Consider the following 57,671-nt stretch of genomic DNA (forward strand, 5'->3'; position numbering starts at 1 on the left):
ATTGGGTATCACGGGGCAGCGCATCGCCGGTGGGTTCTGCAAACAAGGCACTTTGTGGCTGATTCGCGGCAGGCATGGGGCTGACTTCACCCCAACCATAGGCAAAAAAGCGCAAAGGCCGTTTGGCAGTAATTTTCGGGTCCAACTGACGCAAGCTGCCTGCGGCCGCATTGCGCGGATTCACAAAGACTTTCTCGCCACGCTTGGTCTGGTTTTCGTTCAGGCGCTCAAAGTCCGCGCGGTTCATCAGGACCTCGCCCCGCACTTCCAGCACGGCGGGCAATTGCGCCGCATCACCGCGCAAGCGCAGAGGAATGGATTTGATGGTACGGATATTGCTGGTGACGTCCTCGCCCGTGGTGCCATCACCGCGCGTCGATGCCTGTACCAACAGGCCTTGCTCATAGCGCAGGCTGATCGCCAGGCCGTCAAATTTGTATTCAGCCAGATAATCGACCCGGCGATCCAAGCCCACTACCCCGGCTTCGACCAGAGTATCGGCCACACGCTTGTCAAAAGCCTGCACTTCCTCGTCATCAAAGGCATTGCCCAGGGACAGCATGGGAACCGCGTGCTGAACCGTGTCAAAGCCGTCCAGAGGCGCTGCACCCACGCGTTGCGTGGGTGAATCTGGGGTAATCCATTCCGGGTGCTCGGCTTCCAGCGCCAGCAGCTCGTTCATCAATGCGTCGTATTGCGCGTCCGAAATGCTGGGCGCATCCTGAACGTAATAGGCCCAGTTATGCTGGGCCAGTTCTTCATGTAACTGCTGTACTCGCTTCAAACTCACGAAAAAATCCTGCCTGTACGTTCCTGGCCTGCTGTAAAGCCAGCCTGCTCCAGGCGTTCGTACAGATTACTTAGTTGTTCATCAATGTTTTGATCGGTGCTCTCGGGCAAGGGGCGACCTTGATCATCCAGCACCACGCCATCCAGACGGCTGGCCAGATCACGGGCCACGGTTGCCATGCGGCTGAAGGCATGATCGTCCGCCGGGCTGTTGGGCAAATCCAGCAGCAGATCGATACGCTCAATGCTGGCCGACTGAATATCTTTAGGTTGTGCGCCATCGAACATGGCGGTGAAACGGGGCTGACCCGAATCTGCCAACCAGGCCAGTTGCTGGCCAAAGGGCAAAAAGCCGGCATCCTTGACCGTCTGAATCACGGAAGACGCAGGCATGGGGCCGGGCAAACGCACCGACACGCCCACCAGAGCATCCAGATCGGCGCAGGTGTTATCCAGGGCGGCCGCACGACGCAGCACGTCATCCTGTTCAGGACCTTCTACCGAACCATCAAACTGTTGTGCCAGCGCTTGCGCAGCCATCCAGACCTGCGACCACTCAATTGCCGACAAGGGGCCGCTGCGATTGGCCAGCAAAACGGCAATCTGCATGCTGGCGTAAGACTCGCCCGAACGCAGACGGGCGCGATGACCGCCCCCTTCACATTCAGCGAAATAACGCACAGGCTTGCCACCCGTACGGGAGACAGACTGCAAGGCCTGGGCCAGATCCTGAGCATCCACAGGCTGGCTGAAACTGATATCGATGACGGCCTCGGTGGTGCAATCGGCCTCGGCCGCATCGTGCTCACCATCAGCAGGCGCAGAATCACCGCCACGCGTCATGCTGGGCTCGCGGCGTTCCAGCTCGGTCAACTGGCTCATCAAGGGATCGGTGTCCCCATCCGGGAATTGGCTTTGCATCTGCTGGCGCACTCGGCGGTCTTGCCACCAGTTAAAGACCACCACGAGCAAGATGAGCAAAATGCCCAATAAAATCAGTGCGATTTGCAAATCACTCATTGTCAGTTCCGTCGAATCAACACTAGCGGATTAAAAAAAACAGGCTTACACACTGCTCATTTGCATGGCAGCGTCTACGTCCACTGCCACAATTCGGGACACACCTTGCTCTTGCATCGTGACCCCGATCAGTTGTTTGGCCATCTGCATGGCAATTTTATTGTGAGAAATAAATAAAAACTGGGTTTGGTCGCTCATGCTGGCCACCAGATTGGCATAGCGTTCGGTATTCGCATCATCCAGCGGCGCATCCACCTCGTCCAGCAAACAAAACGGGGCGGGATTCAGCTTGAAGAAGGCAAAAACCAGCGCTGTCGCGGTCAATGCCTTTTCACCACCAGAGAGCAAATGAATCGTGCTATTGCGCTTGCCCGGTGGTTGGGCCATGACCTGCACCCCGGCTTCCAGCACTTCATCGCCCACCATCGTCAGTTTAGCCTCTCCACCACCAAATAGCCTTGGGAAAAGCTCGCCAAAGTGCTGATTAACGATGTTGAATGTTTCCATGAGCAACTGGCGTGTCTCGCGGTCAATCTTGCGAATCGCATCTTCCAGGGTCTCGATGGCATCACTCAAATCTTTATGCTGGGCATCCAGATAGGTCTTGCGTTCCTGGGCGGTAGTCAGCTCTTCAAGGGCCGCCAGGTTCACCGGGCCCAGGCCTTCAATCTGGCGCGAGATACGCTGTACTTCAGACTGCAACCAGCCCACACGCTGCCATTCCGGTGTCTTTTCCTGTAACAAGCTCCACAGTTCGGAACGGTTTACCTTTCTACTATCCAGCTGTTCAGCAAACTGTTCGACCGCCAGACGCGACGCTTGTTCCTGCAACTGCAATTCGGTGACTTGCTCACGCAAAGGCCCCAGATTCTTTTCGTTCTCGGCACGGGCCTGCTCATGCTCACGCAATTGAGCAGCCAAGGTATCAAGCTGAATTTTTGCCAGACGAACGGCTTCTTCACGTTCGGCGCGCAATTCCAGCGCGTCCTGCAAACCGGCTTGCGCGGCAGAGGCATCCAGATCCAGCAGTTCACCTTGCAAACCCTCCAGCTGACCGGCCGTGCGTTGTGCCTGCTCCTGCGCCAGGGCCAGATTGCGCTCCAGCTCAGCCATGCGCTGCACCAAAGCACGCTCGGCAAACTGGGCATCATGCACGGCGCGTTCACGTTCGTGTACGGTACGGCGAGCCTGTTCCGCCAGTTCCGCGCCCTTCTCACCTTCCATCTGTGCTTCGGCAAACACGCCTTGATGCTCGGCCAGTTCTTCGTCCAGCGTTTCAAAACGGGCCTCGAACTCCTCGCGGTTCGCTTGCAGCTCTTCGCGCTGCACGGCCAGTTCTTCCAGCTCTTCATTGATGCGGCCACCGCGCTCTTGCGATTGTTGCGCCTGCTGGGCCAGCTTGGAGTGTTCCAGTTGCACATCGTGCATACGAGCCGTCAGCTCGCCCACACGGGTTCGGGCCGGGACCAGACCGTTACGCACTTGCTGCAAGGCCATTTCGGCCTGGGTGCTGGTATGACCCAGCTCATCCACAATCAGTTGAGCGCCACGCAGCTCTCGCTCCAGATGCGCAATTTCCTGCTGACGAGCCAGCATCCCGGCCTGTTCGGAGTCCGGTGCATAAAAGCGAATGCTGTGCTTATCCACCAAATGACCGTCACGCACCACGATGGCCATTTGATCTGTCAGTTGCTCGCGCAGGCTCAGGGCCTGCTTTAGATCCTGACAGACATAGACCTGATGCAACCAGTTATCCAGCAAACTGCGTAATCCACCTTCCTGCTGTCGCAATACCGAAGTCAGCAAGGGCAGGTCCAGGGCAGGCTTGGCCGGTGCCCCGGCTTCAGGCAGCTGATAAAAACTTAAACGGGCTGGTGGCGCATCACTGGCGAAAGCAGCGGCCATATCCAGGCGGCGCAGCTCCAAAGCCGTCATGCGCTCGCGCAGCACGGCTTCCAGTGCGGTTTCCCAGCCCTTCTCCACGTCCAGGCTTTGCCAAAGACGCTTCATGCTCTCCAGCCCGTGCTTGGCCAGCCAGGGTTCCAGGGTTCCCTTGCGGGCCACGTCTTCCTGCAGACGGCTCAAGGCCAGATGGCGCGCTTCCAGACGAGCCATATCCTGCCCGCCTTGCAAGGCTTGTTCCTGCGCCTTCTTGCGTTCTTCTTCCAGTCGGGGGAGCTGGGCTTCCAGATGCTGCATATGCTCCTGAGCTTGCTGCAACTGATTTTGCAGCATGTTCAGATCACCTTGCAGACGTTCCAGATTGTCCGGATCCGGGGCATTGAGTTCGCGCAGTTCCTGCTTCAAGCGCTCCTGACGCTGCTCCACGCCTTGAATCTGGCGATCCGCATCACGCTGCGATTGCGCAGCCAACGCCAGATTCTGCTCCAGACGAGCCAACGCCATGCGCATTTCGTCCCGACGCTGGGCCTGTTCGCGTACACGCAGTTCCAGATCGGGCAAGGCTCCTTGAGCCTCTTCCAGCAGAATCTGTAATTCTTCCAGCTTTACAGCAGCTTCTTCGCGTTGCTGCTCGCTGTTTTCCAGCTCCAGCTGACAATGTTCCTGTTGTTCTACCCAGTCGTGCTGCTGTTGTTCCAGTTGCTCTCGGCGCTGCGCCATACGGCTGCGTGAATCCAGCACGTGGCGGATTTCTGCTTCCAGGCTGGACACTTGAGAGCCTGCTTCATACAGCTGGCTTTGCGCCAGATGCAAGGCATCGCCAGCCTGCAAATGAGCTTGTCGCTGGGATTCCAGCGTGGATTCGGTATGCCGCAAACCGGCAATGGATTCTTCCAGCTTGGTCTGAGCCTGCTCAATCGCCAGAAAACGGGCTTTTTGATCGCCCTGCGCATTGGACTCTTTCAGCAGCCACAGCAGGTTTTGCTTGAGCTCACCATCTTGCTGCAAGTCACGATACTGGCGCGCCACTTCGGCTTGCGCCTGCAATTTCTCCAGCTGCGCATCCAGTTCTCTCTGGATATCTTCCACACGCAGCAGGTTTTCACGGGTATCACGCAAGCGGCTTTCTGTTTCGCGACGGCGCTCCTTGTAGCGCGACACGCCCGCGGCTTCTTCCAGAAACACGCGTAATTCTTCCGGCTTGGCTTCAATCAGACGGTTGATCATGCCCTGCCCGATAATGGCGTAACCACGCGCCCCCAGGCCCGTACCCAGGAAAATGTCGTGAATGTCACGCCGGCGAACAGCCTGATTGTTCAGAAAATAGCTGCTGGTTCCGTCCCGGCTCAGCACACGTCGTACCGAGATCTCGGCATAGGTACTCCACTGACCGGAGGCCCGCCCCTCAGAATTATCGAAAACCAGCTCAACCGATGCGCGACCCGCCGGTTTGCGTTGCGAGGAGCCGTTGAAAATCACGTCCTGCATGGACTCGCCACGCAGCTCGGAGGCTTTGCTCTCGCCCAGCACCCAGCGCACCGCATCGATGATGTTGGATTTTCCACAGCCGTTGGGCCCGACAACGCCAACCAACTGACTGGGAGTTGGAATGGAGGTCGGGTCCACAAAGGATTTGAAACCAGCTAGTTTGATCTGGGTTAGACGCACAGGGTAGAAGTCAGCTCAGAAAAGACCAATTTGAACAGGCGCACAGGCGCATCTTGATCTGCCTGGCACCGCGAGTCGTATGATACCGCAGCACCTGCCACCCACAGCAAAACACGCCAAAAAACAAATGAAAACCACGGCTCGGCTGCTGGGATGATAAGGCAGTAAACTCCCCCCTGCCGTCAAGCCCTGTTTACCCTGCTAGGCAAGCAGGACAATAGTGTCAGACGGGGCATTTACAATAGCGCTTTGCCAGCGCCCGCCCGGCCAGAAAATCCAAGCAGACAGACAGCCGCAATGAATTTCTGATACCACTGCCCCCGCAGTCCCTGTTATTCTTGCTCCCCATCTCTCTTCGTAAATTTCGCACCGGCTCAGGCTTGGTCAGAAAAACCGTGATGAGCCGCCTTGAAAAAGCGCCACGGGCCTGACACCTGGCTTTGATTCGTGCTCCGCAGTCCTGCGACTGCGCCTGTGGGCACACGCATTCGGGATGTATTTTGAATAAAGGATTTTATCTGGTCATGGCCGCGCAGGCATTGTCGTCAGTTGCCGACAATGCCTTGCTGATTGCCGCCATCGCCCTGATCGCTGACCTGCACGGACCTATCTGGATGGTCCCCATGATGAAATGGTGGTTTGCGCTGTCCTACGTGCTATTGGCCGCCTTTGTAGGCGCCTTTGCCGACTCGTATCCCAAGGGCCGGGTGATGTTCGCCACCAATGCCATCAAGCTGATGGGCTGTATGTTGATGTTCTGCCACCAGTACTTTGGCATGAACGACTCCCAGCAACTGGTTCTGGTCTTTGTCTCCTACACCCTGGTTGGTATCGGCGCTGCCGCCTACTCCCCCGCCAAATACGGCATCGTCACCGAAATGCTCAAGCCCGAACAGCTGGTCAAGGGCAATAGCTGGATTGAAGGGCTGACCGTCCTGTCCATCATCGGTGGCACGGTGCTGGGCGGTATCCTGATCAACCCGTCGATCGCCAGCTCGTTGGCCGACCACCCCCTGATTGCACCCTTGGCCCAGACGCGTGCCGAAGTCGCTATCTTGCTGATTTCCTTTATCTATCTGTCGGCAGCGCTGTGCAATCTGCTGATCCCCCGCACCAATATCGACTACCCGCCCCAGCAAAAGAACCCCGTCTTGCTGCTCAAGGAATTCCGTACCTACGTACACATTCTGTGGCGTGACAAGCTGGGCCAGATCTCGCTGGCCGTGACCACCCTGTTCTGGGGTGCCGGTGCGACGCTGCAATTCATTGTGATCGAATGGGGTGCTCAGCATCTGGGCTACCGTCTGGACCAGGCCTCGGTGCTGATGGGTGTGGCCGCATTGGGCACGGTCTTTGGTGCCGTCTTTGCCGCCCGCGTTCCCTTGAAGAAATCTCTGGCCGTTCTGCCTGTCGGCGTGGCAATGGGCTTTGTGGTCCTGCTCATGCCATTGGTACACGAAAAATGGGCGGTCTACACCCTGCTGATGGGTATTGGTGGCTTGTCCGGCTTTTTCGTCGTCCCCATGAATGCCCTGCTGCAACATCGTGGCCATGTCATGCTGTCGGCTGGTCACTCCATTGCCGTCCAGAACTTCAATGAACAACTGAACATCCTGTTCATGCTGGCGCTGTACAGCCTGCTGCTATGGCTGCGTTTGCCCATCAACTACATCATTGTGTTCTTTGGCCTGATGGTGGCGTCCTTGATGACGGTATTCATCATCTGGAAAAACGCCAATCTGCGCGCGCATCCCGAGCTGGAAGCCTGCATTGGCCAGGAAGGTCATGGACAGGCCTTGACGGCCAAATAAAAAAAGCCCCTTCGGGGGCTTTTTTTTTATCTTGAGACAAGCCGTCGGCCAGGAAACCATCACGGCATCAAGGCTCAGGACTGGCTCTGCAACTCGCGCAACAAGGACAAGTCTCGCCAGGCATTGGCTTTGTGCTGCGGACGCAGCAACAGCGAGGCGGGATGATAAGTCACCACCAAAGGCAGGCTGCGGCCCTGGGCATCGGTATAGGTCAGAGCCTGCCCCCGCAAAGCCTCCAGATCCTCATCACGACCACTTAGTGCCACCGCCGCCAAATGGCCGACGGCCAGCAAGCGACGTGGCTGCACCAGGCGAATCTGCGCATCCAGAAAGGCCCGACACGCAGCCAGCTCTTCCTGGGTAGGTGGGCGATTACCCAAGGGGCGGCATTTCACCAGATGCGTTTTATAAACCGAGGCACCAGGAATCGCGCTATTGAGCATGGCTTGCAAGAGCAAGCCGGCTTTACCATCAAAAGGCTGGGCGCTGCGATCATCGCTGGTGCCCGGCGCTTCACCAATAATCATCCAGTCCGGTTCAGACAAAAGCTCCGAACCAAATACCACTTGAGCGCGGCCCGTATGCAGACCGCATTCCTGACAAGCCTGTACCTGCTCCAGCAGGCTGGCCATATCCTGAGCTTTTTCGGGCTGAATCAGCACCGCAGGCCGCTGCACCACTTCCTCTACAGGAGCCGCCGCCACGGGTCTGGCACCGGATTTGCGCAAGACCGCCAGCGCCTGATCCCGGGCCGACATGGCATCAGTAGCCGCAGCGGGCGCTGCAACGGGGGGAGGACTGCCCGCATCATCCAGATGCCGCTCTGCAAACTGAGCCATCTGCGGGACTGCTTCCGCATCTTGTGCAGGAGCGGAAACGGGTGCAGATTGCACAACAGGCTGCGCCTGCGGCAGACGCGCCAGAAAGGCACGCTCCAACCCCAGCTCCAAAAGCCAGGTGCGCTGCAGAGGGGAGATAGGCTGAAAGTCGATCATGCCCCTGCCTTGCTGGCCAGGTTCAGACTCATCAAGACCGCGTCTTCACGCAGTCCATCGCCAAGCGGGTAGTAGTTTTTACGCAGGCCATCGGCCTTGAAACCGTACTTCTGATACAGGCCTATAGCTGGCGCATTCGAGGCCCGAACTTCCAGAACCACGCGCTCCAGCTGATGCTGACGAGCCCACTCCAGGCCATCATCCAGCAATTGCCGGGCCAGACCGCGCCGCTGCTGTTCGGGGGCCACCCCAATCAGCAAGAGTTCGATCATATCGGGCGCTTGCAGCCAAATGGCATAGCCTTGCACCTGACCTTGCTTGTGAATGATTCGCGAGCAATACGCACTATTGCCCAAGGCATCCGTGAAGTTGCCCGCTGTCCAGGGGTGGCTTTCCACACGACGTTCGATATCCAGCACGGCGGACACGTGCCCGGCCTGCATGGCTTCAATTTGCAGAGGTTGATCCAGCGCCGCCGGGTTTCCACCCAGGCCCTGTTCACGCTCCTGAATGGTGTAGGCGACTTTCTCGCGCACATACAGCGGCATGGCCAGATCCGGGGAGATACCACGCCCTTCGTCCAGATCATGCAAAGCCAAATGCGCAACGCTGGCGCCCGTTGCACGCCATGTCTGGCCCACTTCCCAGCCCTGCGCCAACACGGCAGGGGCCAGATCAGGAAACTGCTCCAAGGCGTCACCGACGACCTGAATAGGCTGCTGCTCTGCAATCAAACCTTCAGCCTGCAAACGGGCAATCCAGGTAGTAACCTGTGCAGCATCCAGCAAGACCGGGCTTTGCAACACGGACCAGGACTTCTCGGCTGTCCAGCTGTACACAGCAGCATAAACCTCTTGCATACGCGCATCCTGCGCCACCACATAGGCGGTGCCTTCTACGGGCGTGCCGCAAGCGGCAGCCGCCAACAGGGACGAGACCGGCAGCACCGGCAAGTCCAGGGCAAAAGCCATGCCTTGCGCCACGCCACAGGCCACGCGCAGTCCGGTAAAACCACCTGGGCCTTGGCCGAACGCAATCGCGGTCAGGGCGTGTCTATCCAGACCGGCCTGCTCCAGCAGTTGCTCGGCCATGGGCAAAAGACGTTCGGCATGATCGCCGCTCCCCTCGTGGCTCAGCTCCACAAGCGAAATACCCGCTTGGGTGCGAGACAACAAGGTCAGTTCACAGAGATTGGAGGAAGTCTCCAGGGCAAGAATATGTGCATCCATCGCGCTATTTTAGTTTAAGCAGACTCAAAATAGGCAGCTCCCCGGGATTGGACAAGGACAAAGCTGTCCACAACGGAATTTCGAGTGCATTTCCCCTCTGGCCACTGTTTTTTTGACCTGACTCAAACCGATCAGCCAGACTATTTGCCACCATATGATCTTCTGTAAAGCCCGTCCAAATCCGCTGCAAGGCGCATAAATAGTACAAAACACTTAATGTGTAATATTTTTCTACACCCCCCTATACGCGCTTTCTGATGCCTGTTACATTTTCGCTATGAATACGCCGACCCCCCCCCTCACCCGCAAAATCCTTGTCGTTGACGACGATCCCCGGCTGCGCGATTTATTGCGCCGCTACCTGTCTGAACAAGGGTTCAACGTTTTCGTCGCCGAAGACGGTAAAGAAATGGCCAAACTCTGGCAACGCGAGCATTTCGATCTGCTGGTACTGGATCTGATGCTGCCAGGCGAGGATGGCCTGTCCATCTGTCGTCGGCTGCGCGGCGGACACGACAACACCCCCATCATCATGCTCACTGCCAAGGCCGAAGAAATCGACCGTATCGTGGGCCTGGAGATGGGTGCCGATGACTACCTCATCAAACCTTTCAACCCCCGCGAACTGCTCGCCCGTGTCAACGCTATCTTGCGACGCCGTGGTACCGAGGAACACCCCGGCGCACCTAGTCAGGAAAATGAATCGATCGAGTTCGGCCCCTATGTGCTGAACCTGTCCACACGAACACTGACACGCAATAACGAAGTCGTCCCCATCACAACGGGCGAGTTCTCCGTGCTGAAGGTGTTTGCCCGTCATCCCAAGATCCCCTTGTCGCGCGACAAACTGATGGAACTGGCGCGTGGCCGCGAATACGAAGCGTTTGACCGCAGCCTGGACGTACAGATTTCGCGTTTGCGCAAGCTGATCGAACCCAATGCCTCCAAGCCCGTGTTCATTCAAACAGTCTGGGGTCTGGGCTACGTTTTTGTTCCAGACGGCGGTAACTGACCTTGTCTTCCGGTCAGCAAGACGGGCGGCCCGCCGCGGCCGCCCAACGCCGAGCAACAAAAAACTCGAGTATCCGGCTGGGTTTATTCAGCCGGTCTTTTTTATTGCTCGCAGCGTTAATGCTCGTCAGCCTGGGTGCCTGGCTGCAAGTATTCTTCAGTATGGAAGAAGGCCCACGCGCAGCCCAAATGGCGCAGCGCGTGGCGTCCATTGTCAGCATCACCCGCTCGGCTCTGGTGTACGCGCCCCCGGCGGTACGCCCTGCCCTGTTGCTGGATCTGGCCACCAAGGAAAGTCTGCGCGTGCAACCACGCGAGAACACGGACGAGCTTGAACCCCTGCCGCGCTCCAACTACTGGCAGCACGTCTCTACCGAAGTGCGTGGCGCACTGGGCAGCCAGACCCTGATCATGTGGTCGGTCAACAGCGTGCCGGGCATCTGGGTTTCCTTTGATATCAATGAAGATCAGTATTGGCTGGTCTTTGATCGCGAACAATTAAGTCTGACTGCCGGTGTGGAATGGCTGGGCTGGGGCGCTACCGCCTTGCTGCTGGCCCTGATCGGTGCTGCTGTCAGTGTGCGTTTTGTGAATCGGCCTTTGGCTCAGTTGGCCAAAGTGGCGCAGCAGCTGGCTCGCGGCGAGACCCCTAGCACCCTGCCCGAAAAAGGCCCGGTTGAAATCCGCGACATGAATATCGCCTTTAACCGCATGGCACGCGACATTCGCCAGACAGAGGCGGATAGGGAAATCATGCTGGCCGGTATTTCCCACGACCTGCGCACGCCACTGGCGCGCATGCGTCTGGAAATTGAATTAAGCCAGGTATCGGACGAAACTCGCGCGGCGATTGACGAGGACCTGGCCCAGATTGACCACAGTATTGGTCAGTTGATGGAATACGCCCGTCCTGCTGCGGCTGTCCCTGAACATGGCATTGATGTTTCCGCCGTGCTCAATGATGTATACGAGCGCGAACGCACGCATACCGAATCGCTGGGCGGGATTTTGACGGCCTCCGTCGAGCCCAATCTGTATGCCCGCATCAGCGCTCACGACTTGAAGCGCATCGTCTCCAACCTGATCGAAAATGCCCGTCGCTATGGACGCAGTCCTGAGGATGATCGGGCACGCATCGAGCTATCCGCACATCAACACGGCAATATTCTTGTGATTGCGGTCAAGGATCAGGGAGCCGGGATTGAGAAAGGCGATATCCAGCGCCTGCTGCGCCCCTTCTCGCGCGGTGTCTCTGCACGTACTGGCGTCAGTGGCGCAGGCTTGGGACTGGCTATTGTGGAACGTTTGCTGGGACAAGTCGGCGGCCACTTCGAGCTGGTCAGTGCGCCGTCCGAGGGTTTGACCGCCCGCATTCAATTGCCCCGTATCCGTGCCAGTCGTAATGCGCCTGGCACCCAAGGCGATAAAGACACCAAAGCCTCCTGAGTATTATCAGCCTTAGGCAGGGGGCAGCCCCTGTCCAAGGCCGGACTCAGCCCCGAACCCGCTCAAGCGCGGTACAACAAGGCAACTGAGGTCACCGCAATCCCTTCCTGACGCCCCACAAAGCCAATTGCCTCGTTTGTTTTGCCCTTGATGTTCACACTGCCAGGTTCCAATTGCAGATCAGCCTCGATATTGGCCACCATCGCCGGAGCATGGGGTGCAATCTTGGGTTTTTGCGCATGAATCGTGGCATCTACATTCCCTACCAACCAGCCCGCAGCGCGTACCTGTTCGTAAGCATGGCGCAGCAGCACTCGGCTATCGGCACCCTTGTATTTCGGGTCCGTATCCGGGAAGTGACGACCAATATCCCCCAGACCGGCCGCACCCAAAATCGCATCGGTAATGGCATGCAGCAAGGCATCGGCATCCGAATGCCCCATCAGGCCATGCGTATGCGGAATAGTGACGCCGCCCAGAATCAAAGGCCGGCCTTCGCACAGCACATGCACATCAAAACCTTGCCCTACGCGAATCGGCATGCTCATAACCATTTCTCCATCAATTCAAAATCTTCAGGCCAGGTGACTTTAAAATTCCGCGCCGAACCCAATATTAATAAGGGTTGGCTGCCCGCCAATTCCATGGCGCTGGCCTCATCCGTCACCGCAAAACCCTGTTCTTTAGCCACTTGCAAGGCCTCACGCAAGGCATGGGCAGGAAACAGCTGGGGAGTCTGCGCCAACCACAGCCCTTCTCTGTCCACCGTTTCCTGCACCGCTACGGGCTCGGCAGGCGTTGTGCGCTTGACGGTATCAGGCACAGGCAAAGCCAGCAAGCCACCGCGTTGCGCCTGCAAGCAGGCATCAATCAGCCGCGCCAGCGCTTGCTTGGGCAAACCGGGGCGAGCAGCATCGTGAACCAGAACCCAGGCTTGTTCGTCCTTATCCAGGCTCTGCAAGGTATTGAGCACCGTTTCAGCCCGCGTTTCCCCACCACAAGGCAGGCAGACCGTGTGCGGCAAACCTTCCAGTGCGGCGGCGGCCCACGTATCACCGGGGGCTACCGCCACCCGCACCTGGCTGATGCGTTCATCGGCCAGCAAAGCCTGTACCGAGCGGCGCAACATGGGCTGCCCGCTCAGCAAACGGTATTGCTTGGGCGAGCCTTGCGCCTTCGTGGCAGAATCCAGGGCGCGCGAGCCGATACCGGCGGCTGGAACAATTGCAATCAAGGTAGTCTTCATAGGTGGGTGATTTTATAATGACAATCCTGATGGAAACCGAAAAACAGCACTCCCTGTCCCTGCCCAGCACCCAAGATGTGCTGGCCGCCTTACGCCCCGGTCAACGCTACTCGCAGCCCATGCCTCCTGGCTCGGGCGATGCCTGCCTGATTGCCGACCTGGCCCGCCAGCATAAAGCGCCTATTCTGGTGCTCTGCGCCGATCCCTTGACCGCTCAAAGGCTGGCCGAGGAAATCCTCTTGTTTGGCCCCGCCCTGCGCGTGCGTCAGCTACCGGACTGGGAAACGCTGCCCTATGACAGCTTCTCTCCCCACCAGGATCTGATCTCCGAGCGCCTGCGCACCTTGCATGCCCTGACCATGCACGAGGTCGATGTGCTGACAGTACCTGTCACCACGGCCTTGTATCGTCTGGCACCGCCCTCTTTTCTGGCTGCCTACACTTTTTCCTTCCGCCAGGGAGACGAGCTGGACGAAGCGCAGTTGCGCGCCCAGTTGATGCTGGCGAACTACACCCATATGACACAGGTCAGCGCTCCGGGCGAATTCAGCATTCGCGGTGGTCTGATTGACTTGTTCCCTATGGGTTCAGTGCTGCCCTACCGTCTGGACCTGTTCGACAACGAGATCGAAAGCATACGCAGCTTTGATATCGACACCCAGCGCAGCCTGTATCCCGTCAAGGAAATCCAGCTGCTGCCCGGCCGTGAATTCCCCATGGACGAAGAGGCGCGCACGCAATTCCGGGCACGTTTCCGCGAGTTCTTTGAGGGCGATCCTTCCCGCGCCCTGCCCTATAAAGATGTAGGCAATGGCATTGCCTTTGCCGGTATTGAATACTATCTGCCGCTGTTCTTTGAAGAGACGGCAACCTTGATGGATTATGTGCCGGAAGGCAGTCTGGTCATTACTCACGGGGATGCACAAAACGCGATTGGCCGCTTCCAGAGCGATACCCATAGCCGTTTTTCCTTCCTGAAGAACGACCGTGAACGCCCGATTCTGCCGCCAGAAAGCCTGTTTCTGTCAGACGAGCAGTTTTTCAATGGCATCAAGCCTTTTAGCCGTCTGAGCCTGAACGCCCAGGCCGATAACCAGCCCATCGCCCATCCGGATTTCGAGCCTTTACCTGTTGTGGCGGTGAACCGACGCGATAAGGATCCGCTGGCTCAACTGCGGCAAGAGGTGCTGGACCCGAAAAACCGGACCGTGCTGTGTGCCGATTCGGCAGGTCGTCGGGAAACGCTGCTGCAAATGCTGCGCGAGCACGATCTATCACCGGTAACAGACTGCCAGAATCTGGCCGATTTTCTGGAATCAGACGCCGCTTTTGCTCTGGTCGTCGCGCCTTTGTCGCGTGGCTTTGCCTTGGTTCATGACAGCCTGAGCCTGCTGACAGAGAACGACCTCTACCCCACCCAGACACGCACCCAAAGCAGCCGTCGCCGCAACGAACGCAGCAGCGATGTGGAAGCCATGGTGCGGGACCTGTCCGAACTGCGCGAGGGCGACCCGGTGGTTCACGCCGAACACGGGATTGGTCGCTACTGCGGTCTGAAAGAAATGGACCTGGGCGAAGGCCCGGTCGAGTTCCTGCACCTGGAATACGCCAAGGGCAGCACCTTGTATGTGCCCGTAGCCCAGTTGCACGTGATTGCCCGCTACAGCGGTGCCGACCCCGAGCATGCACCTTTGCACCAACTGGGTTCTGGCCAATGGGATAAAGCCCGCCGTCGTGCAGCCAAACAAGCACGCGACAGTGCTGCTGAGTTGCTGGCCCTGTACGCCCAACGCGCCGCCCGTGAAGGCTTCAAGTTCAAGCTGCCGCTCAATGATTACCAGGCCTTCTCCGAAGGTTTTGGCTTTGAGGAAACACCGGATCAAGCCGCTGCCATTGAAGCCGTCGTAAACGACATGACATCCGGCCAGCCTATGGACCGTCTGGTCTGCGGGGATGTGGGCTTTGGTAAAACCGAAGTCGCCCTGCGTGCCGCCTTCCTGGCCGTGGCCAACGGCAAGCAGGTGGCCTTGTTGTGCCCGACCACCCTGCTGGCCGAGCAACATGCGCAGACCTTCTCGGACCGTTTTGCCGATTGGCCTATCCGTGTTGCCGAGCTGTCCCGCTTCCGCTCGACCAAGGAAACTCAGGCCGCGATTGCAGGCCTGCGCGAAGGCAGCGTGGATATCGTGATTGGTACGCACAAGATCCTGTCCTCGGACGTGCGTTTCAAGCAACTGGGCCTGGTCATCATCGACGAGGAACACCGCTTTGGTGTGCGCCAGAAAGAAGCCTTGAAGCAGCTGCGTGCCGAGGTCGATATCCTGACCCTGACCGCCACCCCTATTCCACGTACCTTGGGCATGTCCCTGGAAGGCATACGAGACTTTTCCGTGATTGCCACGGCACCGCAGAAACGTCTGGCGATCAAAACCTTTGTACGTCGTGAAGATGGCAGCACCATACGTGAAGCGCTGCTGCGCGAATTGAAACGTGGTGGCCAAGTCTACTTCCTGCACAACGAAGTCGAAACCATTCACAACCGGCGTGCCCGTCTGGAAGAGCTGGTGCCGGAAGCCAGTATTGCAGTGGCCCACGGCCAAATGCCGGAGCGCGAACTGGAAGCCGTCATGAAGGGCTTCTACCAGAAGCGCTACAACGTGCTGCTGTGTACCACGATTATTGAAACCGGCATTGACGTGCCTACGGCCAATACCATCGTCATTCACCGTGCGGATCGCCTGGGTCTGGCTCAGCTCCACCAATTGCGTGGACGAGTAGGACGCTCTCACCACCAGGCCTATGCCTATCTGCTGACCCCTGGCGAGGATGCCATCACCAGCAATGCGAAGAAGCGGCTGGAGGCCATTCAGGCCATGGAAGAGCTGGGTGCAGGCTTTTTCCTGGCCATGCACGATCTGGAAATTCGGGGCGCCGGGGAAGTGCTGGGCGAATCGCAGTCCGGCGACATTCAGGAAGTGGGCTATTCCATGTATGCGGATATGCTCAATACCGCTGTCAAAGCCCTGAAAGCCGGTGAAGAACCTGACCTGGATTCACCCTTTGCCTTGCAATGCGAAGTGAATCTGCACACCTCCGCCCTGCTGCCGGCCAACTACTGCCCGGATGTGAATGCCCGTCTGGGACACTACAAGGCCCTGTCACATGCCCGTACCGAAGACGATCTGATCCATATTCATGAGGAACTGATCGACCGCTACGGCCTGCTGCCAGAGGCTGGCGAGAACCTGCTGGCCGTACATCGCCTGCGCATCAAGGCCGAGCCACTGGGGATTGTGAAAATTGATGCCAGCGAAGCCCAGGCGACGATTCAGTTTTCTTCCAAACCCAATGTGGACGCGGTCAGCATTATTGAACTGGTGCAGAAAAATAAGCAGGTACGCCTGGCTGGACCGGACAAGCTCAAGGTTGAAATTACCAAAGGCGAGGAAATCAAGAACCGCATTCAGGCTGTGCGCAATGTCTTGAACAGCTTGCGCAAAGAGAAGTAAGCCTTCACAACAAGGCTGGGATATAAAAAAGAGCGCTGCCCAAGGACAGCGCTCTTTTATTTTTGACAGCCGAACACTCCTGCCTTGTGCGTTTACGCTGGTGAGCTGGAAGGCCTATATACAGACCAACTCTTGGTAAGCCTTGAGTTTGCGGCGCCCACCTTCATTTTTTCGCCAGACTACGCTGACGATCCTCCGACATCAAACGTCCAAACGGAACCAGTTCAACACGGCATCCAACGGAGAGTGATTCAAGGCAAAGCTGGCCTGCTCCTGCACCACTGGTTTGGCACGATAAGCCACCGAGTACTTGGCCTTGGACATCATGGGCAAGTCATTGGCCCCATCTCCAATCGCAATACACTGCTCTGGACCTGCACCCAGCTCAGCCGCCAGCTCCTGCAGGAAACGCGCTTTAGCCTGACCATCCACAATCGCACCCAGCACTTTGCCGGTCAGCTTGCCGTCCACTACTTCCAAGGTATTGGAGTGGGCGTAGCTCAAGCTGAACCGGTCTTTCATGCGCTCGGTAAAGAAGGTAAAGCCACCCGACACCAGCAAGGTTTTCACCCCATGAGCATGAGCCGTCGCAATCAGGCGGTCTGCGCCCAGATTGGGCTGCAAGCGTTCTTCATAGACACGAGTCAGATCACTGACGGGCACACCTTCCAAAAAAGCGACACGACGATTCAGGCTTTCGGTGAAATCCTTGATCTCGCCGCGCATGGCTGCTTCGGTAATCGTGGCAACCTGCTCCTTGCGGCCAGCCATATCGGCAATCTCGTCAATACACTCGATATTGATCAGCGTGGAATCCATATCCATTGCCAGCACGCGCATTTCTTTCAGGCGATCAATCTGCTCCAGAAAGGCAAAATCCATCGCGCCGGTCTTGCACAGGGCCTGCACCTCAGCGCGCTTCGTAGCATCAGCACCCAGCAGACGCACGGCGGTAGGACCCAGCTCCTGCACTCCATCGGCCTGCACCACTGCCGCAATTTTTTCGATGATGGCGCTATCCAGGCGCGGCCCTTGAAGAATGAGATGAGACATCAGATCGTCCACAAAGCAAGAAAATACGGCACAGCCACTGTGCCAAAAGACAATTATTGTAGCCTGCTGCAGGCGCTGCACGGCCCCGCCCGTACACGACAATGTCAGTTTTCAGCCTGAACTCATCCTGCTACGATAAAAGCTATCGCGAAATGACCGAGGACGCCCTCCATGTACATCTGGCCCAACAATACCTTGCTGGATCTGCTCCACATCGAACATCCCATTATCCAATCCCCTATGGCTGGCGCCCAAGACAGCGAGCTGGCCATTGCCGTTGCTCGCGCAGGCGGCCTGGGCTCGCTGGCCTGCGCCATGCTCAGCCTGGAACAAATTCGCGAGCAAGTCGGCTTGTTCAGACAAGCCGTATCGGCTCCTATCAACCTGAACTTCTTTTGTCATGAGGATCTGCGCCTGGAGCCAGAAGCCCTGCAAGAGTGGCGTCTACGTTTGATGCCCTACTACCAGGAATACGGCCTGGACCCGAATCAGGAATTGCCCAAAGCGGCACGTGCGCCCTTCTCCAGCCAACATGCTGAACTGGTCGAGGAACTGAAACCTGAAGTGGTCAGCTTCCACTTTGGCCTGCCCTCCCCCGAACTGGTGCAGCGCGTGAAAAAAGCCGGTGCTCTGATCATGTCCAGCGCGACCACGACGGCAGAAGCGGTCTGGCTGCAAGAGCACGGTGCCGACATCATCATCGCCCAGGGTCTGGAAGCTGGTGGTCACCGTGGCGTGTTCCTGGACAATAAAGTGCATACACAAGTAGGCACCATGTCCCTGGTTCCCCAGATTGCCGATGCCGTCAGCATTCCCGTGATTGCGGCCGGTGGTATTGCCGATGGTCGCGGTATTGCCGCAGCCCTGGCCCTGGGTGCCAGCGCGGCGCAAATTGGCACTGCCTACCTGTTCTGTCCTGAATCCAAGATCACTCCGCTGCACCGCGAAGCCCTGTCCAATAGTCGCTCGGATGGTACAGCGCTGACCAATCTGTTCTCCGGTCGCCCTGCTCGCAGTATCCGCACTCGCCTGATGGATGAAATCGGTCCTTTAAGTACCAGTGCTCCAGTATTTCCCCATGCAGGTTCGGCACTCAGCCCGCTGCGTATCGAAGCCGAAAAACAAGGCCGTACCGAGTTCAGTTCCCTGTGGAGCGGACAAAGCGCTGCCTTGGGTCGCGCCCTGCCTGCCGAGCAACTGACACTGGTCCTCGCTCAAGAGGCTCAGGGCGTCTGCAAGCGCCTGGGCGTAGCTGGAGCCACCCACGCACCTCTGGACAAGCCTTGATCGATTCTGCGGGCTGCACACATGGTCTGCGGCCCTTCATCAGCATCAAGCCCCCCGCTGATGACTCAACACAGAAAATCAGGACAAAAAAAACCTCGCAAAATTGCGAGGTTTTTTTCATGCAGTCAGCACTATTCAAACTTGCCCTTGGGGTGGCGCATCAAATAGCGATACACAAAGCCGGGATACGCCATCACCAAAAACAGAGCAAAGGTAATGGTGTAGAACACCCAGGTCTGCTTGAACGGGTTACCGATGCTGGCTTCAAAAGCAAAACCGAAGGCACCCACAATCCCGTAAAACGCACAGACTTCCAGAAGGCGAGAGAAGAAGCCTTTGGAGACTTTCTGATTCCGAGAGCGCCAGGCCGGGAAGTAAAACATGGCTCCCACCAAAGCCAGACCCAGAAGCAGCTTGCCCAACATGACAGGCAAGGAGCTCAGGCCGGAGCTGGAGGCAATCACCGTGTAGATTCCCAGGCCCAGAGCAGCCAGCACGGCCAGGTACACCAGGCCGACAATCAGCTGCAGCCAGGGCGAGAGACCTGAGCGCTCGCCCGGCAAGGACCAAGGCAAAACCAGCAAGGGCTTTTCCACGAGAAACGGCAGGTTTGCCGTAATCACGGACAGAACAATCAAGACCCAGATGGAAAGGCTTTGGTCCATAGTGCTACCTACTTAAAACTGCAAGGAAGACTGAATCACGCGGATGCAGGTATCCATCAAGCCACCAGGCAACAAGCCCAGGCCAATAATCAGAACACCGTTCACCAGCATGACCAGCTTGGTCAACAAGCCCGTTGCCACAGGATGCTCTTCACCTTCGGGTTCGTCGAAGTAAACAACCTTCACGACACGCAGGTAGTAGAAAGCACCGATCAAGGACATGATCACGGCAAACACGGCCAGCCAGACATAGCCCGCGCCCACCACAGCTTGCAGAACACTCAGCTTGGCGGCAAAGCCGGACAGCGGAGGAATACCAGCCAGGGAGAACATGGACAGCAGCCAGACCAGAGCCAGACCGGGATTACGACGGTTCAGACCTTTCAGGTCGCTGATGTTTTCACATTCAAAACCGCGACGGCTCAGGATCAGAATCAGACCGAAGGTGCTCAGTGTGGTCAGAACGTAGATCACCACGTAGAACAGCGAAGCACCGTAGGCTTGAGAGTGAGTCTCGCCATTGAACACGCCAGCCAGCAAGCCCAGGAAAATGAAACCCATGTGCGAGATGGTCGAATACGCAAGCATACGCTTGAGATTCTTTTGCATGATCGCAGTCAGGTTACCCAGAGCCAGCGACAGCACAGCCATGATCAGCAGCATGGGCTGCCAGTCCACGGCAATACCGTGCAGAGCTTCAACCAGGAAGCGCATGGTCACGGCAAAAGCAGCCAGTTTGGGCGCAGCACCGATGATCAGGGTGACGGTGGTTGGAGCGCCTTGGTAGACGTCCGGTGTCCACATGTGGAAAGGAGCAGCCGTCAACTTGAAAGCCAGACCAGCAACCACAAACACCACACCGAAGACCAGAGCCAGACGCTCGGCTTGGCCGTTGGAGATGACTTCGGCGATGCGCGGGAATTCCAGATGGCCAGTAGCGCCAAAAATCATGGACATACCGTACAGCAAGATACCCGATGCCAAAGCACCCAGTACGAAGTACTTCAAAGCCGCTTCAATGGACTGACGATGTTCACGACGCAGCGCAACCAGTGCGTACAGCGCAAAGGACATCAGCTCCACACCCAGATAAGCGGTCAACATGCTGTTGGCCGAAATCATGATCATCTGGCCCAGCAGAGCCATCAGAGTCAGGGTGTACAGCTCGCCACCACGTTCCATCATGTCACGCTGTTCCGCGTATTCACGACCGTAGATCAGGGTGGCAGCCACAGCCGCGCACGAGAGCAGCTTCAGGAAGTGAGCCATTTCGTCCACGACGAACAGACCACCAAACGAAACACCGCTAACGCCCTTGGACCACTGCCAGGCCACGCTGGCCGCAACCACGGCAAGCGTCAGCAGGCTGAAAACAAACGTCGAGTGGCGCTGTTTGTGTTTGCTGAAAGCATCAAAAATCAGCACACACGAAGCCAGAACCAGGAGCAGGATCTCGGGCAGAGCCAGAGAAAAGTTAAAGTTAGTATCCATAGTGATTCGGCCTACAGTTTCGAGATGGAGACGTGTTGCAGCAACGCTTCAACCGAAACGTGCATGACCTCGGTGAATGGCTTGGGATACACACCCATGCCCAGCACCGCAATCGCCATTACGCCAAGAACGAAGAACTCACGGCCACTCAGGTCGCTCATGCCAGCAACATTGTCGTTACCCACGGGGCCAAAGGCCACGCGCTTGAGCATCCACAGCGAGTAAGACGCACCTGTAATCAGCGCTGTTGCTGTCAACAGACCAATCCAGAAGTTGTACTCAACCGCGCCCATGATGACGGTGAACTCACCGATAAAGCCACTGGTGCCTGGCAAACCACTGTTGGCCATCGAGAACAGCACAAAGAAGGTGACGAAACGAGGCATGACCTTGACCACACCACCGTAATCAGCGATCTGGCGGCTGTGCAGACGGTCGTACAGAACACCGATACACAGGAACATGGCGCCGGACACGAAACCGTGCGAGATCATTTGCATGATCGCGCCTTCCATACCCGTGGTGTTGAACACGAAAAAGCCCAGTGTGACAAAACCCATGTGAGCCACAGAGGAGTAAGCCACCAGCTTTTTCATATCGTCCTGAACGATGGCGACCAGACCAATGTAGATCACCGCGACCAGGGACAGGGCAATGATGATTCCAGCCAGACCTTGCGAGGCATCAGGAGCGATGGGCAGGGAAAAGCGCAGGAAACCGTAAGCACCCAGTTTCAACATGATGGCAGCCAGAACCACGGAACCACCGGTAGGTGCTTCCACGTGGGCATCAGGCAACCAGGTGTGGACAGGCCACATAGGCACTTTCACTGCAAACGCCATGAACAGCGCCACAAAGATCAGCACCTGCGTGGTGTAGTCCAGAGGGACTTTGTGCCAGGTCAGGATATCGAAGGTACCGCCGGACACGTTCCACAGGTAGATGAAAGCAACCAGCGTCAGCAGGGAGCCCATCAGGGTGTAGAGGAAGAACTTGACCGATGCATACACGCGGTTTGGACCACCCCAGATACCGATGATCAGATACATCGGGATCAGCGTGGCTTCAAAGAACACGTAGAACAGCAAGCCATCCAGTGCGGCAAACACGCCAACCATCAGACCCGACAGGATCAGGAAGGCACCCATGTATTGAGCCACGCGGTTCTTGATAACCTGCCAGCCCGCCAGCACCACGATCACCGTGATGAACGCGGTCAGCAGAACAAACCACATGGAAATACCGTCCACGCCAAGGTGGTAATTCACCTTGAAGGCATCAATCCAGGGGGCCAGCTCGACAAACTGCATGTCGGCTGTACCGGGATTGAAGCCCGTGTACAGAGGAATAGTGACAACAAGACCGGCAATCGAACCCAGCAAAGCCAGCCAGCGGGTGAAGGTGGGACGATCATCACGTCCCAGAGCCAGCACCAACAGGCCAGCGACGATAGGTACGAAAATCGCCAGCGTTAACCAAGGAAGAGTAGAAGACGCCATATCGCTAGCCATTTACCGAACCGTCAGTACAAAAAAGGATAAGAGCGCCAGGATCCCGAGGATCATGGCAAAGGCGTAGTGATAGACATAGCCGGACTGGATATGACGGCTGATTGCAGCCACCCAGCCCACTACGCGCGCACTACCGTTGACCACCAGGCCGTCAATCAGACCGCGGTCAGCACCTTTCCAGAGGCCCGTACCCAGGCAGCGAACGCCACGAGACAGTACTTGCTCGTTGAACCAGTCAACGTAGTACTTGTTCTCCAGGATACGGTAGATAAAAGAGCAGTTCTTTTTGATAGCGGCAGGCAAGGCGGGATTAACCAGGTACATGTACCAGGCCACCACAGCACCAGCCACAACCAGCCAGAATGGCAGCGTGCCAAAGCCGTGTACGGCGTAAGCCATCCAGTCAGTCCAGTGTTTGGCCAGAGTTGCCATTGCTGGATGTTCAGGCAGAACCGTCACAATGCCTTCAAAGTAGCCACCGAACAGCAGCGGATCAACAAACCAGATACCGGCGAAGATCGACGGAATGGCCAGCAGAACCAGCGGCAGCGTAACCACCCAGGGCGACTCGTGAGGATCACCACCATGAGCGTGATGGTCGTCGTGACCATGCGACTCGTCGTGCTTGACGTCACGGAAGCGCTCTTTGCCGTGGAATACCAGGAAGTACAGACGGAAGGAGTACAGCGAGGTGACGAACACACCGATCAGTGTGGCGTAGTAAGCGTAGGTCGAACCCCAGATACCGGCTTCGCCTGCGGCTTCGATGATGTGCTCTTTCGAGTAGAAACCCGAGAAGAACGGCGTACCCACCAGAGCCAGCGTACCGATCAGGAAAGTCAGCCAGGTAATTGGCATGTACTTGCGCAGACCACCCATATTGCGGATGTCCTGATCGTGGTGCATACCGATAATCACCGAACCGGCGCCCAGGAACAGCAAGGCCTTGAAGAAAGCGTGTGTCATCAGGTGGAACACAGCGGCCGAGTAAGCCGAAGCACCCAGAGCTACCGTCATGTAACCCAGCTGGGACAAGGTGGAGTAAGCCACAACGCGTTTGACGTCGTTCTGGATAATCCCCAGCAAGCCCAGGAACAAGGCACCAGTTGCACCGATCACGATGATGAAGGACAGCGCCGTTGTCGACTGTTCAAACACAGGCGAGAAACGAGCCACCATGAAGATACCGGCCGTCACCATGGTCGCGGCGTGAATCAGTGCCGAGATAGGGGTAGGACCTTCCATGGAGTCAGGCAGCCAGCTGTGCAACGGCACCTGAGCCGATTTACCCATGGCACCCACGAACAGGGCCAGAGCAGCAACGGTCAGCAATTGCCAGTCGGTACCGGGGAATGTCATGGTGCTCAGTTCCTGAACCTTGGCGAACACGTCGCTGTAGTTCATGGAGCCGGTGTAGGCGTAGAGCAAGCCAATACCCAGAGCAAAACCGAAGTCACCCACACGGTTGACCAGGAAGGCCTTCATGTTGGCGAAAATCGCGGTCTTGCGCTCGTACCAGAAACCGATCAGCAGGTAAGACACCAGACCCACTGCTTCCCAACCGAAGAACAGCTGCAGCATGTTGTTGGACATGACCAGCATCAGCATCGAGAAGGTAAACAGCGAAATGTAGGAGAAAAAGCGCTGATAACCGGGGTCATCTTTCATGTAGCCAATGGTGTAGATGTGCACCATCAGCGACACGGAAGTCACCACCACCATCATCAGGGCAGTCAGCTTGTCGATCAGGAAACCGATGTCCCACTGAATGCTGCCAATGGTGATCCAGGTGTAGACCGGACCGTTGAAGGTCTGGCCTTCCAGAACCTGCAACATGACCATGACCGAGCCGACAAAAGACAGCAGCACGCCCGCGATCGTGATCAGGTGAGCGCCTGTCTTGCCGATAAATCGACCCAGGAAGCCGGTACCAAACAAACCGGCTAGCGCCGAACCCACCAGGGGAGCAAGCGCAATCGTTAAGTAAAGATTTATGGAGTTCATTAGTGTGCTATCCCATCAACCCTTGAGCTGGTCGAGATCCTGGACATTGATCGAATTAAGGTTACGGAACAACAGAACCAGAATTGCAAGACCAATGGCCGCCTCGGCCGCAGCGACCGTCAGGACGAAAAAGACAAACACCTGACCTGCCTCGTTGCCCATCCAGGTGGAGAAGGCCACAAAGTTCATGTTGGCCGACAAAAGAATCAGCTCAACAGACATGAGCAAAATAATCAGGTTGCGACGGTTCAGGAAAAAGCCGAACAGGCCGATCGTGAACAGCACAGCGCCCAGGACCAAATAGTGCGCAAGCGTCAGCGTCATCATCATTTGTCTCCTGGCACGACAGCGTCAGCCGAACTGGACACCGACGGCTTTTCGGTTTGAGAAGGAATGGAAACCATGCGCAGACGGTCTTTGGCGCGAACCTTGACCTGTTCGCTGGAGACGGTGCGTTTGACACCTTCACGTTTACGCAAAGTCAGTGCAATGGCCGAGATCATGCCAACCAGCAGCACAATGCCACCGAGCAACACAGCCAACACGTACTGGGAGTACATCAACTCGCCAATGACGCGGGTGTTGTTGTAGTCCGCAGCCACTGCGGCAGCAGGTGCCGTTGTGAACCACAGCTTGGTCAGCACAAAGCCCATTTCCAGAACCATGATGGCGCCGATCAACAGCCCCATCGGCACATGGGCCTGGAATTTCTTGGCAGCGGATTCCTGACGTACGTCCAGCATCATGATGACGAACAGGAACATCACCATCACGGCGCCCACATAGACCACCACCAGCAAGAGGCCCAGGAACTCGGCGCCCATCGTGATCCACATCATGGCGGCCGTGAAGAACACCAGAATCAAATGCAATACGGCCGTAACCGGGTTTTTGGCAGCGATCACGCGATACGCGGCCACCACCATCACCAGCGCCAGCACATAAAACAGAACAGTAGTAAATAACATGAGTGTAGAGCTCCGGCCTTAGCGATAAGGTGCATCTGCGGCACGACGACGAGCGATCTCGTCTTCGTAGCGGTCACCGATAGCCAGCAGCATGTCCTTGGTGTAGTACAAATCGCCGCGTTTTTCACCATGGTATTCGTGAATGTGCGTTTCCACGATCGAATCGACCGGGCAGCTTTCTTCACAGAAACCACAGAAAATACACTTGGCCAGATCGATGTCATAACGCGTGGTGCGGCGTGTGCCGTCCTCGCGCTCTGCCGATTCGATCGAGATAGCCATGGCGGGACATACGGCCTCGCACAGTTTGCACGCGATGCAACGCTCTTCGCCGTTTTCGTAGCGACGCAAAGCGTGCAGACCGCGAAAACGTGGCGAAGCGGGCGTGGTTTCAACGGGATAACGCAGGGTTACCTTGCGCTTGAAGAAATACTTCCCCGTCAGGCGCATGCCTTTGAGCATCTCGGACAGCATCAGGCTGCCAAAGAAATCTTTGATTGCTTCCATAATCTTGCCCCTTAGCCTTAATGCCAGATGTTCCAGGGCGTCTGCATCCAGATCGCCACAATAACCAGCCAAACACCGGTCAGCGGGATAAATACTTTCCAGCCCAAACGCATGATCTGGTCATAGCGGTAACGTGGGAACGTTGCACGGAACCAGATGAACATGGAGACCACGACAAAGGTCTTCAGACCCAGCCACAGCCACCCCGGAATCCAGGTAAATGGAGCGAACTCGACAATAGGAGTCCAGCCACCCAAGAACATGATGGACGCCAGAGCCGACAGGAAAATCATGTTGGCGTATTCGCCCAAGAAGAACAGAGCGAAACCGGTACCGGAGTACTCCACCATGGGACCGGCCACAATTTCCGATTCGCCTTCCACCACGTCAAACGGGTGACGGTTGGTTTCAGCAACGGCGGAAATCACGTAGATCACAAACAGTGGCAGCAGCGGCAGCCAGTTCCAGGACAGGAAGTTCAAGCCCTTGTCCGCAAAGTACCCCTGAGTCTGACCGACCACGATGCCCGACAGATTCAGCGTGCCGGAAACCAGCAACACGGTAATCAGGACAAAGCCGATAGCCAGTTCGTAGGACAACACCTGAGCGGCTGCACGCAGACCACCCAGCAAGGCGTACTTGGAGTTGGACGCCCAACCGGCCACGATCACACCGTACACACCCAGCGAGGTAATCGCCAGAATGTACAGCAGACCGGCGTTAACGTCGGACAGAACCACATCGGGGCTGAAAGGAATCACCGCCCAGGCGGCCAAAGCAGGCATCAGCGTCACAACCGGAGCCAACAGGTACAGGACCTTGTTGGACTTCGCAGGAACGATCAGCTCTTTGGTCAGCAATTTGAAAACGTCAGCGAAAGGCTGCAGCAGGCCGCGGTAACCAACACGGGTTGGTCCCAAACGAACGTGCATGAAGCCGATCATCTTGCGTTCCCAGTAGGTCAGGTACGCAACACACAGAATGACGGGCACCGCGATAGCGACAATCTTCAGCAGCGTCCACACCACATACCATGCGCTCGGACCCAGCAGGTCCGAACCGTAGTTATTGATGGCAGAGAGAAATTCCATGTTATGCACGCTCCACTGTCAATTGACCGAATGCGCTACCCAAAGCGGCAGTTTCAGAAAAAGCGGTGGCAACACGCACCGAGTTCAATGCCACGGTGTCATCCAGCTGAGCTGGCAAGCTGACTTCGCCTTGCGAAGAACGAACCTTCACCAGATCGCCGTCGGCCAGACCCAGTTGGGTCAGCGTGGCGGCGGCCATGCGAGCCGTAGGGGCTGCCGAAGCAGGTGTTTCCTGCAAAGGAGCCGAACGACGCACCAGCGCATCGCTGCGGTAGATAGGTACATCAGCCACACGCTCCAGACCGCTAGCAGCAGGCAGAACGCTGGCAGCCAGATTGATCTGGTTGGACAGACGCGATTCCACACCGGCAGCCATGACCGAGTCACGAACCGATTCGGAGGTTTCGTCGTCGAAACCATCCAGCTGGAACAGATTGCCCAGTACGCGCAGAACCTTCCAGGCCGGACGTGTATCGCCCACGGGAGCAGCTGCGCCCTTGAAGCTTTGTACACGGCCTTCGGCGTTCACAAAGGTGCCGGAGGTTTCAGTGAAAGGAGACACAGGCAGCATCACATCGGCCCACTGCTCGGCAGCGGAACGATAGGAAGTCAGCGCGACCGAGAAGGTGGCGGACTTCAGTGTTTCTACAGCACGTTCGCCCAGATCGCTGTCCAGTGCAGGCTCCACATTCAGAACCAGGTAAGCACGCAGGGTTTGAGCCAGCATTTGCTCGGCAGTCAAACCGCCCTTGCCCGGTACGGCGTTGGCCAGGTAACCACCCACGGTGTTACCACCGGCAGTCAGGAAGCCCAGCTTGGCACCGCTAGCCTGTGCAATTGCATTGGCGTTGGCAGCAATCACGCTGGCCTGATCCGAGTTGACAGCCATATTTCCCAGCAAGATGGCCACGCGTTCACCGGAGGCCAGGCTGTCAGCAATCTGCTGAGCTTCAGCAGAAACCTGTACGCCTTCCAGACCAGCAGGAACGGCGCTGTCCTTGGCTTTGGCAACCGCAACCAGCACTTGAGCCAGGGAATTGGCCAACTGGCTGGGAGCGACCGTCATGCGGCCGGCAATCGCATTGAACAATGGATTATCGGCAGCCGAATCAATAAAGGAAACTTGAGCACCGCGTTTGACAGCCTGACGCAGACGCTGAGCCATCAAGGGGTGATCTTTACGCAGGAAGGAGCCCACGACCAGAACGCGATCCAGTTCGTTCAAGGCGGTCAGAGGCATACCCAACCAAGGCACACCGGCCAGGGCGCCGTCCAGGCGGGCATCGGTCTGGCGCAGACGGAAGTCCACGTTTTCGGTACCCAGAGCACGACCCAGACGAGCCAGCAAAGCCAGTTCTTCGGTTGTGGAGGTAGCCGAACCAATACAGCCCAGTTGATCTGCACCAAACTTCTCGCGCACGGCGTTCATGCCGGCAACGATGGTTTGCATGGCGTCGTTCCAGGAAGCTTCACGCCACTGGCCGTCATCACCACGCACCATGGGGCGAGTCAGACGATCTTCGGTGTACAGGCCTTCGTAGGAGAAACGGTCACGGTCGCTGATCCAGCACTCGTTGACTTCGTCGTTCTCGAAGGGAACAACACGCAACACCTTGTCCATCTTGGCTTGCAGCACCAGGTTGGCACCCACGCTGTCGTGCGGGCTAACGCTGCGACGACGGGCCAATTCCCAGGTACGGGCATTGAAGCGGAAAGGTTTGGAGAGCAAGGCACCCACGGGGCAAACGTCAATCATGTTGCCCGACAATTCGGACTCGACTGCGCGACCCACAAAGGTGGTGATTTCGGCGTGTTCGCCGCGGTTGAGCATACCAACCTCTTGGACACCGGCGATTTCTTCGCCAGTACGCACACAGCGGGTGCAGTGAATGCAACGCTGCATGGCTTCGGTCGAGATCAGGGGGCCCATGGATTTGGCGGCCACAACGCGCTTTTCTTCCTTGTAGCGCGACTCGGAGCCACCGTAACCCACGGCCAGATCTTGCAGCTGACATTCACCGCCCTGGTCACACACGGGGCAATCCAGAGGGTGGTTGATCAGCAGGAATTCCATGACGCTCTTTTGAGCGGCCACGGCTTTTTCCGAACGAGTACGCACAACCATGCCGTTGGTGACGGGAGTGGCGCAAGCAGGCAAAGGCTTGGGCGCTTTTTCCACGTCCACCAAACACATGCGGCAGTTGGCGGCAATACTCAGTTTTTTGTGATAACAGAAGTGCGGCACGTAGACCCCGGCGTCATGGGCAGCCTGAATGACCATGCTGCCTTCCGGGGCGTCAACTTTAATGCCATCGATGGTGAGTTCTACCATTACGTTGTCCTGGCCTACAAATATTGAGGCACCACACAGCCTTTATGCTCGATGTGGTGTGCGAACTCGTCGCGGAAATGCTTAACGAAACTGCGCACCGGCATGGCAGCAGCATCACCCAGGGCGCAAATGGTGCGGCCCATGATGTTCTGTGCGATGTCGTCGAGCATGTCCAGATCTTCTGGGCGACCTTGACCGTTCTCGATACGATGCACCATGCGCCACAACCAGCCTGTGCCTTCGCGGCACGGCGTGCACTGGCCGCAGCTTTCGTGATAGTAAAAATAGGACAGGCGCAGCAGGGACTTGACCATGCAACGAGTCTCGTCCATCACGATGACAGCGCCCGAACCCAGCATGGAACCAGCCTTGGCAATGGAGTCATAGTCCAGGTTGGTTGCCATGATGATGTCGGCGGGCAAAACCGGCGAGCTGGAACCACCAGGGATAACAGCCTTCAGTTTGCGACCGTCACGCATGCCGCCTGCCAGTTCCAGCAAGGTGGCAAAGGGTGTACCCAGAGGCACTTCGTAGTTACCGGGACGCTCTACGTCACCCGTAATGGAGAAGATCTTGGTGCCACCGGCGTTGGGGATACCCACTTCCAGGTATTCCTGACCGCTGTTGCGCAAAATCCAGGGTACAGCCGCGAAGGTTTCGGTGTTGTTGATGGTCGTCGGCTTGCCGTACAGACCGAAACTGGCTGGGAATGGCGGTTTGAAACGGGGCTGGCCCTTCTTGCCTTCCAGAGACTCCAGTAGCGCAGTTTCTTCACCGCAAATGTAGGCGCCGTAACCGTGGAACGCATGCAGCTGGAAGCTGAAATCCGAACCCAGGATCTTGTCACCCAGAAAGCCTGCCGCACGGGCCTGCTCCAGCGCTTCTTCAAAGCGCTGATAGATTTCGAACACTTCACCGTGGATATAGTTGTAGCCCACGGTAATGCCCATGGCGTAGGCAGCAATGGCCATGCCTTCGATCACGATATGCGGGTTGAAACGCAGAATATCGCGGTCTTTGAAAGTGCCCGGTTCGCCCTCGTCAGAGTTACATACCAGGTACTTTTGACCGGGCAAGCTGCGGGGCATGAAGCTCCACTTCAGACCCGATGGAAAACCTGCACCACCACGACCACGCAAGGCCGAAGTCTTCACTTCAGCAATCACGTCTTCGGGTTTCATGCCGGTGGTCAAGACCTTGCGCAGGGCTTCATAGCCACCACGCTTGACGTACTCTTCCAGGCCCCAGTTGTCGCCGTTCAAACCAGCCAGAATCTGTGGCTGAATATGACGATCATGAAAAATCATGCTGCGCGATGCGTCGCCACCAGGGTTAGGTTCCAATCCCTGTGCGAACTTGCGCAGAATGTCCGGTGCAATCATGCCGATTCTCCGTGTGTCTTCAATTCTTCGAGCATGGCATCAATGCGCTCGGCTTCCATGCGCACGCACATGTGCTGATTGTTCAGCAACATGACGGGCGAATCACCACATGAACCCATGCACTCTCCCATGATCAGGGAGAACTGGCCGTCCGCCGTGGTTTCACCGTATTCGATACCCAGTTTCTCTTTCAGGTACTCGCCAGCCTTGACGCCATCACGCAGCGCACAGGGCAAGTTGGTGCAAACGGAAATGGTGACGCGGCCAACGGGTTTGGTGTGGAACATGTTGTAGAAGGTCGCAACCTCCTGAACAGCAATGGCTTCCACGCCAATGTATTTGGCCACATCCTCGATAATCTCTGGCGATACCCAGCCTTTTTCCTGCTGGGCAATGGCCAGGGAGGCCATGATGGCAGAGCGACGTTGATCTGCCGGGAACTTGCTCAGTTCCTTATCTATCTGTTGGTAGGCTTTTTCGGAAAGCAACATAATTCGGTTCCGTTTTTCCAGGCGCGACCTTAACGGTCGATCTCGCCAAACACAATGTCCTGCGTGCCGATGATAGTGACCGCGTCGGCAATCATGTGACCGCGGCTCATTTCATCGAGGGCCTGCAAGTGGACGAAGCCCGGAGCACGGATCTTCATGCGGTAAGGCTTGTTACCGCCGTCAGATACCAGATAAATGCCAAACTCGCCCTTGGGATGCTCCACACCGGCATACACTTCGCCAGTAGGCACGTGCATACCTTCGGAGAACAGTTTGAAATGGTGGATCAAGTCCTCCATCCCGGTTTTCATGCGTTCGCGCGATGGCGGCGCCACTTTGTGGTTATCCGTGATGACAGGGCCGGGGTTGTTGCGCAGCCACTGTACACACTGACGAATGATGCGGTTGCTCTCGCGCATTTCTGCGATACGAACCAGGTAACGGTCGTAAGAGTCACCGTTGCGACCCACAGGAATATCAAATTCAACACGGTCGTAGACTTCGTAGGGCTGCATCTTGCGCAGATCCCACTCCACGCCCGAACCACGCAGCATAGGGCCGGTAAAGCCCAGCGCCTTGGCGCGATCAGGATCGACCACGCCCACGCCCACCAGACGCTGCTTCCAGATACGGTTATCGGTCAGCAGGGTTTCATACTCGTCAACACAAGCGGGGAAACGGTTGGTGAAGTCTTCGATGAAATCCAGCAAAGAACCCGAACGCGCTTCGTTCATGGCTTTCAGTTCTTTGTCGGAGCGGTATTTGTTGGCCTTGTACTGAGGCATGGTGCCGGGCAGATCGCGGTAAACGCCACCTGGACGGTAGTAGGCCGCGTGCAAACGGGCACCGGAGACGGCTTCGTAGCAGTCCATCAGGTCTTCACGTTCACGGAAGGCGTACAGGAACACGGCCATGGCACCCACGTCCAGCGCATGCGAACCAACCGACATCAGGTGGTTCAGAATGCGGGTGATCTCGTCGAACATCACGCGGATGTACTGGGCACGCAACGGCACTTCAACACCGACCAGACGTTCCACAGCCATACAGTAGGCGTGTTCGTTAACCATCATGGACACATAGTCCAGACGATCCATGTATGGCAGGGTTTGCAGGAAAGTGCGGTGCTCGGCCAGCTTTTCAGTGGCGCGGTGCAACAGACCAATATGGGGGTCAGCACGCTGAATGACTTCACCGTCCAGCTCAAGCACCAAACGCAACACACCGTGTGCGGCTGGGTGCTGAGGACCAAAGTTCAGGGTGTAGTTTTGAATTTCTGCCATGATGCTTATCGCCCAATTCCGTAATCGTCCTCGCGCACCACTCGTGGCGTGATTTCACGCGGCTCGATGGTGACGGGCTGGTAAATGACCCGCTTCTGCTCGGTGTCATAGCGCATTTCGACGTAGCCGGAGATGGGGAAGTCTTTGCGGAACGGATGACCGATGAAACCGTAGTCGGTCAGGATGCGACGCAGATCAGGGTGGTTCTCGAAAATAATGCCGTACAGGTCAAACGCTTCGCGCTCGAACCAGTTCACCGAAGGCCAGACCTCGAACAGGGTTGGCAAAGCGGGGAAATCGTCGTTGGGCACAAAGCAGCGCACACGCAGGCGCCAGTTGTGCTTCAAGGACATCAAGTGCAGCACAACGGCAAAGCGATGGGGAAACTGAGCCGATGCGGCCTGATAGGTAGGCGCTTTCCAGGCGGAATAATCAATCCCGCACAAGTCGATACAGGTCTCAAAGCGCAGATCAGCGTGGTCGCGCAACAGTGTGCAGGTATCGAGCCACGCATCAACCGGCACTTCCAAAGTGAGTTCATTGCGCGCTTGCGTCAACGCAGCCTGCTCGCCAAGGATAGAGAGCAAGTTGGTTTTTAAAGTTTCTAGCCGTGTCATAGTCTTGTTTAGCCTGTTCTAACCGTTCAGCGTGCGATGGTATTGGTCAAACGGATCTTGTTCTGCATTTGCAGCAAGCCGTAAACCAGAGCTTCAGCGGTTGGAGGACAGCCCGGCACGTACACGTCTACCGGCACGATGCGGTCGCAACCGCGCACAACCGAGTAGGAGTAGTGGTAGTAGCCGCCACCATTGGCACAGGAGCCCATGGATACAACCCAGCGTGGCTCGGCCATCTGGTCATATACCTTGCGCAAGGCAGGTGCCATCTTGTTGCACAGGGTGCCCGCCACAATCATCAAGTCAGATTGACGTGGGCTGGGACGGAAAATAATGCCGAATTGGTCCAGGTCATAACGAGCTGCACCAGCGTGCATCATTTCCACTGCACAACAGGCCAGACCAAATGTCATGGGCCACATGGACCCTGTTTTTGCCCAGTTCAGAAACTTGTCTGCACTGGTCGTCACAAAACCTTCTTTGAGAATGCCGTCGATAGCCATAGTAGTTGCCTTTTGCCGGATCAGACCCTGGGAAGCCCCGGCCTATCCTGTTGCTGACCAAACCCGCTGTCATCAAGACGCATCCTCGTGCCCCTTATGCCCAGCAGCAGACGCGAAAACCCCAAGCAGGGTTCTCCATGGATGGGTTACTCCCAGTCCAGAGCGCCTTTTTTCCATTCGTAGATAAAACCGACCGTCAAAACGGCCAGGAACGCCATAACGGTCCAGAAACCGACCAGGCCTACTGTTCCATTGGCCATGGCCCAGGGAAACAGAAAAGCGATTTCCAGATCGAACATGATGAACAGAATCGCGATCAGGTAGTAACGAATGTCCACCTTCATGCGCGAATCGCCGAATGCTTCAAAACCGCATTCGTAAGGAGAGAGCTTTTCAGCATCGGGCCGGTTTGGACCAAGCACTCGACCGACCAAAAGTAGAGCCAGGCCAATCCCAGTGGCGACGATGATAAATAGCAAAACGGGAAAGTACTCTTGCAGGTTCATGCAAAGCATCCAATCGCAGTAAATAAACTCTTGGATTGTAGCATTTTGAGAGCACAGTTTTGGGGGATAACCCCAAACCATTACATCTATGCACGGGTGTTGCACCCATGCCGCAAAAACTGTCAGCTACCTGACCAAAAACCCTTCAACTATTGATTATTTACTTTATTAAGGGTTGTGATTTCAGGCATCAATTAATTATCTTACCCGCTTTTGTAAGGAAAATGTCAGCCTGAGACACCAAGAAAACGATTTTTCGTGCTTATTTTGTAAGCAAGACAAACAAAACCAAGTGGTCGCAAGCTCAGCCTAGTCTACATAGCAGGATTATATGATTGTGCATATAAGCGCCCATAGCAAGCACAGATACACAAGCAAGCACCGAGACAGACAAACAGACAAACAGACAGACAGACAGACAGACAGACAGACAGACAGACAGACAGACAGACTAGAAACCAGCCAAAAAAAAGCCATCCCGAAGGATGGCTTTTTATACTTCATCAGCTCAAGCAAGCCCAAAGGCCTGCTTTTCGCAACGCGTAGACATGCTACGCGAAACGATTAGAACTGGTGACGCAGACCAACGCCCAACAGAGTGGACTTAGCGTCAGGAACGAAGTACACGTTCTTGGCATAGGAACCAATTGCGTACACGTTCGTGCGCTTGCTCAGTGGGTGGCTGTAACCCAAGCTGTATGTGTGCTGTTTCTTCTTCTCCATGTCCAGACCGGAGAACATAGTTGGCACGGCACGCATGTCGGCCATGGTCCAAGAAGCCATCAGGGTGCCAGCGCCAACAGGAGCCGAGACACCAACCAGGTAGGAGTTGATCTTCAGACCGTCCATACCAATCATGTTGCCGCTGTTAGGCAGAACGTCGGAGCTACCGGAGTAGTCTTGGGAAGCGAACAGGCCGTTACGAGTTTGACCGAAAGCCAAGTAAGCTTTCACAACTTCAAAGTCGTAGCTACCACCGATGTTCCAGGACTTAACAGAAGTGCTGTCACCCAGGTTTTCTGGAGTCTTGAACTGATCGTACGTTACAGCAACGCCGACTGGACCGTTAGCGTAACGCAGACCGGTGGTCACGCCGCGCATGTTTGTCTTGTCTGCACCGTCAACGTCCCAACCTTGCTTACCGTCAACGTTGAAGGAGTAACCAACGCCGAACTGGAAGCCGGAGAAGTTAGGGGTTTGGTACATGACCATGTTGTCGTAACGAGCGGTGTTAGCTGCTGTGAAAGCACCACCGATGTTAGCTTGGTCGAAACCACCGCCGAAAGGATCGGCTACGCCTGGCAAGTACTTGGAGGCGATGTTAGTTTGACGACCGAAGTCCAGTTGACCCCAGCTGTCGCCAGCCAGACCCAGAGTGGCTTGACGACCGAACAAACGGCTACCTTGACCGGATTTGCCGGTGCCCAGATCGAAACCGCTTTCCAGAACGAATACAGCGCGCAGGCCGTCACCCAGATCTTCGGAACCCTTCAGGCCCCAACGGTTGCCAGACTGGATACCGTTGATCATGCCAGTACGCTTCTGGGAGAAATCACCAGCGTCGTCGTTAACTTTCAGTTTTTGGTAACCAATACCAGCGTCCAGAATACCGTACAGGGTGACAGACGTTTCTGCGTGTGCGACGCCAGCGAAGCCGGCCATCAGAGCAGCAGCGAGCAGAGTCTTTTTCATGTAAGAAATCTCCGTAGATTTGAGTAAATCAGAGCAGCCCAACTACAACAGTGCTGCTGCTCTTTCTAACTCCGCGATGGGAAGTTAACGCTATTGCATCAAAATTCCCGTCGCTTGACTACGAAACCGTTCGGAAACGTGAATCTTTGTGCACAGCTTGTTGGCTATACACAACAAAAACCCACTTACAGCGGCTTTGCAAGCCGCTTTAGCCAAGCACGACTATTAGCAGCCTAAACCTACAATCTTCTTAAGAACTTGCTTTAAGTCTTCTGAGCAATCGGTCGCCAATGCTGGCTCTCTGCAAACAAGGCAAAAAATGAAATCAAGACGAAAAAAGACCAGATCGCCGCTCTGAACCCATCAAGAGCCGGAGACGAACATATGGCTTGATTGATGAATTCTCATATTATGAGAATCAAAACAGATACAGAATTCAGCATGCACTGACCCGATTCAAGCGCTTATCCAACAAACAAGAACCAGCCCCGGAAATCACGGCGCAAGCAACCCACCACAAAAAAACAAAACACCAAAAAATGGCGAAAAAAAAACCTGTCCTTTTTCAGGATCAGGTTTTATTTCCAGGTTCTGCAATCGCAGAACTTTCCAACTTTTTTGTTTGGTGCCGACGACGAGACTCGAACTCGTACAGCTTTCGCCACTACCCCCTCAAGATAGCGTGTCTACCAATTCCACCACGTCGGCAAGCAATCAAGACAGCGATATTAGCATGACAAAAGTAAAGCTGTCAGTACAAAACAGCCCAAAACGCCTAAAAAAGCACGTACGCAGCCATATTCCACACAAACACCGCTAAATGAACAAAGCCCGCCATTACGGCGGGCTTCGATATCGCAGCTGCGATCCTGCCTGTGATCTTTGTTGCCTCTTATATATAGAGCAACAACAAACCCACAAACAGACCGAGCTTACTCAGCTGCGGGAACCGCTGGAGCGCTTTGCTCAGGAGTTGCCGAAGGAACAGCCGCAGGCACGGAGGCCGCTGGAGCAGGAACCGAAGCGGCGCCCGATGTGGCTGCACCAGGAACGGAAGACTCGTAACCTTGCATCACGCCCGCATCCACTTTCTGCGCAGGATGGTGAGCGACCCAGGCCAAACCGCCGGTAGACACAAAAAAGACGATTGCCGCCCATTTGGTCATGCGCGACAAAAAGTTCGCCGCGCCCGCTGCACCAAACACGCTACCTGCCGAACCACCACCAAAGGCCGAGCCCATATCAGCGCCCTTGCCTTGCTGCAGCAGAACCAGACCAATAATCAACAGCGAGGAGATAACCTGCACCGCCATCAGAACGGAAGACATCCAATCTTGCATTTAAAGACTCCAGACCCTTTAAGCGGCCACAATACGTAAAAATTCTTGTGCATCCAAAGATGCACCACCCACCAAGGCACCATCAATATCCGGCATGGCAAACAACTCAGCGGCATTATCCGCCTTCACGCTGCCACCGTACAAAATACGCAACTGATCCGACTCCATATAAGCACGAATCTGTTGATGCATTTGCTGTGCTTGCTCTGGCGTTGCAGTCAGACCAGTACCAATAGCCCAGACCGGCTCGTATGCCAGAACCAACCTGGACACCACGTCGGCCCCAAGAGCCTTGATGGGTTCGAGCTGATCTTGCACCACACAGGTTTCCTGCCCTGCCTCGCGATCGGCCAACTGCTCGCCAATACAGACAATGGGCGTCAAGCCCGCATCCAGTGCCGCAACAACTTTGGCGGCGACCTGAGCACTGCTTTCCTGGTGATACTGACGACGTTCGGAATGCCCGACAATCACCCAGCGACAACCTACATCAGCCAGCATGGCCGCCGAGATCTCCCCGGTGTATGCACCCTTGGCGTGGACACTGACATCCTGAGCACCAACCGCAATGGTCGAATCTTTCAAGATATCTGCCACCTGAGGCAAATACACATAAGGAACGCATACAAGCACATCACAATCTGCCTGCGCATCAGGCTGAACGAGCAGTTCTTGCAGCAGACGGCTGTTGCCATCAAGCGAGCCATTTAATTTCCAATTACCCGCAACCAGTCGTTTACGCGAAGAATGTACGCTCATTGCTCCCTTGATGCCAGTCAAAAAGTTACACCAACGCCCACAATCAAGGCGCAGCTAACCGGCTATTGTAGCGCGAGCAAATCCTTTTCGCGCATCTTTGGCAGAAAATTCGTTTCAAACCAGCAAGAAAAAGGGTGGCTATGCCACCCCTTGCTGCTTTTAAGGAACAAGAATGATCTTGCCCACCTGTTCACCCGCCTCCATCATGGCATGCGCTTCGCTCGCCTTTTCCAGAGGGAAAGTGGCGTGAATCAAGGGACGCACCTGCCCTGCTTCCAGCAAAGGCCAGACACGCGCTTTCAGTGCCTGCGCCAGCTGCGCCTTGAACTCGACAGGACGAGAGCGCAGGGTTGAGCCGGTAATAGTCAGACGACGACGCAGGATCTCGCCACAATTGATCGTGGCCTTCACCCCACCCAGCAAAGCAATAATGACGATACGGCCGTCATCGGCCAGACACGTCAAATCCCGGTTGATGTAATCACCAGAGACCATATCCAGAATCACATCAACGCCACGACCGCCTGTTTTGCTTTTGATGACGTCTTCATAAACCTCGGTTTTATAGTTGATGCCAATCCCGCCCAAACGGTTAATGGCCTCAACACGCTCGTCGCTACCAGCCGTGGCGTAAACCGTATGCCCCAGAGCCACAGCCAGCTGAATTGCTGTTGTTCCAATTCCACTGGCACCGCCATGAACCAGCAGGGTTTCACCCTTGCTCAGTTGGCCACGGTCGAACACATTGCTCCAGACCGTAAAGAAGGTCTCTGGCAAACCAGCCGCCTCAAGCAAACTAAAACCCGCGGGGATAGGCAAACATTGCTGTACTGGAACCACACAATATTCAGCATAGCCCCCGCCGGTCACCAAAGCACAAACCTGATCACCAATCTTGAATTCACTACCCTGCACATCGCCAGATACGATTTCACCGGCCAACTCCAGACCAGGAATATCGGATGCGCCAGCCGGGGGCGGATACGCACCCGCCCGCTGCAAGACGTCTGGACGGTTTACACCCGCCGCCAACACCTTGACCAACACCTCACCAGGCCCCGTCTGCGGCATGGGGCGCTCACCCACTCGCAATACTTCCGATTTTCCAAACTCGGTAATTTCAACAGCTCGCATACCTACTCCCTGATATCTAGACTATTTTTCCAGCACGGCCCTGGCAACAAACCACCAGCAGCCGCCTTACCTGCTGCAATCTATCACAGGCACTGCTATCAGCGCCCTATTCCAGCCCTGAAAACAGATTATTTCCATGACGCTGGCAAATTTATACGTTACACTTTAAGGCTTTCCTGGCCTCCATGCTTTTTTTCGCATGTGACTTGCCGGGGAAAAGCCCAACAGATAGGAAGCGTGCCAGAGCGGTTGAATGGACCGGTCTTGAAAACCGGCGATGGGGTAACCCATCCGTGAGTTCGAATCTCACCGCTTCCGCCATCATCTCCCGCTGCATCCATGGCGGAATTGGTAGACGCAAGGGACTTAAAATCCCTCGATCTTTGATCGTGCCGGTTCGATTCCGGCTGGATGCACCATAGACTTGAAGCGGTCTGTACGGCCAAATAAGCCTTATATTTGCCAAAATTCGCTTTAGTTTCGCGGCAAAAACCAGGCAACAAAAAGCCCACTACTCATGGTGGGCTTTTTTGTTTTCTCCGCCTCAAGAAAAGTCAGTATTCATGTGAATCCGCACAAGACCAGAGAGGCGCTTTTCACTCCCCACTCACAGAGTCGCGCCATAGACCTGCTGACCAGCAAAGTAAGTCGCCAAAACCCGTATGTCTTTCAAGGTCTCCACATCCACCTCCAGCACATCACGATCCAGCACGATAAAGTCCGCTTGCTTGCCCGCCTCCAGTGAGCCGATCTTCCCTTCCATTCGAATAGCCCTGGCTGCATTGATGGTATAGGCTGTGAACATACTGTCTTTATCCATACGCTCGCCTGCATTCAAGCCACCACCCGGCCCAGAACGTGTCATCGCATGATGAATAGCCTCCCACGGATTCACCGTAGAAATCGGCCAATCACTGGCACCCACAACCACCGCCCCATGCTGCTCCAGCAGTAGCTCTCCCTGCTTGCCTGAGTTCTCGTAGCGGCCAAGCAAGGCTGCACTTTGAGCCGGATACTCCAACACCCCATCAGCAAACACCTTGATGCCCGGCAAGCTCAGGTTAGGGATGTGTGCAAAGCGCTTTCGAACACTATCGAGCCGATCGAGATCCGCAGCATCACTATCCGGGCTGGCGACCAGCAAGGCAGCAACATGAGCAGTGAATAAGCCCGCTTCAGATAAAACCCGATAAGCAGGCAATATGCCCTCTCCATCCCCACCCAGGGGCCGCGAAAACAAAGCCTCACCTGGACCGACATTCGCTGCCGGGTCCATCCAGGCGGTAATACCATAATGATTATTCGTTTCAACCGCGGCCTTGGCAGCTGCCAGCAACTGCTTTTCAGTTGGCTTGGGCAAGATCACCGTTACCTTATCCAGGCCGGCATACACCAACACCCCATGAGGCTGACCAGTCTTGCTCACACCGATTGTGTGGCGAGACTTCTCAGGCAATGCCTACACGTAGGCAGCGTCAATTCCCGCCTTTCCACGTATTGCCTGGTTGGCCCATGCCGTATGATAGTCAGCCCCCATCAGCAACACAGCCTGATTCTGTCAGGCCCCTACATCCAGCAAAGCGCTCTATGACTCGGGCGCCGACCCCACGGCAGGATTCACGCCAAACACGACCACGGGCACATCCGGCCCGGAGCCTTTTTCCGCCAGCCAGATTTGCAACTGCTGAGCAAGCTCCAGGGGGCTGAGCTCTCGATCCTCAAGGTTTGGCGCCAAGGCAGCCAGACCCGCAAAAACAGCATGTGAGTGAGCATCAATCAGACCAGGCATAACGCGTCGCCCCTCAAGGCTTAGCATGCGAGTTTCCGGCCCCTGATATTGCAAAATCTGCTCACGCTTGCCTACGGCCAAAATTTGGCCCTGACTCACGGCCATCGCCTCGGCATCAGGCGCATTTACATTGGCGGTATAGATCTTCGCATCCAGAAAGATCGTATCCGCGACTTCATAGGCACCAACGCTCCACGCAGATCCAACTAGCGCCGCAGCACACACGCATCTGGATAGCCTGCTTATCCCCATCATGTAATTTCTCCTGCATCAGCTTTTGACCATGCTCGGCCAGCACCCACACCAGCAAGAACTCAGACCTGGATCAGCATGGCATCGCACCATTCTATGTTTATGGATGCATTTTATGAGTTCGATATCCAGGCAGCGCTTAATAAAGCCCCCGCAAGCCCAAGACAAACGCTACCAAGGCACATTACAGATTTCCTCCAGAGCGCAAAGGCCAAGACTTTAGACAGGATGAGCAACGTTTAAACAAGTAGCACTCAAACCATTAGCCCACCCAAACCCGGCAGCTCCAAACGCAAAAAACCCGCCGAAAGGCGGGTTTTTCTTCAAGCAGACTGCAAACGCTATCAGGAAGCAGCAGGAGCAGCTGGGCCGCCTTGAGCTTCGATACCACCGATAGCCTTGATCGACAGACGCAGACGACCCTTCTCGTCAGCTTCGATGACCTTGACCTTAACAACCTGACCTACTTTCAGTACGTCATTGATGTTGGCGATACGGTAGTTGGCAATCTCGGAGATGTGCAGCAAGCCGTCACGGCCTGGCAGCACTTGCACAATCGCACCAAAGTCCAGCAAGCGCATCACTGGGCCTTCGTATTCCTGACCCACTTCCACTTCAGCGGTCAGTTCTTTGATACGACGCTCGGCTTCGCGGGCCTTGTCCAGATCGGCGCTGGCGATAGTGATGGTGCCGTCATCCGAAATATCGATCTGTGTACCGGTTTCTTCGGTCAGGGCGCGGATGGTTGCACCACCCTTACCAATCACGTCACGAATCTTCTCGGGGTTGATCTTCACGGTCAGCATGCGAGGCGCAAATTCGGACATCTCGGTACGGGAACCGTCGATGGATTCTTTCATCTTGCCCAGGATATGCATACGGCCTTCGTGAGCCTGAGCCAATGCAACCTGCATGATTTCCTTGGTGATGCCCTGGATCTTGATGTCCATCTGCAAAGCAGTAATACCTTTCTCGGTACCGGCAACCTTGAAGTCCATATCGCCCAGGTGATCTTCGTCACCCAGGATATCTGTCAGCACAGCAAACTTGTTGCCTTCCTTGATCAGGCCCATGGCCACACCGGCCACGTGATCTTGCACAGGCACGCCAGCGTCCATCATGGACAGCGAGCCACCGCACACCGATGCCATGGAGGAGGAACCGTTGGATTCAGTGATCTCGGACACCACGCGGATGGAGTACTGGAAGTCTTCAGCAGCAGGCAGCAAGGGAGTCAAGGCACGCTTGGCCAGACGACCGTGACCGATTTCACGACGCTTTGGAGCGCCAAAACGGCCAGCTTCGCCGGTGGCGAACGGAGGCATGTTGTAGTGCATCATGAAGCGATCGCGGTATTCACCCATGATCGAGTCAATAATCTGCTCGTCTTGCTTGGTACCCAGGGTGGTCACCACCAAAGCCTGAGTTTCGCCACGTGTGAACAAGGCGCTGCCGTGAGCACGGGGCAAAACGCCCAGACGGATGCTGATAGGACGCACTGTGCGGGTGTCGCGACCGTCAATACGGGACTCGCCGCTCAAGATGCGCGAACGCACAATCTTGCTTTCCAGGTCGAACATCATGTTTTCGACGGCAACCATATCAGGCTGATCCTGACCGGCGGCTTCAGCTTGAGCCTTAACCGTTTCTTTAACCTGAGCGTAGACAGCGCGCACTTGCTCGGTACGAGCTTGTTTTTCGCGAGTCTGGTAGGCCTGTGTCAGACCTTCTTCAGCAGCAGCGGTAACCGAAGCCAGCAGACTTTCGTTAACAGCAGCAGGCTGCCAATCCCACTCGGGCTTGCCAGCTTCTTCAACCAGTTCGTGAATGCAGTTGATGGCAGCTTGCATTTGCTCGTGAGCAAACACCACACCACCCAGCATGATTTCTTCGGACAATTGCTTGGCTTCGGACTCAACCATCAGCACAGCTTGTTCGGTACCGGCCACAACCAAATCCAAAGCCGAGGATTTCAGCTGAGTAGCGGATGGGTTCAGTACGTACTGACCATCAACGTAACCCACGCGAGCAGCGCCCACAGGACCATTGAAAGGAATGCCGGAGATAGCCAGGGCAGCCGAAGCGCCGATCATGGCAGCGATATCAGGATCAATTTCAGGATTGACCGATACCGTGTGAATGATGACCTGAACTTCGTTGTAGAAGCCTTCAGGGAACAGAGGACGCAGTGGGCGGTCGATCAGGCGGGAGATCAGGATCTCGCGCTCGGACTGGCGGCCTTCACGCTTGAAGAAACCACCAGGGATCTTGCCAGCGGAGTAGGTTTTTTCGACGTAATCAACAGTCAGAGGGAAGAAGTCCTGACCTGCTTTCGCTTCGCTTTTGCCAACAACAGTGGCCAACACAACAGTGTCTTCAATCGAAACCAGCACGGCACCTGACGCCTGACGTGCGATTTCGCCGGTTTCCAGAACGACGGTATGTTCGCCGTACTGGAAAGACTTGGTGACTTTATTGAACATTAGGAGAATCCTTACAATAAAAAAACCGTGCACACAGCGAAACCAGTTCGCCGAATGCACGGTTGTTTAGCGGGGAGCCAGCCCCGGTATCACTTACGCAGACCGAGTTTTTCGATCAAAGCACGGTAAGCGTCTGGATTACGACCTTTCAGGTAATCCAGCAATTTGCGACGACGGCTAACCATGCGCAACAGACCACGACGGGAGTGGTGATCTTTGTTGTGAGCCTTGAAGTGGCCGGTCAATTCGTTGATGCGAGCGGTCAGCAAAGCCACTTGCACTTCTGGGGAGCCTGTATCGCCTTGTTTACGCTGAAACTCGGAAACGATATCGACTTTTTTGATATCTGCAACTGCCATTTTATTTAGCCTCTAAGACTTGCGTTAGGACCGAGGTGCCCTAACGTGTTGAAAATGAGATTGAGTACACCAGACCCACCGGGTCCAGTGCAAGCAAATGATTATAACGAAAAACCGGGCAAGGCGTTAAGCATTTCGGCCTGCTGGCCTGCCAAAGCCAGGAATTTTAGTTGTTTCCACGCCGAAGTCGTGCCAAAGCACGGGCTCGACGCCAGCGCCAGGCCATCACGAACCAGCCCGACAAGCCATACAGGCAGAACAGGCCAAACAGGAAGACCGGCGGATCCGTAGAGACAAATACGAAGATCAGCACGAACAGCAACATGGCCCAAAATGGCACGCTGCGGCTGATGGCAAAGGACTTGCCGCTATAGAACGGCGCATTGGACACCATGGCCAGACCGGCATAAATGGTCAAACCGAAGGCCACCCAAGGAATCACGTTTACTTGCAGGGACAGTTTGTTATCCACCGCCAGCCACACAAAGCCGGCCACCAGCGCAGCGGCTGCCGGACTGGGCAAGCCCTGGAAAAAACGCTTGTCGACCACTTCAATATTGGTATTGAAACGAGCCAGGCGCAGCGCACCACCGGCTACGTAAATAAAGGAGGCCAACCAGCCCCAGCGCCCCAAACCCTGCATGGCCCAGACGTACATGACCAGCGCGGGAGCTGCACCAAAGGAGATCATGTCGGCCATGGAGTCGTACTGCTCGCCAAAGGCAGACTGGGTGTTGGTCAAACGAGCGACCCGCCCGTCCATACCGTCAAATACCAGTGCCAGGAAAATAGCGATGGCTGCGGCTTCAAAGCGGCCATTCATGGCCTGCACAACGGCATAAAACCCCGCGAACAGATTGGCGGTCGTAAATGCGTTGGGCAGAAGATAGATGCTACGCCGACGACGGGTTTCATCATTGAGCAAATTGGGCATAATTTATGCTTTAAGAGTTGTTGCTAGAGACTTGACGCTCAAATGTAGCATTGTAAGCCAAGCCACAGAGCGAGAATAATTCAGGCGAATAACCGTCAGCCGCCTTAAAAAGGGCTGGATACGCAGAGCCAAACCCAAGCCTGTTCAGGCCGACAGACATCAGACATCAGGCATCAGGCATCAGGCATCAGGCATCAGGCATCAGGCATCAGGCATCAGGCAAGAGTATAAACTCCCGTCCCTCAAAGAAGAATCCGTGAATCGCAGGGCAACGGCGCTCGCCGCGCTGCATCTGCCCCGCCCTGCCCAGATAGTATTGGCTGGCCTGGAATTGTCTGACAGTGCTGCAAAAATCAATAATACAGCGCCCAAACCCATCACGAATCCACTGATATCCGGGCACCAGAAGACCCTGGTAAACGTGAATACAGCTCAACAGCTATAAAAACAAAATAAAAAACCGGCTGGCGCCAAAAGACGTCAGCCGGTTTTTTGTTCAAGACCAGGACAGGCTATGCACCTGCCCCGATATCAAACTTAGTTCTTGGACTTATCAACCAGCTTGTTAGCGGCAATCCAAGGCATCATGGAGCGCAGTTTGCCACCCACCTGCTCGATCTGCGATTCGGCGTTGATACGACGACGCGAGATCAGAGTAGGAGCGCCAGCGGCGTTTTCCAGGATGAAGTTCTTGGCGTACACACCAGTCTGGATGTCTTCCAGGCACTGACGCATGGCTTTGCGGGTTTCGTCGGTAACAATCTTCGGACCGGTCTCGTACTCGCCGTATTCGGCGTTGTTGGAGATCGAGTAGTTCATGTTGGCGATACCGCCTTCGTAGATCAGGTCCACGATCAGCTTCAGTTCGTGCAAGCACTCGAAGTAAGCCATTTCAGGAGCGTAACCAGCTTCAACCAGCGTGTCGAAACCAGCCTTGATCAGCTCAACGGCACCACCGCACAGAACAGCCTGTTCGCCGAACAAGTCGGTTTCGGTTTCTTCGCGGAAGTTGGTTTCGATGATACCGGCACGGCCACCGCCGTTAGCGGATGCGTAAGACAGGGCCACGTCGCGAGCAGCGCCAGTCTTGTCCTGGTAAACAGCGATCAGGTGAGGAACGCCGCCGCCTTGGCTGTAGGTGCCACGCACAGTGTGACCAGGAGCCTTGGGAGCAATCATGATGACGTCGATATCGTCACGTGGCACAACTTGGCCGTAGTGAACGTTAAAGCCGTGAGCAAATGCCAGAGCGGCGCCGGGCTTGATGTTCTCGGCAACCTGGTTGCGGTAAACCTCGGCAATGTTTTCGTCAGGCAACAAGATCATGACGACATCAGCGCTCTTGACGGCTTCAGCCACTTCCTGAACTTTCAGGCCAGCGTTCTCGGCTTTGCTCCAGGAAGCGCCGCCTTTACGCAGACCGACAACCACGTTCACGCCGGACTCGTGCAGGTTCAGGGCGTGGGCGTGGCCTTGCGAGCCGTAACCGATGATGGCAACGGTCTTGCCTTTGATCAGGGAAAGATCACAATCCTTGTCGTAGAAAACTTTCATTTCAGGTGCTCCAAATTTAATAATTTCGCTTAAACAGCAATTCGAGAATGGCCGCTCATGCAGCAGCGGCACAAAAAGGACCTTGACTCATTACTTCCAGAACAGGGCCACCGCGGTCTACACAGCGTCAGGCCGTGTTTACACTTTATAAGGAGCCGCCTTGAAAAGCAGCTCCTTGAATAAAAGCGGTAATTATGTCCTGAAAAAGCCTTGGCTTACAGCTTTAAGACACGTTCGCCACGGCTGACACCAGAGACCCCGGTGCGCACTGTTTCAAGAATGGCCGTACGATCCAGCGCATTGATGAAAGCAGCAATTTTGTCTTGAACACCGGTCAGTTCGATGGTGTATGTCTTGTCCGTAACATCAATGATGCGACCACGGAAAATATCCGCCATGCGCTTCATCTCTTCACGTTCCTTGCCCACTGCCCGCACTTTGATCAGCATGAGTTCACGCTCGATGTGTGGGCCTTCGGACAGATCCACCACCTTGACCACGTCAACCAGACGATTCAAGTGCTTGGTGATCTGCTCGATGACGTCGTCCGCCCCTCGGGTAACGATAGTCATGCGAGACAGGGTATCGTCCTCGGTTGGGGCAACCGTCAAGGTCTCGATGTTATAGCCACGGGCCGAAAACAGGCCGACTACACGGGACAGTGCGCCGGGCTCGTTTTCCAGAAGGATAGAAATGACGTGTTTCATGGTTCTCTCCTTACAGATCGTCCGGGCCCAAGAGCATTTCTGTCAGGCCGCGGCCTGCTTTCACCATCGGGAACACGTTTTCGGTTTGATCCGTGATGAAGTTCAGAAATACCAGGCGGTCTTTGTGCGTGGTGAAGGCTTCGCGAATAGCGGGGACCACATCGGCTGGCTTGTCGATCTCCAGACCCACGTGACCATAGCTTTCCACCAGTTTGACAAAGTCAGGCAGTGCATCCACGTAGGACTCGGAATAACGCGAGCCGTAGTCGATTTGCTGCCACTGGCGCACCATGCCCAAATAACGATTGTTCAGGCAAAGAACCTTGGGGCTCAAGCGGTACTGTTTACACGTAGACAGTTCCTGGATGTTCATCTGGATGGAGCCTTCACCGGTGATGACGGCAACATCCTGGCCGGGGTTGGCCATTTGCACACCCATTGCGTACGGCAAGCCCACGCCCATCGTGCCCAGGCCACCGGAGTTGATCCAGCGACGAGGCTTATTGAATTTGTAGTACTGAGCCGCCCACATCTGGTGCTGGCCCACGTCGGACGTCACGAAAGCGTTGCCGCCCGTCACTTCCCACAGGGATTCCACCACGAATTGCGGCTTGATCAGTTCGTCCGACTTGGCGTAGGCCAAGGAGTTCTTGCCACGCCAGACGTTGATCTGTTTCCACCAGTCGTTCAAGGAAGGCTGGTTCTGCGATTCCTGACGGCTTTGCGCATACAGCTCGTTGAACTCGGTCAGCACGTCTTTGACACAGCCCACGATAGGCACATCAACTTTCACGCGCTTGGAGATCACGGAAGGATCAATATCAATATGAATGATCTTGCGTGGGTTCTGGCTGAAGTGACGAGTATTACCGATCACACGATCGTCGAAGCGTGCGCCAACTGCGATCAGTACATCGCAGTTTTGCATGGTCATATTTGCTTCGTAGGTACCGTGCATGCCGGGCATACCAATGTACTGGTCTGCCGTACCCGGATAGGCACCCAAGCCCATCAAGGTTGTTGTGCAAGGGGCACCACTTAACTTGACCAGTTCGCTCAGCTCGCTTTCAGCATTACCCAGCACCACGCCACCACCAACATAAATCAGTGGGCGCTCGGCGCTATTGAGAATCTGGACGGCTTTCTTGATCTGCCCCTGATGGCCTTTGGTCACAGGTGCGTAGGAACGCATCTTGACCTCGCCACGCTTGGGCGTGTATTTGCACGTTGCAGTCGTAATATCTTTGGGGATATCAATCAGCACAGGACCGGGACGGCCTGTAGTGGCAATGAAAAATGCCTTGCGAATGGTATCGGCCAAATCACGAACATCGCGCACCAGAAAGTTGTGCTTGACGCAAGGACGGGTGATACCAATGGCATCACATTCCTGGAAAGCATCTTCACCAATTGCCTGGGTGCTGACCTGACCACTGATGATGACCATCGGAATGGAGTCCAGGTAAGCGGTCGCAATACCGGTGACGGCATTGGTGACGCCCGGGCCACTGGTTACCAGTGCCACGCCAACTTTTTGGGACGAACGGGAATAGGCATCCGCAGCATGAACAGCAGCCTGTTCATGACGCACAAGAATGTGCTGGAAGCGGTCCTGCTTGAAGATTGCGTCGTAGATATAGAGAACGGCACCACCCGGATAACCGAAAACGTGTTCCACGCCTTCGTCCGCGAGCGTGCGCACAACAATATCTGCGCCATTTAATTCAGACATGAGTTTTCCTTTCAGTCTTGCTCTGCAATATCGATCGACCACGACGGTCCGAGCTTGAACCGATGTCAGCAACATGATCTGGCGCTTCATGGCCCACAGGACCACACCACCCAGACACATTACCGTCCGGCCTGCACTCTTCGACACCCAGTGCGTGCATACAAAAACGTATGCGTTAGCTTGAAACGGAAGTCCTGGCATCCCACGCTTGTGACGCGGCCAGCAACAAAGTTTTTAGGCGCAAAAAACCGGGCGGATGGCCCGGTTAACAGTGCCTCGCTACAATTTGCTCGGATAAGGAGCAAAAACACCTGGTTACTTTACCTTGACTGCTCAAAGCGAGCAACTGTGATTGTTGGTAAAGTGCAAAAAAACAGGCTTAAAGCTTGCATACGTAAAACGATATACTGTCTACCTATGACGAGCTGTCCGGGTATTTTATGGCATCGCCCATCCCACAATTAAAACAATTCCTGTATAGCCACTATTTTTTCGGCGGACTGCGCCAGTCCATCGGTGTGCTGTTGCCGGTCATTATTTTGGGCCGCTTCTTTGGTCACTATGACATTGGTGTCATTGCGTCCATGGGCGCCACCTGCGTTGCCATCATTGACCAGCCCGGCGGCCCGCGCCGCTACCGCAACAATGAAATGCTGGGTGGTATTGCCCTGGGCACTGTCACTGTCGGCCTGACAGGTCTGGCTTCCAGCTCTCCCCTGCTGCTGGTACTGTGCGTCCCGTTTCTGTGCTTTCTGTACAGCATGTTCTCCGTCTTTGGCCGTCGTGGCGGGCTGATCGGCTTTGCCGCTCTGCTTCTGATGACCTTGACGATGCGATTTCCCATGCAGCCTCACGAGGTCCTGGCGCATACGCTGTATTCCTTTGCGGGTGGCCTGTCCTACTATCTGTTCAGCACCCTGTTCCGACGCTTGTTCTGGTATCGGGAGGAGCGCCAGACACTGGCGGTGGCCCTGTTTGCCACGGCGGAATACATGGAAGCGCGTTCGCAGTTTTATGACCCCACCTCGGACCTGGATGCCTGCTATCGACGGCTGATCAATCTTCAATCCAATATGACCGAAAAGCACCAGGCTGCCCGCGACGTGGTGCTGCGTGAGCTGCCGCGCGGTTATGGACGAGGCGATCATCACCGCAAGGCGCTGCTGACGATCTTCCTGAATATGGTCAGCATTCTGGACTCGCTGGTTGCGACCTATACGGACTACACCGTCCTGCGCCGTCAATTGGCCGATAGCGACTTCATGATTTTTGCGCGTGATGGCCTGCACAAGCTGTCGCTGGATATTGGCCGTATTGCGATGAACGTGTCGCGCAGTACACGTACCCAACGACGAGCCAGTGTCAAAGCCGAAATCCGGGCCATGGAGTACGAGCTGGAGCAATACAAGCGTCAGGGCATGTCGCAAACCGACCCGGAAACCTATGCCTTGCTGGTTCAGGTCTTGCGCCGCCTGCGTAACCTGAACCGTATTGTGGACAGCATGGCTAGCCTCTCACATCGCGCCAGCCAGAATCTACCGGTCGACCAGTATCTGAACAAATCGCTAAGCCGCATGCTCTCGCGCGAAGAGCTGCGTCTGGGCATGCTCAGCAGCAATATGAAGCTGAAGTCCTCCCACTTCCGCTATGCAGCACGTGTCAGTATTGCTTCCATGGTGGCCCTGGGAGTGGGTGCGCTTAGCGCTCACTTCCAAAGCGAACTGGGTCTGGTCAGTGCCCTGACGGCTCACAGTTACTGGATCATCCTGACGATTCTGGTGATCATGAAGCCAGGCTTTGCCATCACCCGCCAGCGCAATGGCTGGCGTCTTTTTGGCACGGTACTGGGCTGCGGAGCCGCCTTCCTGCTCCTGAAACTGACGGACAACCGCGAGCTGTATCTGATCGCCATGTTGCTGGCCTACCTCCTGGGCAACAGCCTGGTTCAACTGAACTTCCTGCTATCCGCCTTGTTCAACACGATTTTTGTGATCCTGTCCTTCCAGTTCCTGTCCACAGGCGGCTCCTTCATTATTGGAGAACGTCTGGTGGATACGCTGATTGGCTGCGGTATTGCCATGGCTGCCAGTTACTTGCTGCCCAACTGGGAATCCAGCGCCATGACGGGGCTGGCCCGAGCCGCCCTGGCCGCCAATAAAGAATTCTGGCGCGCAGGCATGGAGTTCGCTCGCCTGAGCCGCCTGCATAACCAGATCCTCAAAAGCGGTCAGGAAGGCGAACCGACCATGACAGAGGCCCAGAAAAGCCAAGTGGATCTGGACTTGATGGAAGCCGATACCGCCTGGCAAGTGGCGAACAAGAACGTGCATATTGCCTTCAGCAACTTTGCCTCGGCCTTTTATCGCATGATGGATGAGCCTGTCAGCCGACAAGCCAATGTGTCCCTGCTGAACAACCTGTTGATCCAGAACCACGTGCTGGCCTCACAGATCAGCGCTGCGGCCCCGCTGCTGGCCAATTTGAGCCAGATTCCGCCGGGTATACAGAACTCTCTGGATGCGATTGGCGCACTGATCAACGACCAGGATGCAGACCCGCCCGCTTCTATCGAAACCGAAGGCGAGCTGGCCATGCTGGCCTACCCTATCCGCCAGATGAGCAAAGCCGCCCAGCTGATACGTCAGGATATGAGAGGTCTGGAATACAGCGCCGGCCCGCAACTGCCGCCTGAGCGCAAGCAGGAACTGAAACAGCAAGGGGCTTGATGGCCATGTCCCGCATACATTTGGAACTCGCTGTCGGGACCAAATAAACAAGAACTCAAAGCGCAAAGCACAAAGCACAAAGCACAAAGCACAAAGCACAAAGCACAAAGCACAAAGCACAAAGCACAAAGCACAAGAGCATAGGGTGCCAATCCCGCCTCAGGGTGCAAGACCAAAAATAAAAAGGCAAGGCGCAATACATGGCCTTGCCTTTCCTTTTCATACCTGCAAGACCGCAGATCAGCTAAGGAGCTGTTCCTACGGCGCAAGCAATAAAGCTACATACTTATCAAGCCTTGGCGTCCTGCTCGGAGCGACGGAACACCAGCTTGTCCTCGCTGGACAACTCAGGCTGGAATACATACCCTTCGCGATCAAACGCCTTCAGACCTTCCACCGTTTGCACTCGCTTGTCGATGACAAAGCGGGCCATCAAACCACGGGCTTTCTTGGCGTAGAAGCTGATGATCTTCCAGACGCCGTTTTTCTCATCCTGGAATACACACTGAACCACACGGGCACGCAGCGCTTTCTGATCCACCGCCTTGAAATACTCTTCCGAGGCCAGGTTCAATACGACGGGCTTGGTTTCGCCTTCCTGACGCTCGTTCAGGTAATTGGCAATGCGGCTGCCCCAGTACGCGTACAAATTCGCACCACCGGGGTTCTTCAAGCGAGTACCCATTTCCAGACGGTAAGGACGCATCAAATCCAAAGGACGCAACGCTCCGTACAAGCCGCTAAGAATCACAATGTGATCCTGCGCCCACTTCAGCTCCTTGTCCGACAAGTCGGTAGCAGCCATGCCCTCATACACATCGCCATTGAAAGCCAGAATGGCCTGACGGGCATTGGAGCGGTCAAACTTGGGCTCCCACTCCTGGTAACGCTGGACATTCAAACGCGCCAGGTCGTCGCTGAGCTTCATCAAGCCAGCAATATCCTCTTCGGACTGAGTGCGCAAAATATCAATCAAGCCTTGCGCCTGCTCCACAAACAGAGGCTGCGTTTCCAGCTCCGTGCGTACAGGGGAATCGTAATCCAGCTTTTTCGCTGGCGAGAGCAATAACAACATGCGCCTATATCCTTTCTATCCAAGCAGATAAAGGGCCAAGCCCTTTATCTGTTATCTACAAAATACGCTCTGACAGCGATTAGCGAGCCGTCCAGCCACCATCCAGGCTTAGCGTCGTACCTGTCATTTGATCTGCGGCGGCAGAGGACAGGAACACAGCAGCGCCACCCAATTGCTCGGGAGTCACAAACTGCAGGGAAGGTTGTTTTTCAGCCAGCAGCTCGCGTGCGGCGGCTTCAATATCAATCCCTTTTTGCTGGCTGATCGCTTCAATCTGTTTTTCCACCAAGGGAGTACGTACCCAGCCTGGGCAGATTGCGTTGCAAGTAATACCCTTGCCGGCATTTTCCAGCGCGGTCACTTTGGTCAGACCCACAACACCGTGCTTGGCAGCCACATAAGCGGACTTATTCACCGAGGCCACCAGACCGTGAGCCGAGGCGATATTGATGATGCGCCCCCAACCCTGCTTTTGCATGATGGGCAAGGCAGCCGCTGTGCCGTGAAAGACAGCCGACAGGTTCAGGGCGATGATGGCGTTCCATTTATCAACCGGGAACTCTTCGATAGGCGCGGTGTACTGAATACCGGCGTTATTGACCAGAATATCCAGACCGCCCAGGGCCTCTGCCGCCTTGGCAACAAAGTCGCGCGTGGCCTGTGCGTCGCTCAGGTCTGCATTCAGATAATAGGCTTTGACACCAAACTTGGACTCCAGCGTGCTGCGCTCGCGCTCGATATCTTCAGGCTGACCAAAACCATTGATCACCACATCTGCACCGGCTTTTGCCAACTCGGTGGCCATGGCCAGACCGATACCACTGGTCGATCCTGTTACGACCGCTTTTTTACCTTTCAGCATAGATACCTCGTGAGTATTGACAACAGAGAACTGAAACCCCAAGTGTACTCGCCGCCCTGCACTGCCGGGAAATGCAATGGGATCCTTTTGTCCGGAATCATCCAGAAGGCTGCTCCAGCTTTCTGAGCGCTACCGCGCTCCAGACCGCAATCACGGGCGGCAAGACAAAGCTCCACATTCCCAAGAGCACATAGGCCAGTGCCGCCAAGGCACAACCCACTGCAAAGCTGGCAATGGCAGGGAGCATTTTGCGTAGCCGTCCCGTAGATGACGCATCGCCCAGGCCTTTGAGCCGGTCAGCCAGATCAATCATGACCTGGGTGGTGTTGCCGGTCATCAGGGTCGAGGGCGGCAACTGGCTCAAATGCATGCGCTGCATGGCATTTTGCACAGCCATGGCAACAACCATCAGCATGCCTGCAACAAAAGCAGGCAAGGCATCGCTATCTGCGAATGGGCCAAACACCAGCATCAGAGTGGCGGCGATAGCCAGCAGCAGAACCTGAGCCACGATCAGGCTGTGCATGGGGGCCTTTTGCCGGTCTACCAGAGCATTGCTGGCCAGACGCGTCAAAGCGACAGCCACACAAAACACGGGCAAGGCCAAAAGTTTGGAAATCGCCCCTGTGCTGCCATGAATCAAGGCAGCACCCAAGGTCACGAAGTTCCCCGTCACATGCGCAGCAAACAGGCCATTCAATGCCAGAAAGCCTGCCGTATCCACATAACCGGCGTTAAAGCCCAGCAAGTAGCTCAAAGGAACTGATGGGGTTTTGTTTTCAGACATCCGCGCTCCCAGGGAAGTAAGCCTCAAAGGCTACTGGCAAGTCGTGTCACTGTCACTGCACGCGGCGCAGAAAATAAAAAAGCCCTTGAATAATCAAGGGCTTTCAAAATTCTAGGTGGCGGACAGGGTGGGATTCGAACCCACGGTACGCTTGCACGTACGCCTGATTTCGAGTCAGGTACATTCGACCACTCTGCCACCTGTCCGCGATTGCTTATATGGTTACAAGCAAGCCCATAAATATAGATGAAAGAACACACTTTGACAAGCACTAAAGACGCATAGCACTGGCGTCAAAGAACAGCATTTTCGGATAAGCCCCTTGAGCCAAGCCAAAGAATTCTTTTCAATCAAGGGTTTACCCTCCATTTCGGCCCATTTCGCTTGTTCCCCCTGAGTCGCAGGCCTATATTGGAAGTACACATTGATGCATCGCAGCCCTGCCCTTTTTAAGGCAGTCCTTGTAATTCCGACGCAGCTTGCCGGACTTGATAAAAGGAATTGTCATGCAAACCTTCCAATGGATTATCGACGCCAACGGCGATGGCATATACAGCCTGAATGAGATTCTCCAGACTGTGCGCTGGGCTTTCCGTATACCAGGCAGCCTGGTGGTTGAAACCCTGGGTTCTATCCCGGTCCTGTCTGATGTGTTGCGTATTCAGGCCTCGGATGCGACGGGCTACGCTTCCCTGCGAGGCGGGCTGGTCAATATCCTGTCGCTGTTCTTCTGGGCCGCTCTCTGTCTCTGGTTTCTGGAAGTCAATTCCAAGCCACGTGCAGAGCCTCCACAGCGCAACGCACGCCATACGCCACACCTGAACAAGCAACTGGATTCCGTGCACGGTAGACAGCTACACGCAAACTACAACCGTCGCCCTATCCGCCATCGTCAGGTTGAACGCCATACCTTCTGAACCAAGCCATGCGCCTCCCCTGCCCCGTCAGGCAGGGGACACATGTGTTAAGAAAGGTAAACCCCTGGCATAGCTCATACGAGCCATGTTGCTTTTGGAAGTGCTTTGCCAGGATTACCTAACGTTTGAGCTACAGGTTTTGGGCAACAATCGCTGCAGCTAGAGTCACGAGAGGTGCAGCATATGAAAAAGCTACTATTCGCCGGTTTGATGGTTCTGGGCACCAGCACCGCCTTCGCAGGTGGTGTGAATGTGGACATCAATGTCGGTATTCCCGGTATCGGTTACGGACCGATCTACTACCCGCCCGCACAAATTGTGGAACGCCCGGTTTATGTCGCTCCACCGCCGGTGGTTTATCACCCTCCACGTTATGTGTATCGTCCCGGCTACGTGGAATATGGCCGCTCCAACAAGGAATGGCGCAAAGAACAGCGACGCGCCCACAAGCGCTGGCGCAAGCAGCAGGAGCGCTACTGGGATGATTGATCACTCCATGCGAATCCAGAAATAAAAAAGGGCTGAGGACCAGTACGGTCATCAGCCCTTTTTCTATTCTGACAGATGCTTTACTTGGCAGGCACCAGACGCTCCAGACCGCCCATATAAGGACGCAGAACCTTGGGCACAATCACGCTGCCGTCTTCTTGCTGGTGGTTTTCCAGCACGGCCACCAAGGCGCGGCCTACAGCCAGACCGGAACCGTTCAGCGTATGCACGAATTCCGGACGCGCCTTGCTGTCAGCACGGAAACGCGCTTGCAGACGACGAGCCTGGAAAGCCTCGCAGTTCGACACCGAGGAAATCTCGCGGAACGTATCCTGTGCAGGCAACCACACTTCCAGGTCGTAAGTTTTAGCAGCAGAAAAGCCCATATCGCCAGTGCACAGCTGCACCACACGGTATGGCAGTTCCAGAGCCTGCAGAACGTGCTCGGCGTGACCGACCATGGACTCCAGCGCTTCGTAGGATTGTTCAGGGTGAACGATCTGCACCATCTCTACTTTGTCGAACTGGTGCTGACGGATAACACCACGTGTATCACGGCCACCGCTACCGGCTTCCGAACGGAAACAAGGCGAATGAGCAGTCAGACGCATAGGCAACGCATCACCAGCCAGAATCTCGTCGCGCACCATGCCCGTCAAACTGATCTCGGAGGTCGATATCAGGTACAGGTCCTCAGGCTTGGATTCGGCCGGATCGGCTGGCTCGTTGTCCTGACCACCTTTGGTGACCCAGAACATATCGTCCTTGAACTTGGGCAGTTGGCCTGTGCCGTACAAGGTGGATGCGTTCACGATGTAAGGGGTGTAGCACTCGGTGTAGCCGTGCTCTTCCACTTGGGTGTCCAGCATGAACTGCGCCAGAGCACGGTGCAAACGGGCCAGAGGGCCACGCAGAACCATGAAACGGGCACCAGCCAGTTTGCGAGCTGCTTCAAAATCCAGACCGAATTGCTCACCCAGGTCCACGTGATCACGCGGCGCAAAGGTAATGTGCGCAGGCTTGCCCTGATCATCTTTGGGACCGGGAATCCAGCGACGCACTTCAACGTTATCTTCTTCAGACTCGCCCACCGGCACGCTGTCGTGCGGCAGGTTAGGAATTGTGGCAAACCAGGAGGACAGCTCGGCCTGCACCTGGGACAAGTCCTGCTCCAGCTGCTTCAGACGCACAGGGATTTGCTGGGATTGAGCCAATGCTTCGCTGGCGTCTTCGCCCTTGGACTTGAGCTGACCAATGCGTTTGGCCAGTGCATTGCGCTCGGCCTGCAGGGTTTCGGTTTCCACCTGTACCGCTTTGCGGCGGGCTTCCAGCTGCTGGAAACGCTCGGTGTCAAATTGCACGCCACGTTTCGCCAGGCCCTGTACCAGCGGCTCCAAGTCTTTGCGTAATTGGTTCAGATCTAACATTTAATAGCCATATAGGTGATGGTTCAATCCCGATTGATCTGGTGATTTTAACCACAAGCCACCACAAGCGCAGCACAGCGCAAGCCGTAGCGGGATATCGGGAAATACGGAGGTGACAGGCCAAGCAAGCACCTGTCCTGTCTTAAGTGTCTTTTTTACCGGCCTGCTCGTCCAGCTGACGCAGGCGCTCCATTTTTTCAGCAATCTTGATTTCCAGACCACGGGGTACCGGCTGATACCAATGCGGATCGGGAATGCCGTCCGGCAGGTAGGTCTCACCCGCCGCGTAGGCATTGGGTTCGTCATGCGCATAGCGATACGCATGACCGTGGCCCA

Annotated in this window: 48 protein-coding genes and 4 tRNA genes (2 of these 52 running past the window's edge); 10 read left to right on the top strand and 42 right to left on the bottom strand. The window is 55.7% G+C overall.

Annotated features, from left to right (window positions below):
• The 3 genes in view from ligA to smc are tightly spaced (at most 45 nt apart) and all read right to left on the bottom strand, a layout consistent with a single transcriptional unit that may run on beyond the window.
• Positions 1 to 790, bottom strand: partial view of an NAD-dependent DNA ligase LigA gene (gene ligA, locus DUD43_RS13360; protein ID WP_153230667.1) — the 5' end (the start) only. It extends 1,298 nt beyond the left edge of the window; the window shows 790 of its 2,088 coding nt (coding positions 1-790); its start codon is at positions 788 to 790; its stop codon lies off the left edge, out of view.
• Entirely contained in the window at positions 787 to 1,809 is a 1,023-nt protein-coding gene (locus DUD43_RS13365; protein ID WP_153230668.1) for a cell division protein ZipA C-terminal FtsZ-binding domain-containing protein, read from the bottom strand. The genes ligA and DUD43_RS13365 overlap by 4 nt, the downstream gene beginning before the upstream one ends.
• A gap of 45 nt (positions 1,810 to 1,854) precedes the next feature.
• Entirely contained in the window at positions 1,855 to 5,379 is a 3,525-nt protein-coding gene (gene smc / locus DUD43_RS13370; protein WP_153230669.1) for a chromosome segregation protein SMC, read from the bottom strand.
• Between the two features lie 500 nt (positions 5,380 to 5,879).
• On the opposite strand from smc, the gene lplT reads away from it, so the two are divergent.
• Positions 5,880 to 7,190 (top strand): lysophospholipid transporter LplT, encoded by a 1,311-nt coding sequence (gene lplT / locus DUD43_RS13375; protein ID WP_153230670.1) that lies wholly within the window; start codon positions 5,880 to 5,882, stop codon positions 7,188 to 7,190.
• A 74-nt stretch (positions 7,191 to 7,264) separates the two neighbouring features.
• On the opposite strand, the gene DUD43_RS13380 is transcribed toward lplT, so the two are convergent.
• Entirely contained in the window at positions 7,265 to 8,185 is a 921-nt protein-coding gene (locus DUD43_RS13380; RefSeq protein WP_153230671.1) for a uracil-DNA glycosylase, read from the bottom strand.
• A complete protein-coding gene (gene tsaB / locus DUD43_RS13385) occupies positions 8,182 to 9,414 on the bottom strand; it encodes a tRNA (adenosine(37)-N6)-threonylcarbamoyltransferase complex dimerization subunit type 1 TsaB (RefSeq protein WP_153230672.1) in 1,233 nt (410 codons plus the stop codon). The genes DUD43_RS13380 and tsaB overlap by 4 nt, the downstream gene beginning before the upstream one ends.
• A gap of 277 nt (positions 9,415 to 9,691) precedes the next feature.
• On the opposite strand from tsaB, the gene ompR reads away from it, so the two are divergent.
• Complete coding sequence (gene ompR / locus DUD43_RS13390; RefSeq protein WP_003801024.1) at positions 9,692 to 10,426, top strand: two-component system response regulator OmpR; 735 nt, start codon at positions 9,692 to 9,694, stop codon at positions 10,424 to 10,426.
• 119 nt (positions 10,427 to 10,545) lie between these two features.
• Positions 10,546 to 11,871: a sensor histidine kinase gene (locus tag DUD43_RS13395; protein WP_088450541.1), complete on the top strand. Its 1,326-nt coding sequence runs from the start codon at positions 10,546 to 10,548 to the stop codon at positions 11,869 to 11,871.
• Between the two features lie 62 nt (positions 11,872 to 11,933).
• Here DUD43_RS13395 and ispF read toward each other — a convergent pair whose 3' ends face one another.
• Both ispF and ispD read right to left on the bottom strand, forming a co-directional pair.
• Positions 11,934 to 12,419 carry a 2-C-methyl-D-erythritol 2,4-cyclodiphosphate synthase gene (gene ispF, locus DUD43_RS13400; protein WP_021446886.1) on the bottom strand — a complete coding sequence of 162 codons (486 nt, stop codon included), beginning with the start codon at positions 12,417 to 12,419 and terminating at the stop codon, positions 11,934 to 11,936.
• Positions 12,416 to 13,117: a 2-C-methyl-D-erythritol 4-phosphate cytidylyltransferase gene (ispD, locus tag DUD43_RS13405; protein WP_153230673.1), complete on the bottom strand. Its 702-nt coding sequence runs from the start codon at positions 13,115 to 13,117 to the stop codon at positions 12,416 to 12,418. The genes ispF and ispD overlap by 4 nt, the downstream gene beginning before the upstream one ends.
• A 29-nt stretch (positions 13,118 to 13,146) precedes the next feature.
• Here ispD and mfd point away from each other — a divergent pair, with 29 nt between their 5' ends.
• Positions 13,147 to 16,626 carry a transcription-repair coupling factor gene (gene mfd, locus DUD43_RS13410; protein WP_153231638.1) on the top strand — a complete coding sequence of 1,160 codons (3,480 nt, stop codon included), beginning with the start codon at positions 13,147 to 13,149 and terminating at the stop codon, positions 16,624 to 16,626.
• Positions 16,627 to 16,827: 201 nt separating this feature from the next.
• Here mfd and serB read toward each other — a convergent pair whose 3' ends face one another.
• Positions 16,828 to 17,679 carry a phosphoserine phosphatase SerB gene (serB, locus tag DUD43_RS13415; protein ID WP_153230674.1) on the bottom strand — a complete coding sequence of 284 codons (852 nt, stop codon included), beginning with the start codon at positions 17,677 to 17,679 and terminating at the stop codon, positions 16,828 to 16,830.
• Positions 17,680 to 17,850: 171 nt separating this feature from the next.
• Between serB and DUD43_RS13420 the strand changes: the two genes are divergently transcribed.
• Complete coding sequence (locus DUD43_RS13420; RefSeq protein WP_153230675.1) at positions 17,851 to 18,966, top strand: NAD(P)H-dependent flavin oxidoreductase; 1,116 nt, start codon at positions 17,851 to 17,853, stop codon at positions 18,964 to 18,966.
• A gap of 131 nt (positions 18,967 to 19,097) precedes the next feature.
• Here DUD43_RS13420 and DUD43_RS13425 read toward each other — a convergent pair whose 3' ends face one another.
• From DUD43_RS13425 to DUD43_RS13525, 20 genes are all read right to left on the bottom strand, one after another.
• A complete protein-coding gene (locus DUD43_RS13425; RefSeq protein WP_153230676.1) occupies positions 19,098 to 19,631 on the bottom strand; it encodes a DUF2818 family protein in 534 nt (177 codons plus the stop codon).
• 12 nt (positions 19,632 to 19,643) lie between these two features.
• Positions 19,644 to 21,122, bottom strand: coding sequence for an NADH-quinone oxidoreductase subunit NuoN (gene nuoN / locus DUD43_RS13430; RefSeq protein ID WP_153230677.1), 1,479 nt, complete (start codon positions 21,120 to 21,122; stop codon positions 19,644 to 19,646).
• An 11-nt stretch (positions 21,123 to 21,133) separates the two neighbouring features.
• Positions 21,134 to 22,621 carry an NADH-quinone oxidoreductase subunit M gene (locus tag DUD43_RS13435; RefSeq protein WP_194273395.1) on the bottom strand — a complete coding sequence of 496 codons (1,488 nt, stop codon included), beginning with the start codon at positions 22,619 to 22,621 and terminating at the stop codon, positions 21,134 to 21,136.
• Positions 22,622 to 22,633: 12 nt separating this feature from the next.
• The gene (nuoL, locus tag DUD43_RS13440) at positions 22,634 to 24,637 is read right to left on the bottom strand and encodes an NADH-quinone oxidoreductase subunit L (RefSeq protein ID WP_153230679.1); all 2,004 of its coding nucleotides are present in this window, start codon (positions 24,635 to 24,637) and stop codon (positions 22,634 to 22,636) included.
• Between the two features lie 15 nt (positions 24,638 to 24,652).
• Positions 24,653 to 24,961 (bottom strand): NADH-quinone oxidoreductase subunit NuoK, encoded by a 309-nt coding sequence (gene nuoK, locus DUD43_RS13445; protein ID WP_026483136.1) that lies wholly within the window; start codon positions 24,959 to 24,961, stop codon positions 24,653 to 24,655.
• Between the two features lie 2 nt (positions 24,962 to 24,963).
• The gene (locus DUD43_RS13450) at positions 24,964 to 25,605 is read right to left on the bottom strand and encodes an NADH-quinone oxidoreductase subunit J (protein WP_153230680.1); all 642 of its coding nucleotides are present in this window, start codon (positions 25,603 to 25,605) and stop codon (positions 24,964 to 24,966) included.
• Positions 25,606 to 25,623: 18 nt separating this feature from the next.
• Entirely contained in the window at positions 25,624 to 26,112 is a 489-nt protein-coding gene (gene nuoI / locus DUD43_RS13455) for an NADH-quinone oxidoreductase subunit NuoI (protein ID WP_003801051.1), read from the bottom strand.
• Positions 26,113 to 26,129: 17 nt separating this feature from the next.
• Entirely contained in the window at positions 26,130 to 27,203 is a 1,074-nt protein-coding gene (nuoH, locus tag DUD43_RS13460) for an NADH-quinone oxidoreductase subunit NuoH (RefSeq protein ID WP_153230681.1), read from the bottom strand.
• A gap of 1 nt (position 27,204) precedes the next feature.
• Entirely contained in the window at positions 27,205 to 29,535 is a 2,331-nt protein-coding gene (nuoG, locus tag DUD43_RS13465) for an NADH-quinone oxidoreductase subunit NuoG (protein ID WP_153230682.1), read from the bottom strand.
• 14 nt (positions 29,536 to 29,549) lie between these two features.
• On the bottom strand, positions 29,550 to 30,917 hold the full coding sequence (nuoF, locus tag DUD43_RS13470; protein ID WP_060186469.1) for an NADH-quinone oxidoreductase subunit NuoF: 1,368 nt from the start codon (positions 30,915 to 30,917) through the stop codon (positions 29,550 to 29,552).
• Positions 30,914 to 31,408 carry an NADH-quinone oxidoreductase subunit NuoE gene (gene nuoE / locus DUD43_RS13475; protein WP_060186468.1) on the bottom strand — a complete coding sequence of 165 codons (495 nt, stop codon included), beginning with the start codon at positions 31,406 to 31,408 and terminating at the stop codon, positions 30,914 to 30,916. Before nuoE ends, nuoF begins: the two co-directional genes overlap by 4 nt.
• 29 nt (positions 31,409 to 31,437) lie before the next feature.
• Positions 31,438 to 32,691: an NADH-quinone oxidoreductase subunit D gene (locus DUD43_RS13480; protein ID WP_003801056.1), complete on the bottom strand. Its 1,254-nt coding sequence runs from the start codon at positions 32,689 to 32,691 to the stop codon at positions 31,438 to 31,440.
• 5 nt (positions 32,692 to 32,696) lie between these two features.
• Positions 32,697 to 33,308, bottom strand: coding sequence for an NADH-quinone oxidoreductase subunit C (locus DUD43_RS13485; RefSeq protein WP_042482529.1), 612 nt, complete (start codon positions 33,306 to 33,308; stop codon positions 32,697 to 32,699).
• 26 nt (positions 33,309 to 33,334) lie between these two features.
• On the bottom strand, positions 33,335 to 33,811 hold the full coding sequence (locus tag DUD43_RS13490) for a NuoB/complex I 20 kDa subunit family protein (protein WP_003801059.1): 477 nt from the start codon (positions 33,809 to 33,811) through the stop codon (positions 33,335 to 33,337).
• A gap of 146 nt (positions 33,812 to 33,957) precedes the next feature.
• Positions 33,958 to 34,317 carry an NADH-quinone oxidoreductase subunit A gene (locus DUD43_RS13495; protein WP_003801061.1) on the bottom strand — a complete coding sequence of 120 codons (360 nt, stop codon included), beginning with the start codon at positions 34,315 to 34,317 and terminating at the stop codon, positions 33,958 to 33,960.
• A 564-nt stretch (positions 34,318 to 34,881) separates the two neighbouring features.
• Positions 34,882 to 36,009: a porin gene (locus DUD43_RS13505; RefSeq protein ID WP_153230684.1), complete on the bottom strand. Its 1,128-nt coding sequence runs from the start codon at positions 36,007 to 36,009 to the stop codon at positions 34,882 to 34,884.
• A 623-nt stretch (positions 36,010 to 36,632) separates the two neighbouring features.
• A tRNA-Leu gene (locus DUD43_RS13510) sits at positions 36,633 to 36,717 on the bottom strand.
• Positions 36,718 to 36,941: 224 nt separating this feature from the next.
• On the bottom strand, positions 36,942 to 37,349 hold the full coding sequence (gene secG, locus DUD43_RS13515; RefSeq protein WP_153230685.1) for a preprotein translocase subunit SecG: 408 nt from the start codon (positions 37,347 to 37,349) through the stop codon (positions 36,942 to 36,944).
• 18 nt (positions 37,350 to 37,367) lie between these two features.
• Positions 37,368 to 38,108, bottom strand: coding sequence for a triose-phosphate isomerase (gene tpiA / locus DUD43_RS13520; RefSeq protein ID WP_153230686.1), 741 nt, complete (start codon positions 38,106 to 38,108; stop codon positions 37,368 to 37,370).
• A gap of 159 nt (positions 38,109 to 38,267) precedes the next feature.
• The gene (locus DUD43_RS13525) at positions 38,268 to 39,242 is read right to left on the bottom strand and encodes an NAD(P)H-quinone oxidoreductase (protein ID WP_153230687.1); all 975 of its coding nucleotides are present in this window, start codon (positions 39,240 to 39,242) and stop codon (positions 38,268 to 38,270) included.
• 231 nt (positions 39,243 to 39,473) lie between these two features.
• Between DUD43_RS13525 and DUD43_RS13530 the strand changes: the two genes are divergently transcribed.
• Together DUD43_RS13530 and DUD43_RS13535 are read left to right on the top strand one after the other, a co-directional pair.
• A tRNA-Ser gene (locus tag DUD43_RS13530) sits at positions 39,474 to 39,563 on the top strand.
• Positions 39,564 to 39,575: 12 nt separating this feature from the next.
• Positions 39,576 to 39,661, top strand: a tRNA-Leu gene (locus tag DUD43_RS13535).
• A gap of 188 nt (positions 39,662 to 39,849) precedes the next feature.
• Here the strand turns inward: DUD43_RS13535 and DUD43_RS19255 are convergent.
• The 8 genes from DUD43_RS19255 to ilvB form a co-directional block, all read right to left on the bottom strand.
• Positions 39,850 to 40,668, bottom strand: coding sequence for an amidohydrolase family protein (locus DUD43_RS19255; protein ID WP_228125792.1), 819 nt, complete (start codon positions 40,666 to 40,668; stop codon positions 39,850 to 39,852).
• Between the two features lie 159 nt (positions 40,669 to 40,827).
• On the bottom strand, positions 40,828 to 41,130 hold the full coding sequence (locus DUD43_RS19260) for a hypothetical protein (protein WP_221079235.1): 303 nt from the start codon (positions 41,128 to 41,130) through the stop codon (positions 40,828 to 40,830).
• Between the two features lie 497 nt (positions 41,131 to 41,627).
• Positions 41,628 to 43,766: a polyribonucleotide nucleotidyltransferase gene (gene pnp / locus DUD43_RS13545; RefSeq protein WP_153230688.1), complete on the bottom strand. Its 2,139-nt coding sequence runs from the start codon at positions 43,764 to 43,766 to the stop codon at positions 41,628 to 41,630.
• Between the two features lie 89 nt (positions 43,767 to 43,855).
• On the bottom strand, positions 43,856 to 44,125 hold the full coding sequence (rpsO, locus tag DUD43_RS13550; protein WP_003801068.1) for a 30S ribosomal protein S15: 270 nt from the start codon (positions 44,123 to 44,125) through the stop codon (positions 43,856 to 43,858).
• Between the two features lie 166 nt (positions 44,126 to 44,291).
• Positions 44,292 to 45,059 (bottom strand): CDP-diacylglycerol--serine O-phosphatidyltransferase, encoded by a 768-nt coding sequence (gene pssA / locus DUD43_RS13555; RefSeq protein ID WP_153230689.1) that lies wholly within the window; start codon positions 45,057 to 45,059, stop codon positions 44,292 to 44,294.
• A 537-nt stretch (positions 45,060 to 45,596) separates the two neighbouring features.
• Positions 45,597 to 46,613 carry a ketol-acid reductoisomerase gene (ilvC, locus tag DUD43_RS13560; RefSeq protein ID WP_153230690.1) on the bottom strand — a complete coding sequence of 339 codons (1,017 nt, stop codon included), beginning with the start codon at positions 46,611 to 46,613 and terminating at the stop codon, positions 45,597 to 45,599.
• Between the two features lie 215 nt (positions 46,614 to 46,828).
• Positions 46,829 to 47,320 carry an acetolactate synthase small subunit gene (gene ilvN / locus DUD43_RS13565; protein ID WP_003801075.1) on the bottom strand — a complete coding sequence of 164 codons (492 nt, stop codon included), beginning with the start codon at positions 47,318 to 47,320 and terminating at the stop codon, positions 46,829 to 46,831.
• 10 nt (positions 47,321 to 47,330) lie between these two features.
• Entirely contained in the window at positions 47,331 to 49,052 is a 1,722-nt protein-coding gene (gene ilvB / locus DUD43_RS13570; protein WP_153230691.1) for a biosynthetic-type acetolactate synthase large subunit, read from the bottom strand.
• Positions 49,053 to 49,492: 440 nt separating this feature from the next.
• Between ilvB and DUD43_RS13575 the strand changes: the two genes are divergently transcribed.
• Positions 49,493 to 51,778 (top strand): FUSC family protein, encoded by a 2,286-nt coding sequence (locus tag DUD43_RS13575; protein WP_153230692.1) that lies wholly within the window; start codon positions 49,493 to 49,495, stop codon positions 51,776 to 51,778.
• A gap of 289 nt (positions 51,779 to 52,067) precedes the next feature.
• Here the strand turns inward: DUD43_RS13575 and yaaA are convergent, their stop codons facing one another.
• The 4 genes from yaaA to DUD43_RS13595 all read right to left on the bottom strand — a co-directional run bounded on the left by yaaA (position 52,068) and on the right by DUD43_RS13595 (position 54,708).
• Positions 52,068 to 52,853 (bottom strand): peroxide stress protein YaaA, encoded by a 786-nt coding sequence (yaaA, locus tag DUD43_RS13580; protein ID WP_153230693.1) that lies wholly within the window; start codon positions 52,851 to 52,853, stop codon positions 52,068 to 52,070.
• 79 nt (positions 52,854 to 52,932) lie between these two features.
• Positions 52,933 to 53,715 carry a 3-hydroxybutyrate dehydrogenase gene (locus tag DUD43_RS13585; protein ID WP_153230694.1) on the bottom strand — a complete coding sequence of 261 codons (783 nt, stop codon included), beginning with the start codon at positions 53,713 to 53,715 and terminating at the stop codon, positions 52,933 to 52,935.
• A 97-nt stretch (positions 53,716 to 53,812) separates the two neighbouring features.
• Complete coding sequence (locus tag DUD43_RS13590; protein WP_153230695.1) at positions 53,813 to 54,502, bottom strand: YoaK family protein; 690 nt, start codon at positions 54,500 to 54,502, stop codon at positions 53,813 to 53,815.
• A 116-nt stretch (positions 54,503 to 54,618) separates the two neighbouring features.
• Positions 54,619 to 54,708 (bottom strand) — tRNA-Ser (locus DUD43_RS13595).
• Between the two features lie 300 nt (positions 54,709 to 55,008).
• On the opposite strand from DUD43_RS13595, the gene DUD43_RS13600 reads away from it, so the two are divergent.
• Together DUD43_RS13600 and DUD43_RS13605 are read left to right on the top strand one after the other, a co-directional pair.
• Positions 55,009 to 55,419 (top strand): hypothetical protein, encoded by a 411-nt coding sequence (locus DUD43_RS13600; protein WP_035272137.1) that lies wholly within the window; start codon positions 55,009 to 55,011, stop codon positions 55,417 to 55,419.
• Positions 55,420 to 55,602: 183 nt separating this feature from the next.
• On the top strand, positions 55,603 to 55,908 hold the full coding sequence (locus DUD43_RS13605) for a hypothetical protein (RefSeq protein ID WP_153230696.1): 306 nt from the start codon (positions 55,603 to 55,605) through the stop codon (positions 55,906 to 55,908).
• A gap of 80 nt (positions 55,909 to 55,988) precedes the next feature.
• On the opposite strand, the gene serS is transcribed toward DUD43_RS13605, so the two are convergent.
• On the bottom strand, positions 55,989 to 57,335 hold the full coding sequence (gene serS / locus DUD43_RS13610; RefSeq protein ID WP_153230697.1) for a serine--tRNA ligase: 1,347 nt from the start codon (positions 57,333 to 57,335) through the stop codon (positions 55,989 to 55,991).
• A gap of 142 nt (positions 57,336 to 57,477) precedes the next feature.
• A protein-coding gene (locus tag DUD43_RS13615) for a replication-associated recombination protein A (RefSeq protein WP_153230698.1) crosses the window boundary here: on the bottom strand, positions 57,478 to 57,671 show its end. The gene runs 1,120 nt beyond the window's last position; the window shows 194 of its 1,314 coding nt (coding positions 1,121-1,314); the start codon falls outside the window, past its right edge; its stop codon occupies positions 57,478 to 57,480.

The sequence above is a fragment of the Alcaligenes faecalis genome (assembly GCF_009497775.1).
GTDB lineage: Bacteria > Pseudomonadota > Gammaproteobacteria > Burkholderiales > Burkholderiaceae_B > Alcaligenes > Alcaligenes faecalis_D.

Coding starts and splice junctions, on each gene's coding strand:
- DUD43_RS13365 (WP_153230668.1), bottom strand. CDS start 1,809: ATGAGTGATTTGCAAATCGCACTGATTTTATTGGGCATTTTGCTCATC.
- DUD43_RS13380 (WP_153230671.1), bottom strand. CDS start 8,185: ATGATCGACTTTCAGCCTATCTCCCCTCTGCAGCGCACCTGGCTTTTG.
- tsaB (WP_153230672.1), bottom strand. CDS start 9,414: ATGGATGCACATATTCTTGCCCTGGAGACTTCCTCCAATCTCTGTGAA.
- ompR (WP_003801024.1), top strand. CDS start 9,692: ATGAATACGCCGACCCCCCCCCTCACCCGCAAAATCCTTGTCGTTGAC.
- DUD43_RS13395 (WP_088450541.1), top strand. CDS start 10,546: ATGCTCGTCAGCCTGGGTGCCTGGCTGCAAGTATTCTTCAGTATGGAA.
- ispF (WP_021446886.1), bottom strand. CDS start 12,419: ATGAGCATGCCGATTCGCGTAGGGCAAGGTTTTGATGTGCATGTGCTG.
- ispD (WP_153230673.1), bottom strand. CDS start 13,117: ATGAAGACTACCTTGATTGCAATTGTTCCAGCCGCCGGTATCGGCTCG.
- mfd (WP_153231638.1), top strand. CDS start 13,147: ATGGAAACCGAAAAACAGCACTCCCTGTCCCTGCCCAGCACCCAAGAT.
- serB (WP_153230674.1), bottom strand. CDS start 17,679: ATGTCTCATCTCATTCTTCAAGGGCCGCGCCTGGATAGCGCCATCATC.
- DUD43_RS13420 (WP_153230675.1), top strand. CDS start 17,851: ATGTACATCTGGCCCAACAATACCTTGCTGGATCTGCTCCACATCGAA.
- DUD43_RS13425 (WP_153230676.1), bottom strand. CDS start 19,631: ATGGACCAAAGCCTTTCCATCTGGGTCTTGATTGTTCTGTCCGTGATT.
- nuoN (WP_153230677.1), bottom strand. CDS start 21,122: ATGGATACTAACTTTAACTTTTCTCTGGCTCTGCCCGAGATCCTGCTC.
- DUD43_RS13435 (WP_194273395.1), bottom strand. CDS start 22,621: ATGGCGTCTTCTACTCTTCCTTGGTTAACGCTGGCGATTTTCGTACCT.
- nuoL (WP_153230679.1), bottom strand. CDS start 24,637: ATGAACTCCATAAATCTTTACTTAACGATTGCGCTTGCTCCCCTGGTG.
- nuoK (WP_026483136.1), bottom strand. CDS start 24,961: ATGACGCTGACGCTTGCGCACTATTTGGTCCTGGGCGCTGTGCTGTTC.
- DUD43_RS13450 (WP_153230680.1), bottom strand. CDS start 25,605: ATGTTATTTACTACTGTTCTGTTTTATGTGCTGGCGCTGGTGATGGTG.
- nuoI (WP_003801051.1), bottom strand. CDS start 26,112: ATGGAAGCAATCAAAGATTTCTTTGGCAGCCTGATGCTGTCCGAGATG.
- nuoH (WP_153230681.1), bottom strand. CDS start 27,203: ATGGAATTTCTCTCTGCCATCAATAACTACGGTTCGGACCTGCTGGGT.
- nuoG (WP_153230682.1), bottom strand. CDS start 29,535: ATGGTAGAACTCACCATCGATGGCATTAAAGTTGACGCCCCGGAAGGC.
- nuoF (WP_060186469.1), bottom strand. CDS start 30,917: ATGATTGCACCGGACATTCTGCGCAAGTTCGCACAGGGATTGGAACCT.
- nuoE (WP_060186468.1), bottom strand. CDS start 31,408: ATGTTGCTTTCCGAAAAAGCCTACCAACAGATAGATAAGGAACTGAGC.
- DUD43_RS13480 (WP_003801056.1), bottom strand. CDS start 32,691: ATGGCAGAAATTCAAAACTACACCCTGAACTTTGGTCCTCAGCACCCA.
- DUD43_RS13485 (WP_042482529.1), bottom strand. CDS start 33,308: ATGACACGGCTAGAAACTTTAAAAACCAACTTGCTCTCTATCCTTGGC.
- DUD43_RS13490 (WP_003801059.1), bottom strand. CDS start 33,811: ATGGCTATCGACGGCATTCTCAAAGAAGGTTTTGTGACGACCAGTGCA.
- DUD43_RS13495 (WP_003801061.1), bottom strand. CDS start 34,317: ATGAACCTGCAAGAGTACTTTCCCGTTTTGCTATTTATCATCGTCGCC.
- DUD43_RS13505 (WP_153230684.1), bottom strand. CDS start 36,009: ATGAAAAAGACTCTGCTCGCTGCTGCTCTGATGGCCGGCTTCGCTGGC.
- secG (WP_153230685.1), bottom strand. CDS start 37,349: ATGCAAGATTGGATGTCTTCCGTTCTGATGGCGGTGCAGGTTATCTCC.
- tpiA (WP_153230686.1), bottom strand. CDS start 38,108: ATGAGCGTACATTCTTCGCGTAAACGACTGGTTGCGGGTAATTGGAAA.
- DUD43_RS13525 (WP_153230687.1), bottom strand. CDS start 39,242: ATGCGAGCTGTTGAAATTACCGAGTTTGGAAAATCGGAAGTATTGCGA.
- pnp (WP_153230688.1), bottom strand. CDS start 43,766: ATGTTCAATAAAGTCACCAAGTCTTTCCAGTACGGCGAACATACCGTC.
- rpsO (WP_003801068.1), bottom strand. CDS start 44,125: ATGGCAGTTGCAGATATCAAAAAAGTCGATATCGTTTCCGAGTTTCAG.
- pssA (WP_153230689.1), bottom strand. CDS start 45,059: ATGCCCAATTTGCTCAATGATGAAACCCGTCGTCGGCGTAGCATCTAT.
- ilvC (WP_153230690.1), bottom strand. CDS start 46,613: ATGAAAGTTTTCTACGACAAGGATTGTGATCTTTCCCTGATCAAAGGC.
- ilvN (WP_003801075.1), bottom strand. CDS start 47,320: ATGAAACACGTCATTTCTATCCTTCTGGAAAACGAGCCCGGCGCACTG.
- ilvB (WP_153230691.1), bottom strand. CDS start 49,052: ATGTCTGAATTAAATGGCGCAGATATTGTTGTGCGCACGCTCGCGGAC.
- DUD43_RS13575 (WP_153230692.1), top strand. CDS start 49,493: ATGGCATCGCCCATCCCACAATTAAAACAATTCCTGTATAGCCACTAT.
- yaaA (WP_153230693.1), bottom strand. CDS start 52,853: ATGTTGTTATTGCTCTCGCCAGCGAAAAAGCTGGATTACGATTCCCCT.
- DUD43_RS13585 (WP_153230694.1), bottom strand. CDS start 53,715: ATGCTGAAAGGTAAAAAAGCGGTCGTAACAGGATCGACCAGTGGTATC.
- DUD43_RS13590 (WP_153230695.1), bottom strand. CDS start 54,502: ATGTCTGAAAACAAAACCCCATCAGTTCCTTTGAGCTACTTGCTGGGC.
- DUD43_RS13600 (WP_035272137.1), top strand. CDS start 55,009: ATGCAAACCTTCCAATGGATTATCGACGCCAACGGCGATGGCATATAC.
- DUD43_RS13605 (WP_153230696.1), top strand. CDS start 55,603: ATGAAAAAGCTACTATTCGCCGGTTTGATGGTTCTGGGCACCAGCACC.
- serS (WP_153230697.1), bottom strand. CDS start 57,335: ATGTTAGATCTGAACCAATTACGCAAAGACTTGGAGCCGCTGGTACAG.